Source organism: Glycomyces lechevalierae (assembly GCF_027622945.1).
Classification (GTDB): domain Bacteria; phylum Actinomycetota; class Actinomycetes; order Mycobacteriales; family Micromonosporaceae; genus Glycomyces; species Glycomyces rutgersensis.
The window spans coordinates 281,091-337,396 of sequence record NZ_JAPZVQ010000004.1 but is presented as its reverse complement, the minus strand read 5'-3'; the positions used below and the strand labels follow the sequence as shown (position 1 = coordinate 337,396).

At 69.5% G+C, this 56,306-nt stretch carries 56 protein-coding genes and 1 pseudogene; 6 read left to right on the top strand and 51 right to left on the bottom strand.

The window, feature by feature from the left end:
• Positions 1–158 precede the first annotated feature (158 nt).
• From tpiA to O2L01_RS10215, 33 genes are all read right to left on the bottom strand, one after another.
• Positions 159–944, bottom strand: coding sequence for a triose-phosphate isomerase (tpiA, locus tag O2L01_RS10375; RefSeq protein WP_270121851.1), 786 nt, complete (start codon positions 942–944; stop codon positions 159–161).
• Positions 945–2,141, bottom strand: a complete 1,197-nt coding sequence (locus tag O2L01_RS10370) for a phosphoglycerate kinase (RefSeq protein WP_270121850.1) — start codon at positions 2,139–2,141, stop codon at positions 945–947. It abuts the gene before it with no gap.
• Positions 2,142–2,148: 7 nt separating this feature from the next.
• Positions 2,149–3,144 carry a type I glyceraldehyde-3-phosphate dehydrogenase gene (gene gap / locus O2L01_RS10365; RefSeq protein ID WP_270121849.1) on the bottom strand — a complete coding sequence of 332 codons (996 nt, stop codon included), beginning with the start codon at positions 3,142–3,144 and terminating at the stop codon, positions 2,149–2,151.
• 283 nt (positions 3,145–3,427) lie between these two features.
• On the bottom strand, positions 3,428–4,414 hold the full coding sequence (whiA, locus tag O2L01_RS10360; protein ID WP_270121848.1) for a DNA-binding protein WhiA: 987 nt from the start codon (positions 4,412–4,414) through the stop codon (positions 3,428–3,430).
• Positions 4,415–4,417: 3 nt separating this feature from the next.
• Positions 4,418–5,350: a gluconeogenesis factor YvcK family protein gene (locus O2L01_RS10355; RefSeq protein ID WP_270121847.1), complete on the bottom strand. Its 933-nt coding sequence runs from the start codon at positions 5,348–5,350 to the stop codon at positions 4,418–4,420.
• 97 nt (positions 5,351–5,447) lie between these two features.
• Complete coding sequence (rapZ, locus tag O2L01_RS10350) at positions 5,448–6,341, bottom strand: RNase adapter RapZ (RefSeq protein WP_270121846.1); 894 nt, start codon at positions 6,339–6,341, stop codon at positions 5,448–5,450.
• 99 nt (positions 6,342–6,440) lie between these two features.
• Positions 6,441–8,324 carry an excinuclease ABC subunit UvrC gene (gene uvrC, locus O2L01_RS10345; protein ID WP_270121845.1) on the bottom strand — a complete coding sequence of 628 codons (1,884 nt, stop codon included), beginning with the start codon at positions 8,322–8,324 and terminating at the stop codon, positions 6,441–6,443.
• Between the two features lie 37 nt (positions 8,325–8,361).
• The gene (locus tag O2L01_RS10340; protein ID WP_270121844.1) at positions 8,362–9,294 is read right to left on the bottom strand and encodes a serine protein kinase RIO; all 933 of its coding nucleotides are present in this window, start codon (positions 9,292–9,294) and stop codon (positions 8,362–8,364) included.
• A gap of 220 nt (positions 9,295–9,514) precedes the next feature.
• Positions 9,515–10,306, bottom strand: a complete 792-nt coding sequence (locus O2L01_RS10335; protein ID WP_270121843.1) for an ABC transporter permease — start codon at positions 10,304–10,306, stop codon at positions 9,515–9,517.
• Positions 10,307–11,104 (bottom strand): ABC transporter permease, encoded by a 798-nt coding sequence (locus O2L01_RS10330; RefSeq protein ID WP_270121842.1) that lies wholly within the window; start codon positions 11,102–11,104, stop codon positions 10,307–10,309. It lies immediately after the preceding gene.
• Positions 11,094–11,915: an ABC transporter permease gene (locus O2L01_RS10325; RefSeq protein WP_270121841.1), complete on the bottom strand. Its 822-nt coding sequence runs from the start codon at positions 11,913–11,915 to the stop codon at positions 11,094–11,096. Before O2L01_RS10325 ends, O2L01_RS10330 begins: the two co-directional genes overlap by 11 nt.
• A 94-nt stretch (positions 11,916–12,009) precedes the next feature.
• Positions 12,010–12,420 (bottom strand): type II toxin-antitoxin system VapC family toxin, encoded by a 411-nt coding sequence (locus O2L01_RS10320; protein WP_270121840.1) that lies wholly within the window; start codon positions 12,418–12,420, stop codon positions 12,010–12,012.
• Entirely contained in the window at positions 12,417–12,677 is a 261-nt protein-coding gene (locus O2L01_RS10315; RefSeq protein WP_270121839.1) for a hypothetical protein, read from the bottom strand. Before O2L01_RS10315 ends, O2L01_RS10320 begins: the two co-directional genes overlap by 4 nt.
• Before the next feature lie 36 nt (positions 12,678–12,713).
• Positions 12,714–13,520: an ABC transporter permease gene (locus O2L01_RS10310; protein ID WP_270121838.1), complete on the bottom strand. Its 807-nt coding sequence runs from the start codon at positions 13,518–13,520 to the stop codon at positions 12,714–12,716.
• Positions 13,510–14,298 carry an ABC transporter permease gene (locus tag O2L01_RS10305; RefSeq protein ID WP_270121837.1) on the bottom strand — a complete coding sequence of 263 codons (789 nt, stop codon included), beginning with the start codon at positions 14,296–14,298 and terminating at the stop codon, positions 13,510–13,512. The genes O2L01_RS10310 and O2L01_RS10305 overlap by 11 nt, the downstream gene beginning before the upstream one ends.
• Before the next feature lies 1 nt (position 14,299).
• Positions 14,300–15,121, bottom strand: coding sequence for an ABC transporter permease (locus O2L01_RS10300; protein ID WP_270121836.1), 822 nt, complete (start codon positions 15,119–15,121; stop codon positions 14,300–14,302).
• The gene (locus O2L01_RS10295; RefSeq protein ID WP_270121835.1) at positions 15,114–15,911 is read right to left on the bottom strand and encodes an ABC transporter permease; all 798 of its coding nucleotides are present in this window, start codon (positions 15,909–15,911) and stop codon (positions 15,114–15,116) included. The genes O2L01_RS10300 and O2L01_RS10295 overlap by 8 nt, the downstream gene beginning before the upstream one ends.
• A 69-nt stretch (positions 15,912–15,980) precedes the next feature.
• Positions 15,981–16,979 (bottom strand): ABC transporter ATP-binding protein, encoded by a 999-nt coding sequence (locus O2L01_RS10290; RefSeq protein WP_270121834.1) that lies wholly within the window; start codon positions 16,977–16,979, stop codon positions 15,981–15,983.
• 51 nt (positions 16,980–17,030) lie between these two features.
• Entirely contained in the window at positions 17,031–17,984 is a 954-nt protein-coding gene (locus O2L01_RS10285) for a hypothetical protein (RefSeq protein ID WP_270121833.1), read from the bottom strand.
• Positions 17,981–18,442, bottom strand: a complete 462-nt coding sequence (locus tag O2L01_RS10280) for a hypothetical protein (protein WP_270121832.1) — start codon at positions 18,440–18,442, stop codon at positions 17,981–17,983. The genes O2L01_RS10285 and O2L01_RS10280 overlap by 4 nt, the downstream gene beginning before the upstream one ends.
• A gap of 43 nt (positions 18,443–18,485) precedes the next feature.
• The gene (locus tag O2L01_RS10275; protein WP_270121831.1) at positions 18,486–19,403 is read right to left on the bottom strand and encodes a hypothetical protein; all 918 of its coding nucleotides are present in this window, start codon (positions 19,401–19,403) and stop codon (positions 18,486–18,488) included.
• Positions 19,400–19,867 (bottom strand): hypothetical protein, encoded by a 468-nt coding sequence (locus O2L01_RS10270; protein WP_270121830.1) that lies wholly within the window; start codon positions 19,865–19,867, stop codon positions 19,400–19,402. Before O2L01_RS10270 ends, O2L01_RS10275 begins: the two co-directional genes overlap by 4 nt.
• A gap of 45 nt (positions 19,868–19,912) precedes the next feature.
• Positions 19,913–20,302 carry a thiol-disulfide oxidoreductase DCC family protein gene (locus O2L01_RS10265; protein WP_270121829.1) on the bottom strand — a complete coding sequence of 130 codons (390 nt, stop codon included), beginning with the start codon at positions 20,300–20,302 and terminating at the stop codon, positions 19,913–19,915.
• 35 nt (positions 20,303–20,337) lie between these two features.
• On the bottom strand, positions 20,338–21,156 hold the full coding sequence (locus tag O2L01_RS10260; RefSeq protein ID WP_270121827.1) for a shikimate dehydrogenase: 819 nt from the start codon (positions 21,154–21,156) through the stop codon (positions 20,338–20,340).
• A complete protein-coding gene (locus O2L01_RS10255) occupies positions 21,156–22,337 on the bottom strand; it encodes an endolytic transglycosylase MltG (RefSeq protein WP_270121826.1) in 1,182 nt (393 codons plus the stop codon). Before O2L01_RS10255 ends, O2L01_RS10260 begins: the two co-directional genes overlap by 1 nt.
• A 95-nt stretch (positions 22,338–22,432) precedes the next feature.
• Positions 22,433–22,912 (bottom strand): Holliday junction resolvase RuvX, encoded by a 480-nt coding sequence (gene ruvX / locus O2L01_RS10250; RefSeq protein WP_270121825.1) that lies wholly within the window; start codon positions 22,910–22,912, stop codon positions 22,433–22,435.
• A gap of 14 nt (positions 22,913–22,926) precedes the next feature.
• On the bottom strand, positions 22,927–25,608 hold the full coding sequence (gene alaS, locus O2L01_RS10245) for an alanine--tRNA ligase (RefSeq protein WP_270121824.1): 2,682 nt from the start codon (positions 25,606–25,608) through the stop codon (positions 22,927–22,929).
• A 22-nt stretch (positions 25,609–25,630) separates the two neighbouring features.
• Positions 25,631–25,924 (bottom strand): hypothetical protein, encoded by a 294-nt coding sequence (locus O2L01_RS10240; protein WP_270121823.1) that lies wholly within the window; start codon positions 25,922–25,924, stop codon positions 25,631–25,633.
• Positions 25,925–25,958: 34 nt separating this feature from the next.
• Complete coding sequence (locus tag O2L01_RS10235; protein WP_270121822.1) at positions 25,959–26,465, bottom strand: DUF948 domain-containing protein; 507 nt, start codon at positions 26,463–26,465, stop codon at positions 25,959–25,961.
• 275 nt (positions 26,466–26,740) lie between these two features.
• Complete coding sequence (locus O2L01_RS10230; protein WP_270121821.1) at positions 26,741–27,310, bottom strand: hypothetical protein; 570 nt, start codon at positions 27,308–27,310, stop codon at positions 26,741–26,743.
• Complete coding sequence (locus O2L01_RS10225; protein WP_270121820.1) at positions 27,300–28,724, bottom strand: replication-associated recombination protein A; 1,425 nt, start codon at positions 28,722–28,724, stop codon at positions 27,300–27,302. Before O2L01_RS10225 ends, O2L01_RS10230 begins: the two co-directional genes overlap by 11 nt.
• 134 nt (positions 28,725–28,858) lie before the next feature.
• Positions 28,859–29,761 carry a hypothetical protein gene (locus O2L01_RS10220; RefSeq protein WP_270121819.1) on the bottom strand — a complete coding sequence of 301 codons (903 nt, stop codon included), beginning with the start codon at positions 29,759–29,761 and terminating at the stop codon, positions 28,859–28,861.
• A gap of 142 nt (positions 29,762–29,903) precedes the next feature.
• Positions 29,904–32,126, bottom strand: a complete 2,223-nt coding sequence (locus tag O2L01_RS10215) for an immunoglobulin-like domain-containing protein (RefSeq protein WP_270121818.1) — start codon at positions 32,124–32,126, stop codon at positions 29,904–29,906.
• 253 nt (positions 32,127–32,379) lie between these two features.
• Here O2L01_RS10215 and O2L01_RS10210 point away from each other — a divergent pair, with 253 nt between their 5' ends.
• Positions 32,380–33,444, top strand: coding sequence for a PQQ-dependent sugar dehydrogenase (locus O2L01_RS10210; protein ID WP_270121817.1), 1,065 nt, complete (start codon positions 32,380–32,382; stop codon positions 33,442–33,444).
• A 45-nt stretch (positions 33,445–33,489) separates the two neighbouring features.
• On the opposite strand, the gene O2L01_RS10205 is transcribed toward O2L01_RS10210, so the two are convergent.
• From O2L01_RS10205 to metF, 6 genes are all read right to left on the bottom strand, one after another.
• Positions 33,490–34,866: a serine/threonine-protein kinase gene (locus O2L01_RS10205; RefSeq protein WP_270121816.1), complete on the bottom strand. Its 1,377-nt coding sequence runs from the start codon at positions 34,864–34,866 to the stop codon at positions 33,490–33,492.
• A 182-nt stretch (positions 34,867–35,048) separates the two neighbouring features.
• The gene (aspS, locus tag O2L01_RS10200) at positions 35,049–36,836 is read right to left on the bottom strand and encodes an aspartate--tRNA ligase (protein ID WP_270121815.1); all 1,788 of its coding nucleotides are present in this window, start codon (positions 36,834–36,836) and stop codon (positions 35,049–35,051) included.
• Between the two features lie 215 nt (positions 36,837–37,051).
• On the bottom strand, positions 37,052–37,564 hold the full coding sequence (locus tag O2L01_RS10195) for an SAV_6107 family HEPN domain-containing protein (protein ID WP_270121814.1): 513 nt from the start codon (positions 37,562–37,564) through the stop codon (positions 37,052–37,054).
• A 257-nt stretch (positions 37,565–37,821) separates the two neighbouring features.
• Positions 37,822–38,211, bottom strand: coding sequence for a tetratricopeptide repeat protein (locus tag O2L01_RS10190; protein WP_270121813.1), 390 nt, complete (start codon positions 38,209–38,211; stop codon positions 37,822–37,824).
• Positions 38,212–38,403: 192 nt separating this feature from the next.
• Positions 38,404–39,027, bottom strand: a complete 624-nt coding sequence (locus O2L01_RS10185) for a hypothetical protein (RefSeq protein ID WP_270121812.1) — start codon at positions 39,025–39,027, stop codon at positions 38,404–38,406.
• Positions 39,028–39,148: 121 nt separating this feature from the next.
• On the bottom strand, positions 39,149–40,054 hold the full coding sequence (gene metF / locus O2L01_RS10180) for a methylenetetrahydrofolate reductase [NAD(P)H] (RefSeq protein ID WP_270121811.1): 906 nt from the start codon (positions 40,052–40,054) through the stop codon (positions 39,149–39,151).
• Between the two features lie 66 nt (positions 40,055–40,120).
• Here metF and O2L01_RS10175 point away from each other — a divergent pair, with 66 nt between their 5' ends.
• On the top strand, positions 40,121–41,203 hold the full coding sequence (locus O2L01_RS10175; protein WP_344469038.1) for a polyprenyl synthetase family protein: 1,083 nt from the start codon (positions 40,121–40,123) through the stop codon (positions 41,201–41,203).
• 147 nt (positions 41,204–41,350) lie between these two features.
• Positions 41,351–42,016 (top strand): hypothetical protein, encoded by a 666-nt coding sequence (locus O2L01_RS10170; RefSeq protein ID WP_270121809.1) that lies wholly within the window; start codon positions 41,351–41,353, stop codon positions 42,014–42,016.
• 15 nt (positions 42,017–42,031) lie between these two features.
• On the opposite strand, the gene O2L01_RS10165 is transcribed toward O2L01_RS10170, so the two are convergent.
• From O2L01_RS10165 to O2L01_RS10130, 9 genes and pseudogenes are all read right to left on the bottom strand, one after another.
• The gene (locus tag O2L01_RS10165) at positions 42,032–43,204 is read right to left on the bottom strand and encodes a PrsW family intramembrane metalloprotease (protein ID WP_270121808.1); all 1,173 of its coding nucleotides are present in this window, start codon (positions 43,202–43,204) and stop codon (positions 42,032–42,034) included.
• A complete protein-coding gene (locus O2L01_RS10160) occupies positions 43,201–43,794 on the bottom strand; it encodes a hypothetical protein (protein ID WP_270121807.1) in 594 nt (197 codons plus the stop codon). The genes O2L01_RS10165 and O2L01_RS10160 overlap by 4 nt, the downstream gene beginning before the upstream one ends.
• 142 nt (positions 43,795–43,936) lie before the next feature.
• Positions 43,937–45,034, bottom strand: coding sequence for a branched-chain amino acid aminotransferase (locus O2L01_RS10155; RefSeq protein ID WP_270121806.1), 1,098 nt, complete (start codon positions 45,032–45,034; stop codon positions 43,937–43,939).
• Between the two features lie 177 nt (positions 45,035–45,211).
• Positions 45,212–46,249, bottom strand: coding sequence for a 3-isopropylmalate dehydrogenase (locus O2L01_RS10150; RefSeq protein ID WP_270121805.1), 1,038 nt, complete (start codon positions 46,247–46,249; stop codon positions 45,212–45,214).
• A 204-nt stretch (positions 46,250–46,453) separates the two neighbouring features.
• Positions 46,454–48,052 (bottom strand): phosphoglycerate dehydrogenase, encoded by a 1,599-nt coding sequence (gene serA, locus O2L01_RS10145; RefSeq protein WP_270121804.1) that lies wholly within the window; start codon positions 48,050–48,052, stop codon positions 46,454–46,456.
• A 191-nt stretch (positions 48,053–48,243) separates the two neighbouring features.
• Positions 48,244–48,669, bottom strand: a complete 426-nt coding sequence (locus O2L01_RS10140; protein WP_270121803.1) for a regulatory protein RecX — start codon at positions 48,667–48,669, stop codon at positions 48,244–48,246.
• 3 nt (positions 48,670–48,672) lie between these two features.
• Positions 48,673–48,780: pseudogene (locus O2L01_RS25645) on the bottom strand (recombination regulator RecX); the annotation flags it as partial.
• The gene (recA, locus tag O2L01_RS10135) at positions 48,755–49,807 is read right to left on the bottom strand and encodes a recombinase RecA (RefSeq protein ID WP_205325792.1); all 1,053 of its coding nucleotides are present in this window, start codon (positions 49,805–49,807) and stop codon (positions 48,755–48,757) included. The gene recA and the pseudogene O2L01_RS25645, both read right to left, overlap by 26 nt.
• Positions 49,808–50,097: 290 nt before the next feature.
• On the bottom strand, positions 50,098–50,301 hold the full coding sequence (locus O2L01_RS10130; RefSeq protein ID WP_270121802.1) for a DUF3046 domain-containing protein: 204 nt from the start codon (positions 50,299–50,301) through the stop codon (positions 50,098–50,100).
• Between the two features lie 112 nt (positions 50,302–50,413).
• On the opposite strand from O2L01_RS10130, the gene O2L01_RS10125 reads away from it, so the two are divergent.
• A complete protein-coding gene (locus tag O2L01_RS10125; RefSeq protein ID WP_270121801.1) occupies positions 50,414–50,986 on the top strand; it encodes a TetR/AcrR family transcriptional regulator in 573 nt (190 codons plus the stop codon).
• Positions 50,987–51,268: 282 nt separating this feature from the next.
• Positions 51,269–51,724 (top strand): DoxX family protein, encoded by a 456-nt coding sequence (locus O2L01_RS10120; RefSeq protein ID WP_270121800.1) that lies wholly within the window; start codon positions 51,269–51,271, stop codon positions 51,722–51,724.
• A 58-nt stretch (positions 51,725–51,782) separates the two neighbouring features.
• Here the strand turns inward: O2L01_RS10120 and O2L01_RS10115 are convergent, their stop codons facing one another.
• Both O2L01_RS10115 and O2L01_RS10110 read right to left on the bottom strand, forming a co-directional pair.
• Positions 51,783–52,673: a transketolase family protein gene (locus O2L01_RS10115; protein ID WP_344469104.1), complete on the bottom strand. Its 891-nt coding sequence runs from the start codon at positions 52,671–52,673 to the stop codon at positions 51,783–51,785.
• A 60-nt stretch (positions 52,674–52,733) separates the two neighbouring features.
• A complete protein-coding gene (locus tag O2L01_RS10110; protein ID WP_270121798.1) occupies positions 52,734–53,405 on the bottom strand; it encodes a transketolase in 672 nt (223 codons plus the stop codon).
• Positions 53,406–53,464: 59 nt separating this feature from the next.
• Here O2L01_RS10110 and soxR point away from each other — a divergent pair, with 59 nt between their 5' ends.
• Positions 53,465–53,920, top strand: coding sequence for a redox-sensitive transcriptional activator SoxR (gene soxR, locus O2L01_RS10105; RefSeq protein ID WP_270121797.1), 456 nt, complete (start codon positions 53,465–53,467; stop codon positions 53,918–53,920).
• Here soxR and O2L01_RS10100 read toward each other — a convergent pair.
• Positions 53,907–56,000 carry an Hsp70 family protein gene (locus O2L01_RS10100; protein WP_270121796.1) on the bottom strand — a complete coding sequence of 698 codons (2,094 nt, stop codon included), beginning with the start codon at positions 55,998–56,000 and terminating at the stop codon, positions 53,907–53,909. The two genes, soxR and O2L01_RS10100, sit on opposite strands and share 14 nt — an antisense overlap.
• Positions 56,001–56,306: the final 306 nt, after the last annotated feature.

The following is a 56,306-nucleotide window of genomic DNA, read 5'->3' as shown; positions in this document are numbered from 1 at the left end:
TGACACTTGATGGACCACCAGAACCGCTGGGTGTCATCTTCACATGACACTCGTTGCGCCAGAAACGCAAGGAGCCGCCGCACAACGCTGTGCGGCGGCCCTGTCTGCGACCCGCAGCGCTCAGCTCGAGGCGCTGCAGGCAGTCTTGCTATGAAGCTTTACGCTCCGGCGTGCTCCGGGAAGCGGACGATCTTGGCGAACTCTTCAGCGTCGAGGCTCGCGCCGCCCACCAGGGCGCCGTCGATGTCGGGCTTGGCCATGATCTGGGCGACGTTCGAGGACTTGACCGAACCGCCGTAGAGGATCCGGACCCGCTCCGCGACCGCACCGAACTTCTCGCCCAGTGCCTGGCGCAGGGCCCCGATGACCTCCTGAGCGTCCTCGGCGCTGGCCGTGCGGCCTGTGCCGATGGCCCAGACGGGCTCGTAGGCCACGACGACCTTGGCGAGCTCTTCCTCGGTGAGGCCGTCGACCGCCGCGATGAGCTGGCTGACGGAGTGCGCGATGTGGTCGCCCGCCTCGCGCACGTCCAGGGCCTCGCCGACGCAGAGGATCGGGCTGATTCCGTTGTTGAGGGCCTGGCGGACCTTGGCGGCCACCAGTTCGTCGCCCTCTTCGTGGTACTGCCGGCGCTCGGAGTGGCCGACGGCCACGTACGAGCAGCCGAGCTTCGCGAGCATCGAGCCGGCGATCTCGCCGGTGTACGCACCGGACGGGTGCGCCGACAGGTCCTGGGCGCCGAAGCCGATGACGAGCTTGTCGCCGTCGACCAGCGTCTGCACGCTGCGGATGTCGACGAACGGCGGCAGGACGACGGTCTCGACCGCTTCGAGCTGCTCGCGGGTGAGGCTGAAGGCCAGCTTCTGCACCAGCGCGATCGCTTCGAGGTGGTTGAGGTTCATCTTCCAGTTGCCGGCGATGAGCGGCTTGCGGGTCTCAGTCATCTAATTCTCCAGTGCGTCCAGGCCGGGCAGGGTCTTGCCCTCGAGGTACTCGAGGCTCGCCCCTCCGCCGGTCGAGATGTGGCCGAAACCGTCCTCGGGCAGGCCGAGGGTGCGGACCGCAGCGGCGGAGTCGCCGCCGCCGACCACCGAGAACGCCTCGGAGTCCACGAGCGCCTGCGCGACGGTCTTGGTGCCGGCGGCGTAGTCGGGGAACTCGAACACGCCCATGGGGCCGTTCCAGAACACGGTCTTGGCGCCGGCGATCCGGTCCGCGAAGGTCTTCGCGGACTCGGGGCCGATGTCGAGGCCCATGCGGTCGGCCGGGATCGCGTCCACGCCCACGGTGAGCGGTTCGGCGTCGGCGGCGAACTCGGCGGCGGTGGTCGTGTCGACCGGCAGCAGCAGTTCGACGCCGAGCTTCGCGGCGCGCTCGAGGTAGGTCTTGCAGGTCTCGATCTGGTCCTTCTCGAGCAGCGACGAGCCGACCTCGTAGCCCTGGGCGGCGAGGAAGGTGAACATCATGCCCCCGCCGACGATGAGCGTGTCGACCTTGTCGAGCAGGTTGTCGATGACCGCGAGCTTGTCCGAGACCTTCGCGCCGCCGAGGATGACGACGTACGGCTGCTCGGGCTTGCCGGTGAGCTTCGAGAGGACCTCGACCTCTTTGGCGATGAGCCAGCCCGCGTAGTGCGGGAGCAGCTGGGCGACGTCGAAGACGGAGGCGTGCTTGCGGTGCACGGCGCCGAAGGCGTCGTCCACGTACACGTCGCCGAAGGCGGCCAGCTGGCCGGCGAACTCGGCTCGCTGGGTGTCGTCCTTGCTGGTCTCGCCCTTGTTGAAGCGCAGGTTCTCCAGCAGGAGGACGTCGCCGTCGCCCTGGGCGACGGCCTTGGACTCGGCGTCCGTCCCGACGGTGTCGGTCGCGAAGGCGACCTCGCGGCCGAGGACCTCGCCGAGGCGCTGTGCCACGGGGGCCAGCGAGAAGGCGGGGTCGGGCTCGCCCTTGGGGCGGCCCAGGTGCGAGCACACCACGACGCGGGCGCCGGCGTCGGACAGCGCCTTGACGGTGGGCGCGACGGCGCGGATGCGGCCGTCGTCGGTGATGTTCTTCCCGTCGAGAGGGACGTTGAGGTCGGCGCGTACGAGTACGCGCCGACCGTTGACGCCCTCCTGCAGGAGTTCGTCGAGCGTCTTCATCAGGCTGCTAGCCGACCAGCTTGACGAGGTCGACGAGGCGGTTCGAGAAGCCCCACTCGTTGTCGTACCAGCCGAAGACCTTGACCTGGTTGTCGATGACCTTGGTCAGGAGGCCGTCGATGATGCACGAGTGCGGGTCGGTCTCGATGTCCTTGGAGACGATCGGGTCCTCGGTGTAGTACAGGATGCCCTTGAGCGGGCCCTCGGCGGCGGCCTTGAGCGCGGCGTTGACCTCTTCGGCCGTCACGTTGCGCGACGCCTCGAAGGTGAGGTCGGTGATCGAGCCGGTCGGGACCGGGACGCGCAGCGAGTAGCCGTCGAGCTTGCCGTTGAGCTCGGGCAGCACCACGCCGACGGCCTTGGCGGCGCCGGTGGTGGTGGGCACGACGTTCAGGGCGGCGGCGCGGGCGCGGCGCGGGTCCTTGTGCGGACCGTCCTGCAGCATCTGGTCCTGGGTGTAGGCGTGGATCGTGGTCATCAGACCCTTCTCGATGCCCACGGACTCGTTCAGGACCTTGGCCATCGGGGCCAGGCAGTTGGTGGTGCACGAGGCGTTCGAGATGATGTTGTGCTTCTCGGCGTCGTACTTGTCGTGGTTGACGCCCATCACGATCGTGATGTCCTCGTTCTTCGCCGGAGCGGAGATGATGACCTTCTTGGCGCCACCCTCGAGGTGGGCCGCGGCCTTCGTGCCGTCGGTGAAGAAACCGGTGGACTCGATGACGACGTCCGCGCCGACCTCGCCCCAGGGGAGGTTCTTCGGGTCGCGCTCGGAGAACGCCTTGATGGTCTTGCCGTTGACGGTCAGCTCGCCGTCGCCGATCTTGACCTCGTACGGCAGGCGGCCGAGGATCGAGTCGTACTTGAGCAGGTTGGCGATCGTGTTGAGGTCGCCGAGGTCGTTGAAGGCGACGATTTCGACGTCGGCGCCAGAGGCGAGAACCGCCCGGAAGAAGTTGCGCCCAATACGGCCGAAGCCGTTGACGCCCACACGGATGGTCACGTGGCCATCTCCTCGCTTGAACAGGATCGAATATTTGAATGAGACCGGGAGCGGTCTCGTACGCGATCCGTTCAGCCGAATAGCGACGGTGGAACAGATCGCTGTTCGGCCTCGTCGCCGAGCACTCTTTGACCCTACCGCTGTGGTTCCTGAACCTGTCGCGGCCGGTTCCCCCCGATCATGTCACACCCGGAACAGGGGTGTGACATCGCGGTTAAGCGTAGCCGTTGATCGGCCGCCGGTGCGGTGTACCGCGCCCAAGGGCAGGCAGGTCGCGGACCGATCATGCCACGAGCATTTCCTCTTCGGCCACAACGTCGTCGGGGCCGGGGACGCCGTGCTCCTGGGCGCGCTTGGTGGCCATGTTGATGAGCCGGCGGATGCGCCCGGCGATGGCGTCCTTCGTCAGCGGCGGGTCCGCGAGGGCCCCGAGCTCTTCGAGGGAGGCCTGCCGGTGGTCGAGGCGGAGCCGCCCGGCGGAGGCGAGGTGTTCGGGGACGTCGTCGCCGAGGACCTCGAGGGCGCGGGTGACCTTCGCGGCGGCCGCGACGGCGGCGCGCGCCGAGCGGCGCAGGTTGGCGTCGTCGAAGTTCGCGAGGCGGTTGGCCGTGGCGCGCACTTCGCGGCGGACCCGGCGCTCCTCCCAGGTCAGGACCGAGGAGTGGGCGCCGAGGCGGGTCAGGAGCTCGCCGATGGCGTCGCCGTCGCGGATGACGACGCGGTCCACGCCGCGCACGTCCCGGGACTTCGCGGCGATGCCGAGGCGGCGGGCGGCGCCGACGAGGGCGAGCGCCGACTCCGGGCCGGGGCAGGTGACCTCGAGCGAGGACGAGCGGCCGGGCTCGGTGAGCGAGCCGCGGGCGAGGAAGGCCCCTCGCCAAGCGGCCTCGGCGCAGCACGGGTAGGCGCCCACGACATGGTTGGGCAGGCCCCGGACGGGGTAGCCGCGCTGGTCGGTGAGGCCGATCTGCTTGGAGAAGGCCTGGCCGTCGGCCATCACCCGCAGCAGGTAGTGGTTGTTGCGGCGGAGCCCGGCGGCCACGAGGACGTGGATCTCGGACTCGTAGTGGTAGAGCTGGTCGATCATGCGCTTGGCGCGGCGGGCGACGTTGCCGGCGTCGACCTCGGCCTCGACGACCACGTTGCCCTGGCCGACGAGGTGGAGGCCCCCCGCGAAGCGGAACAGCGCGCCCAGTTCGGCGCGCTGGCAGCAGGACTTCGTCACCTCGATGCGACTGAGTTCGTCCTTGACCTCCGAGGTCATCGCCATTCGTTAACCACCATCTTCAACCAGCAGGTTTCCCAACACGGCAGCCAGCGCGGCGACATCATGCGTCACGCCGTCGGAGGCGAGGTCCGCGGCGACGAGCTGGGCCTCCAACGATTGTGCCGCACTGTTCAACGATCCGGGATCGGCGAGGGTTCGGGTGTCGCCTGAGACGACGTAGTGAAACCGGACACCTTCGGCGTAACGGCGCAGCGTGTCGACGTGTCCGGCGAGGGTGAGCCCGTCGGTCTCCTTCTCCTCGGAGAGGTTGAGCACGACCACGCGCTTGGCCTTGGCGGCGCCGATGGCCTCGCGGAGGTCCGGGAGGAGCAGGTGCGGGATGACGGAGGTGTACCAGGAGCCGGGGCCGAAGACGTGCCAGTCGGCCTCGGCGACGGCGTCCAGGGTCTCGGGGCAGGCGGTGGCGGCGGCCGGGAGGAGGCGCACGTCCTTGACGCTGCCGTCCGCGACGGCGATGTCGTGCTGGCCGACGATCGTGCGGGTGCCCGTGCCTTCGGCGGGGTCGTAGGTGGCGAGGTCGGCCTCGATGTCGAGCGGGGTGCAGGACATGGGGAGGACGCGGGCGTGCGAGCCGAGGAGGCGGCCGGCGAAGTCGAGGGCGTCGACGGGGTTGGCGTGGAGTTCGAGGAGGCCGGTGAGGACGACGTTGCCGACCGGGTGGCCGGTGAGGAAGTCCTGGCCGCCGAAGCGGTGCGAGAAGAGGCGCGCGGCCTCGGACTTGGCCGGGTCGGCGGTGGCGACGAGGGCCTTGCGGAGGTCGCCGGGGGGCAGGACGGGCCGGGTGGCGCGGATGTCCCCGGTGGAGCCGCCGTCGTCGGCCACGGTGACCACGGCCGTGAGGTCGAGGTCGAGCCTGGTGAGGGCGCGGAGCGAGGCGGACAGGCCCCGTCCGCCGCCGAACGCGACGACTCTGGTCATGCGGTCACCTCGGAGGTGCGGCGTTCGGGGCGGGGAGGAGGGGCGTCCGGGGGACCCGCGTGGGCGGCGGCCTGGGCGGGTCCTGCGGGCGCGTCGGTCACTCGTTGCCCCGGTCGCGGTGGTGGGTGTTGGCGGGGAACCCGGCGGCGTTGAGGCGCTTCGCGAGTGACTCGGCGATGGCGACGGAGCGGTGCTTGCCGCCCGTGCAGCCGATGGCGATCGTCATGTAGCGCTTGCCTTCCCGTTCGAACCCTTGGGTGGTGCCGAGCAGCAGGGAGGCGTAGGCGGCGACGAATTCCTCGGCGCCGTCCTGGCCGAGGACGTAGTCGGCGACGTCCTGGTCGGTCCCGGTGTGCTCGCGCAGGGTGGGAACCCAGTACGGGTTGGGAAGGAATCTTACGTCGGCCACGTAGTCCGCATCGCGCGGGATGCCGTACTTGAACCCGAATGACATGCAGGTGAACTGGAGTCCCGGAGTGGAGGGGGCGAGGAAGGCCTCCTCGACGCGGGAGCGGAGCTGGTTCTCGTTGAGGTGCGTGGTGTCGAAGAGGGTGTCGGCCGAGCCGCGGGCCGGTTCGAGGATGCGGCGCTCGGCGGCGATGCCGTCGGCGAGCATGCCGTCGCCCTGGAGCGGGTGGGCGCGGCGGACCTTCTCGAAGCGGCGGATGATGATGTCGTCGTCGGCGTCGACGAAGACGAGGTGGGGTTTGAAGCCGCCCTTGCGGAGGTCTTCGATGACGCCCACGAGGTCGGTCATGAACGCGCGCGAGCGCACGTCGAGGACCATCGCGGTGCGCCGCACCTCTTCTCCCCCGGCCGCGGCCAGCTCGGCGGCCTGGCCGACGAGCGATTCGGGGAGGTTGTCGATGACGTAGTAGCCGACGTTCTCCAGTGCGCGCGCCACCGTCGAGCGGCCGCCGCCGGAGATGCCGGTGACGATCACGAGGTCCAATTCACTGCGGTCGGTTCCGCCCGCTTGCACTGCTGCCACACCCATAAGTCAAGTATCCCCGAGTTCGTTCCTGCCGCCGTGGTGACACGGCTTCGACGTGCTTGCCGAACTGACAAGCGTATTACTACCTACCGTGTCTCAAGCCCCGTTGTCGTCGGGATTACGCAGATGTGTCTGCAAGGCCTCGGCCAGTTTCGGGCCGATCCCGGGCACGGCCTCGAGATCGGCGAGCTCGGCCTCGCGGATGCGCTTGACGGAGCCGAACTGCTTGAGGAGGGCCTTGCGTTTGGACTCGCCGAGGCCGGGCACGCCGTCGAGCGCGGAGGTGATGAGGCCCTTGCGTCTTCTGGTGCGGTGCAGGGAGATCGCGAAGCGGTGCGCCTCGTCGCGCACACGCTGCATGAGATAGAGGGCCTCGGAGGTGCGCGAGAGGATGACGGGGTAGGACTCGCCGGGGAGCCAGATCTCCTCGAGGCGCTTGGCGAGGCCGGCGAGGTTGATGGTGTCGATGCCGAGTTCGGCGAAGACGGCTTCGGCGGCGGCGACCTGCGGCTGGCCGCCGTCGACGACGAGCAGCTGCGGCGGGTAGTGGAAGCCGCGCTTGGGTTCCTCGTCCTCCTCGGTGGGCGAGCCGGTGGGCTGGTCCGCGAGCTTGGAGAGGCGGCGGCGCAGGGTCTCCTGGAGGCTCGCGAGGTCGTCCTTGCGCTCGCCTTTGATGACGAAGCGGCGGTACTCGCTCTTGCGCGGCAGGCCGTCCTCGAAGACGACCATCGACGCGACGACGTCCTCCCCTTGGGACTGCGAGACGTCGTAGCATTCGATACGTAGCGGGGCCTCGGGCAGGTCGAGGGCGTCCGCCAGCTCTTCGAGGGCCTTCGAGCGGGCGGTGAGGTCGCCGGCGCGCTTCAGCTTGTGGCGCTGGAGGTTCTCGATCGCGTTCTTCTCGACGGTCTCGGCGAGGGCGCGCTTGTCGCCGCGGCGAGGGACACGCAAGTCCACTTTGGATCCGCGGCGTTCCGAGAGGAGTTCGGCCAGGGCGGCGGCGTCGTCGGGGAGGGCCGGGACGAGCACCTCGCGGGGCACGACCTCGTTCTGCTCGCCGTAGAACTGCAGGCAGAAGCTCTCGACGATGCCGGGGAGGTCGATCGGCTCGGGCTTGTCGATGACCCAGCCGCGCTGGCCGCGGATGCGGCCGTTGCGCACGTGGAAGACCTGGACGGCGGCCTGAAGCTCGTCGTCCGCGACGGCCATGACGTCGCAGTCGACGTCCTCGGCGAGGACCACGACCTGCTGCTCGAGGACCTTGTCGAGGGCGGCGAGGTCGTCGCGCAGGCGCGCGGCCTTCTCGAACTCGAGCGCCTCCGATGCCTCCTGCATCTCCTTGATGAGGCGGCGGCGCACGGGGGCGTGGTCGCCGGACATGAAGGCGCAGAAGCCGTTCACGAGTTCGCGGTAGTCCTCGACGGAGATGCGGCCGACGCACGGCGCGGAGCACTTGCCGATGTCCGCGAGGAGGTTCGGTCGGCCGATCCGGTTGCAGCGCTTGAACTCCGTGTCCGAGCACGTGCGGATCGGGAAGACCCGGGTGAGGAGGTCGAGGGTCTGGCGGATGGCCCACGCGGAGCCGAACGGCCCGAAGTAGCGCACGCCCTTGCGGCGGGCGCCGCGCATGACCTGGGCGCGCGGGAACTCCTCTCCCACGGTGACGGCGAGCCACGGGTAGGACTTGTCGTCCTTGAACATGACGTTGAAGCGCGGGTCGTACTCCTTGATCCAGGTCCACTCCAGCTGGAGGGCCTCGACCTCGGTGGCGACCACGGTCCACTCGACGCTGCGGGCGGTGTTGACCATCCGGCGGGTGCGCTCGTGGAGCCGCGTCTCGTCCGCGAAGTACGAGTTCAGGCGATTGCGGAGGTTCTTGGCCTTGCCGACGTAGATGACGCGCCGGTCGCGGTCCCGGAAACGGTAGACGCCCGGCGCGGTCGGGATGGTGCCGGGGGCGGGACGGTAATCAACAGCCACACCACAAGGATATGACCCGCCCCCGACACTCCCGCGACTACGGCATGGCCGCCAAGGCCTTCAGCTCCGTCTGGAGCTCCTCGACCTCGTCGCGCGGGATGCCGCGCGCGGTGAACCACGAGCCCAGGTTCTCGACGTCCCTGGTGAGGAAGTCGAAGCCGAGCGGGTTCGCGTACAGGTCCACGACCTGCGGGAGGTCGAGCACGACGAGCCGCCCGTCGTGGACGACCGTGTTGTACGGCGAGAGGTCGCCGTGCGCGAAACCGAGCTCGGTCATGCGGCGCAGCGCCTCGCAGGCCTGGTCCCAGAGGCTCTCGAGCTCGACCTCGTCGGGCTTGGTCTCGGCCAGCCGGGGCGCGGCCGTGCGGCCGTCCCCGATGAACTCCATGAGGACCTCGCGGCCGAGGATCTGCACCGGGTACGGCACCGGCACGCCGGCGTTGTACATGGTCTTGAGCGCGTCGAACTCGGCGGCGGCCCACCGGCCGGCGGCCTGCTCGAGGCCGAAGGTGGTGCGCTTGGCCATGGCGCGGGCGTCACGCGAGCGCTTGGCGCCGCGCCCGGCCATGTAGTCCCCGGCCCGGTTGAACTGGGTGTGCTCGGCGCTGCGGTAGCGCTTCGACGCCATGATCACGGCCCGGTCGCTGCCGGGGAGGGCGCGTTCGATGAGGAAGACGTCGGCTTCCTTGCCGGTCTTGAGGACGCCGAGTTCGTAGTCGACGGCCCCGTGGTCGGTGATGACCCACGCCGGCCGGGGTTCCGGGCCGCGCTGCAGCGGCTCGGAGTCCCACCAGATCGACCACCGGTCACCGGCGGGCGGGCCGTCGTCCTGCGGCATCTCGTCGAAGACCGTGCGCATCTCCTCGAACCGGGCCTGGTCCTCGGCGGTGAACACCTCGTCGTCGTCGAACTTGCGGCGACCGCGCTTGGTGGATTGGAAAGAATCGGAAAAGTCTGACTTGCGTGCCAAGGTGGCGAGCTCCTGGATGAAGATCCGTCGCTCGCTGCGGAATCAGCGCGAGCCGACGGGAGGTGAACTGAGTTTCAAGGCATGAGCGCAGACAACGACAGCCATCAGTAACACCTCCAATCCTCAAGAGCCCCAAGGCGACACGCCTCGGGCAACAGATGCGAGTCTAACGGAGGCCCCGGAAACCGCGCAACAGGTTTTTTCGATGGCCTCCGCCACATCAATGACCTGCGGACTCGTAGCGGGCCAGGCCCGCCCGGGCGATCAGGGTGGTCACCGCGATGAGCGCGGCGGCCATGAGAGGCGGGAAGGCCAGCCACCACAGCGGCAGCTCGCCCGTCAGGACGCTGACAGGTACGAAGTTGACGAACGCGAACGGCACGACCCAGGTCAGGGCCGCACGAACCGCCTTCGGGTAGATCTGGAGCGGGAAGCGCGTGGCCTCCTCCTGCACCGTCGAACCGAGGAACGCGATCGGGACGCCGGGGCCCTTCATCCAGAACGCGACGCAGCACAGGCTCGTGAACACGGCGACCTGCACCACGACCGCGCAGGCGAACAGCAGCAGCGCCGCCGGGACCATCGCGGCGGCGACACCCGCACCGGACCAGCCGATGGCGAGCATCGTCGCGCTCACGATCAGTTTCGTGGCGGCCTGCATGCCGATCGCGCTCGCGCCGATCTGCATCATGACGGGCATGGGCCGGGTGATCCGGTAGTCGATGTCGCCGCTGACGATCCGGTTCCCGAGCGACCAGATCCCTTCCCAGCCGACCTCGGTCACGGCGTCGGCGAGGACCATGAAACCGGTGAGCATGAGCATCGCGTGGAACCCCCAGCCGCCGAGGCTCCGGATGCTCGCGAACAGCACGCCGATGAAGCCGACCTGCACCGCCAGATTCAGGACCCCGGTGACGGCCATCGTCCAGAAGTCAGCCGGGTACTCGGTGACGGCCCGGATCTGCGCCCCGATCTGGCGCAGGTAGCTGGAGGCGGTGTGGCGCAAGCCCACTCAGTGACCTGCGGACTCGTAGCGGGCGAGGCCCGTCCGGGCGACCAGGGTGGTCACCCCGATGAGCGCGGCGGCCATGAGGGGCGGGAAGACGAGCCACCACAGCGGCAGCTCGCCCGTCAGGATGCTCACCGGGATGAAGTTCACGAAGGCGAACGGCACGGCCCATGTCAGGATCCCGCGGACCGCGCGCGGATAGATCTGCAGCGGGAAGCGCGTGGCGTTCTCCTGGACCTGCGCGCCGAGGAACGCGAACGAGACCGCCGGTCCCTTCATCCAGAACGCGACGCAGCACAGGCTCGTGATCACCGTCAGCTGCACGACCACCGCGCAGGCGAACAGCAGCAGCGCCGCCGGGATCATCGCCGCGGCGACGCCCGCGCCGGACCAGCCGACGGCGATCATGATCGAGCCCGTGGTGACGTTCGCGGCGGCCTGCATGCCGATCGCGCTGGCGCCGACCTGGAGCATCACGGGCGCGGGCCGGGTGATCCGGTAGTCGATGTCGCCGGTGATGACCCGTTGCCCGATCGTCCAGATCCCGTCCCAGCCGACCTCGGTGACCGCGTCCGCCAGGACCATGAACCCCATGAGCATGAGCATCGCGTGGAAGCCCCAGCCGCCGAGGCTGGTCACGTTCGAGAACACCACGCCGATGAACCCGACCTGCACGGCCTGGAGGATCAGGCCGGTGACGGCCATGGTCCAGAAGTCCGCCGGGTACTCGGTGATCGCCCGGAACTGGGCCCAGATCAGACGGACGTATGTGGAAGCCGTGTGCCGCAGCCTAACCGCCATGCACGGTCACCACCTTCACCGCGCGGTTCCAGAGCACGCGCCCCAGCAGCCACAGCGCGACGCACCACGCCGCCTCCAGCGCCACGAGCCCGAGCGCCCCGGTCGTGTCGACGCGGCCGAGGTAGATGTTCGAGGGCGTCGTCGCGATGTGGACGAACGGCAGCCATCCGACGACCGTCTGCAGCGCCGCCGGCATGAGCGCCAACGGGACCATGAGTCCGGAGAAGAACGCCGTGATGGTCCGGCGCGACCACATGACGCCGTGGTAGCTGCGCGTCCAGAAGCAGAGCATGACCGAGAGGAACATCAGCCCGAACGCCAGCGGGACGATAAGCAGGACGCTCACGAGGGCCAGCGCGCCGGCGGTGGCGGACACCGGCGGCAGCGGGTCGAGGAACAGGATCGAGACCGCGAGCCCGACGCCGAGCGTCGGGAGGTTCCCGAGGATGCTGCCGGTGTACTCGGCCGCGCGGGCCCGCTGGAAGTCCACGGGCTTGAGCAGGTCGATCGCGACCATCCCGTCGAGGATCCGCTGCGCGGCAAGGCCTTCGGTGCCGCCGAAGGCGATCGCCGCGGTCACGAACGCCAGCACGTAGTAGGTGCGCATCGCGTCCCAGTCGTACCCGCCGACCTCCCCGCGCTCGGCGAGCACGGCGGCCCACAGCGCGAGCGAGGTCAGCAGCTCGGTCCCGCCGATGAGCGAGCCGACGAACCACTGGGTCTTATAGGCGGCGCGGCGTTTGAACGCGATCACAGTGAGTGCGACGTCCAAGTCGAACGCGCGCCGGATCGCCGTCGGGGTGAAGGTCAAGTCGACTCCGTGGGGTAGGCGGACGTCCGATCCTAAGTTCCCGCCCACCCCGCCACAACCGATTTCGACCGCGACGAGGCTTCGCCGGCCGTCTTCAGGCGGAGCAGTCGACGTGCGCGCAGGCGATCTGAGCGCGGGTCGCTGAGTCCGCCAGGCCCTTGTCGCCGGTCAGCAGCAGCGCATCGAATTCTTTCGCAAGCGCCGCATAGCAAGCGTCGTATGCTGAGAGGTTGTGAAACCACCGCACGGTCTCCAGCAGCAGTCTTGGACTCTCCATCGTGATCCGACGGATCGGTGCGGCGGCGAGCCTGGCGACTGCGGTCCGCAAGTCCCCCATGGTCAGGTGTCTACCGAGCATCCGACCCCGGAGCGCGGACAGCACCTCCGCGTCCAGGTGCGCCGGAGCGATCACATCAGTGTCGCGGTTCAGTTGCTCGGCGATCGCATCCGTCGACGAATGGCCGGTCAGCAGTGCGACCACAACGCTCGCGTCGACGACGATCACCCGGCATCCCCAAGATTCCGTCGCATCTGCTCGTCACGTTCGTCACGCGCTTCGCGAATCGCCTCGGCCACGTCGAACGACTGCCCGATCGGTTCCGCCGTCACTTCATCGAGCCAGGAGGCCATGCTGGGCCGTTTGACATCGCGGCGGATCAGGGTCTTGACGTAGGTCGACAGATCGACCCCGAGCTCGGCGGCGCGCTTCTTGGCGGCTTCGCGGAGCTCCTCCTCAACGTTTCTGACCTGGATGAACACCATGACTCCAGGTTAGCATGCGATGCGCATGCTCAAGGGTCAGTGGCCGGCGGAGTCGTAGGCCTTCAGGCCCGCGCGGTAGGCGAGGACGGCGAGGAAGGCGGTGGCGGCCGCGGCGACGGGCGGGGCGGCGAGCCACCAGGGGTCGAGTTTGCCGGTGATGATCTGGACGGGGATGAAGCTGGCGAAGGCGAGCGGGAGGCCGAAGGTGAAGACGAGGCGGACGGCCGCCGGGAAGATCGTGAGCGGGAAGCGCATCGCCTCGTTCTGGAGTTCGGCGAGCATGAAGGCGACGACCGGAGTGCGGCCCTTCATCCAGAAGTTCATGGCGTTCGCGACGGTGAGCAGGGAGGCCTGGATGACCGCCGCGCACAGGAGGAGGAAGAGCGCCAAGGGGATCGCGGCGGCGCTGATGCCCGCGCCGATCCAGCCGACGGTCATCATGAGCACGCCGATCGTGACGTCGCCGAAGACCTGCATGCCCACGTGTTTGGAGCCCACCTGGATCAGAACCGGTGCGGGCCTGGTGATCCGGTAGTCCATGTCGCCTTCGACGATGAGCTTGCCGGTGTCCCAGATGCCGTCCCAGAACAGCGCCGTGGACCCCCACGAGGTGGCGAGGAAGCCCGCGAGGATCAGCATCTCGTGGTAGCCCCAGCCGGCGACGGCGTTGACGTTGTCGAACAGGATGCTCAGGAACGCGAACAGCACGATCTGCCAGAACGTTCCCGAGATCGCCATGACCCAGAAGTCGGCCGGGTACTCCGCGATCGAGCGGAGGTAGGCGCCGATCGAGCGGCGGTAGACGCCCGCGGCGTGGCGGGCGGAGGCCGGGTCAACCGCCATGGATGGTCACCTTCTTGACGAGCTGCCGCCAGATGAGGCGGCCGATGATCCACAGCCCCGCGGCCCAGGCGGCCTCGGCCGCGATGAGGCCGAGGGCGCCCGCGGTGTCGACGCGGCCGAGGTAGATCGAGGCGGGCGTGGTGGTGAAGTGCACGAACGGCATCGCCCAGGCGATGCCCTGGAGCCAGACCGGCATGAGCGCGATCGGGACCATCAGCCCCGAGAAGAACGCGACCATGCTGTCCTTGGCCCACTGGATGCCGAGGAACCGCTGGGTCACGAAGCAGCACAGGGTCGCGAGGTAGCTGATGCCGAACGCGAGCGGGAAGATGAACAGCAGGCTGAAGGCGGTCAGCGCGGCCGCGAGCGGCGAGGCCGGCCCGGCGGGCCGGAACACCAGCACCGCGATGAGGGTGCCGAGGATCGCCGCCGGGACGGAGGCCGTCATGCCGCCGATGTACTCGGCGGCCCGCGCCCGCTGGAAGTCGACGGGCTTGGTCAGGTCGATCGAGACCAGGCCGTCGAGGATCCGGTTGGCCATGTCCCAGTCCGAGCCGGCCCAGGCGAGCGTCGAGGTGAGGAACCCGATGATCAGGTAGGCCTTCATCGAGTCCCAGTCGTAGCCGCCGATCTCGCCGTCGCCGATGAGGTGGTTCCACACGGCGAGGCCCGCCAGCATCGACCATCCTCCGAAGAGGACGGAGAAGAGCCAGGTGGTCTTGTAGGCGATCTTGCGCTTGAACGCGATCGTGGCGAGCGCCAGGTCGACGCTCGCCACGTCAGTGGCCCGCCGAGTCGTAGGCGCGCAGGCCGAGGCGGTAGACGCCCACGGCCAGCAGGACCGAGCCGATCACGGCCGCGGGGATGCCGGCGAGCCACCACGCGGACATGTGCCCGGTGATGACCGAGACCGGCACGAAGTTGACGAACGCCACCGGCACGAGGAACATCGCCACGATCCGCACGCCGCTCGGGAAGATCCCCAGCGGCATCTTCATCGCGTTGCCCTGCAACTCGATCAGCAGGAACGCGAAGATCGAGGCCTGGCCCTTGATCCAGAAGTTCACCGCGCACAGCGCCGTCACGAGCGCGCACTGGATGAGCGCGGCGCAGACGATCGCCAGGACGCCGATCGGCACGGCGGCGAAGCCGATCCCTGCGCCGATCCAGCCGTAGACGAACATCGCGGCCCCGAAGACCACCTCGCCGATGGACTGCATCCCGATGTGGGAGCTGCCGACCTGGATGATGACGGGCGCCGGCCGGGTGATCCGGTAGTCGATGTCGCCCTTGATGACCATCGTGCCGGTGCTCCACGCGCCGTCCCAGAACAGCGCGTTGCAGCCGCCCGCGACGCTGAGGAGCCCCGAGAGCATCAGCATCTCGTGGTAGTCCCATCCGGCCACGTTCGGCACGTTCGCGAACAGGACGGCCAGGAACGCGAACTGGAGGATGTTCCAGACCGCCCCGGCGGAGGCCATGACCCACAGGTCGGCCGGGTACTCGACGATCGCGCGGATCTGCGCGAACCAGGTGCGCCAGTAGATGGCGAACACGTGCCGCGCGGGCACCGCGCGTTTGAGCGTCATCGTGTCAGCCACCGTGGACCGTCACTCTCTTCACCGCGCTGCGGAAGACCAGCCAGCCGAGCACCCAGAGGCCGACGGCCCAGGCGGCTTCGGCGGCGAGGAGCCCCAGGGCGCCGGCGGTGTCGACGCGCCCCAGGTAGATCGCGGACGGCGTGGTCGTGAAATGGGGGAACGGCAGGGCCCAGGCGACGGCCTGGAGCCAGCCGGGCATGAACGCCAGCGGGATCATGAGCCCCGAGAAGAAGCTGAGCAGGGCCTCGCGCAGCCACATGATGCCGAGGTAGCGCTTCGTCCAGAAGCACACCAGGGTCGAGAGGTACGTCAGGCCGAACGCCAGCGGGAACATGAACGCGAAGCTCACGACCGTCAGCAGTCCGGCGAGCGGCGACACCGGCCCGGGCGGGTCGAACAGGAGCCAGGCGGCGACGACGCCCATCACCGCGGTCGGGAACGTCGAGAGCATCGACCCGATGTACTCGGCCGCGCGGGCGCGCTGGAAGTCGACGGGCTTGGTGAGGTCGACCGCGACGTGGCCGTCCAGGATCCGGTCGGCCATGGTCCAGTCGGCGGCGCCGAAGACCATGGTGGCGGCCACGAACCCGATGATCGTGTAGGCCCGCATCGAGTCCCAGTCGTAGCCCGAGAGCGTGCCCGAGCCGATGAGGTTCTGCCACATGACCATCGCGATGAGCATGGAGCCGCCGCCGATGGCGAGGCCGAAGAACCAGTGGGACTTGTACGCGAGTCTTCGTTTGAACGCGATGACCACGAGCGCGCGGTCGACCGCGATTGAATGGCTCATTGAGCGATTACTCCGGTCTGAGGAAGACGGGCCCCGCGAGCGGCGGGCGCAGCGACGGGTGCGGGCGGCTCACTTGGTGAGCTCTCCGGCGTACAGGCGGCGGATGACGTCCTCGATGGACGGTTCGGAGAGCGAGAGGTCGCGCGGGGAGAGCTGCGCGGTGAGCGAGCCCAGGACCTCGGCGGTCGTGAAGCGGCCCGACTCGTAGGTCACGGTGACCTCGGAGGGCGCCTCGCCGGCGGCCCACTCGTAGTCGGGGAACTTCTCGGCCAGCTCCGGCACGTCCGCGGCGCCCTCGAGGTAGAGGTTCACGGCCTTCGTGGTGATGTAGTGGGCCTTGAGCCGGTCGATCGAGCCGTCATAGGCGATGGCGCCCTTGTCGATCACGACGATCCGCTCGCAGACCTCCTCGATGTCCGCCAGGTCGTGGCTGGTGAGCAGCAGGGTGGTGCCGTCGTTGACGAGCTCGCGCAGGAACGCGCGCAGGCGGTCCTTCACCGAGATGTCCAGACCGATGGTCGGCTCGTCCAGGTAGACCATCTTCGGGTCGTGGATGAGCGCGCACGCGAGGTCGGCGCGCATGCGCTGGCCGAGGGAGAGCGTGCGGGCCAGCGCGGGCATGAACTCGCCGAGGTCGAGCAGCTCGTCGAATTTCTCGATGCGGCGCTTGTAGTCGGCGTCGGAGACGCCGTACATGTGCTTGAGGAGCTTCAGGGACTCCTCGACGGGCAGGTCCCACCAGAGCTGGGTGCGCTGGCCGAAGAGGACGCCGATGTCGTGGGCGTTGGCGATGCGCTCGGTGTGCGGGTCGCGGCCCATCACCCGAACGGTGCCTTCGGAGGGGCGCAGGATGCCGGTGAGGAGCTTGACGGTGGTGGACTTGCCCGCGCCGTTGGGCCCGACGTAGGCCACCGATTCGCCCGGTTCGATCGAGAGGTCGATGCCGTCCACTGCGGTGTAGTTCTTGTATTTGCGCTGCATCAGGTGTTTGACGGCGCCCTTGAACCCCGAGGCCTTGTCAGGCCTGCGGAAGGTCTTGGTGAGGGACTGGGCTTCGAGAATCGGCATGCTCCCACCGTATGAAGTTTCGGTGGGAGCGGGCCACTCGTTTTCCGCGCGTCAGGACGTGGGCTCGGCCGCTTTCGCGGTGTCCTCGCGCCGCCGCGGGCCTGGTATACCATTCCGGGCCTGCAGTTTCCTGCGGATCCGGCCTGGCAGCTCGGGCGCTCTGCGAATTAGGTCACGTGGGTCGATGCGTTCCAGGGGAAGGAAGCACGCCATCGCGACCATGTGCGGCAGGAAGCTGATCTCGACGGCGAGGAACACCGTGAGGTGGAAGAGGTAGAAGAACGCGACGATGCCGTACTTGAGGCGTTTGGCGGCCACGAACATCACGACGGGGCTGAGCAGTTCGAAGCCGACCATGCCCCATTGGGAGAGGCGCAGCAGCCAGGGGTAGTCGAGGAGCCAGGTCGAGTATTCGGTGCCGCGGCGGATGATCGCCCAGGTCATGGTCGCGGAGTTGACCCATTCCCAGCCGCCGTAGCGGATCTTGGCCCAGGCCGCGAAGAAGTACGTGCAGATCACGCCGATCTGGACGAGGTTGAAGCCCCAGCCGACGTGCTCGGAGAGGTTGCGGCGGTCGCCCCAGCGGGCCTTCGGCATGGTGGGCAGGAGGAACAGCAGGATGAGGAAGCCGAACTTGCCGTGGTCGACCTTCCCGTAGGACATCGCGATGATCATCCACTCGAAGTAGGCGGCCGCCACGATCCATCCGAACAGGCGCGGGGCCTTGTTGAACATCATGGGGATCGAGGCCGCGAGGAGGACGACGAGGGTGCCGACGACGATCGAGTGGTTCGGGACGGGGAAGACCGGGAGGATCCGGGCGATGAACAGCGGCTGGTAGAGCTCGCCGGGGACATGGCGGTGGCCGAGGATCCACGGCATGTACCACCACCAGTCGACCCAGATGAACGCTCCGGCGAGGAAGCGCATCGCGGCGACGCGGCCGAGCGCGACGGGCTGGAAGAACCAGCCGGTGGCCTTCTGCGCCAACGGAAGCGACGTCACGCGTCGGCTCCTTCGCGGGTGTAGGTCGCCTCGACGATCTCGGTGACCTCGCCGGTCTGGTGGCCGTCCTCGAGCCGGTAGCGGCGCTCGATGATCTCGACGGTGACGATCTCGGGCTTGTCGGGGTTGGTGTTCTCGTAGGCCTGGGCGATGTACTCCAGCAGCGTGGGGTCCTCGACGAAGCGGCTCTTCTGGCCTTCGAGCTCGGCGCGGCGGAAGCCGGTGGCGGCCTCGGTGAGGCTGAACCGCTCGCCCTCCTCGTTGACGGCCTCGACGCGGGTCGAGCCGGCCCAGCCGTCGAGCTCTTTGGAGAACGAGTACATCTTGAAGGGCGCGAAGGGGAAGAAGTCGTCCCCGCCCCAGAAGGTGGTGGCGGTGACGAGGGCGAGCACGACCATGCTGATCGTGATGCGCACGGCCCGCCCGGCGGGCCGCACCTTCGCGTACTGGGTATCCACGGCAAGAGTATGGCACGGGTGTGCCATAGGGGACTCCCCCGCGTCAGCCGGCGGCGGTGAGCTCGGGATCGGCCTCGTCGCGGTCGCGCGCTGGGGGTATGTCCTTGGGGCCCTTGAGTTTCGCGCGGGCGCGGCGGGCGAGGTCCTTGGGGTCGATCCGTTCGAGCGGCAGGAAGCAGGCCATGGCGAACAGGTGCGGGAGGAAGCTGATCGTGAGCGCTGCGAAGATCGCGACGTGGAAGGCGTAGAAGAACGCGATGATCGAGTACTGCAGGCGCTTCCACGGGTAGACGAAGAGCACGAGCGGGGTGAGCAGCTCGAACGCGACCATGCCCCACTGGGCGGCGTGGAGGAGCTCCGGGAAGTCGAGCAGCCAGTCGGAGAAGACGGTGCCGCGGCGGATGATCGCCCAGGTGAAGACCCCGGAGTTGGCCCAGTCGAAACCGCCGTAGCGGAACTTGGACCAGGTCGAGAGGAAGTACGTGCACACCACGGCGATCTGCACGAGGTTGAAGCCCCACCCGACCCGCTCGGAGAGGTGCTCGCGGTCGCCCCAGCGGGCCTCGGGCATCATGCAGAGCACGAGCAGGAGCGCCATGAAGCCGAAGCTCGCGTGGTCGACCTTGCCGTACGAGTTGTAGATGAGCATCCACTCGAAGTACGCGATGAAGAGGATCCACCCGAACAGTCGCGGGCGGTACCCGAACATGACCGGCAGCGCCGCCGCGAGCATGACGACGAGCGTGCCGGTGACGATCCAGTAGTTCGGGGCGGGGATCGGCAGCAGCCGGCCCACGAGGAGCGGCTGGTAGAGGTCTTCGGGGAGGAAGCGGTGCTGGATGATGAACGGCTTGTACGCCCACCATTCGATCCACACGAAGAGCCCGGCGAGGAAGCGCATGGCGGCGACCCGGCCGAGGGCCACGGGCGTGAAGAAGAAGCCGTTCACGTAGCGGGTCACGGCGCCTCGCTCCCTTCGGTCCAGGTCGCGGCGATCTCGAGCCGTTCGGCGCCGGTCCGCTCGCCGTCCTTGAGCTCGTAGTGCACGATGCGCACTTCGGCGCCTACGATCTCGGGGCTGTCGGGGTGGGCGTCCTCGTAGGCCTCGGCGACGAGCGCGAGCAGCCCGGGGTCCTCGCGGAAGCGGCTCAACTGGCCTTCGAGTTCGGCGCGGCGGAAGCCGGTGTCGTTGTCGCCCACGGAGAAGCTGCGGCCGGTCGCGTCGGTGAGGATCAGGCTGGTGCTGTTCGCCCACCCGTCCGGATCGTGCGCGTGCGAGTACATCTTGAAGGGCGAGAACGGGAAGAGGTCATCGGTGCCCCACAGCGAGGTCGCCCCGAGCGCGAGGACCATCGCGAGGGTCGCCCCGACCCGCGCGAGTTTCCCTCGGCGCGTCAGCGGTGGCTCGGCAGCGTCTTTCGGCACCGGGCGAGTATGCCACAGCCGGCTCGTTCGCCCTGCGACGGAACGTCAGCCGCCCGCGAGGCGGTCGCGTTCGGCCTGCGGCAGCGAGCACGCGGCGGTGCCGCCGGGGAGCTTGTGGCGGTTGTGGGAGACGAGTCGGTACACCGGCCAGGCGAGTTTCGAGACGAAGCCGAACGAGAGCGTCCAGCCGATGGGCCGCCAGTACCACTGGGCGCGGCGCAGGAGCACCGCGATCGCGTCCGGCCCGGCCTCCTGGAAGTTCGACTCGATCCACAGGACGGCCTCTTCGGCCTCGGCCTGGGTGACGCCGAGCGCGTCCAGGTCGGCCCACTGCCAGGGCACGACCTTCGCGGTGGTGCGGACGTGCTTCTCGAGGAACTGCGCGGACTTGGTGCAGAAGGCGCAGTCCCCGTCGTAGAGGAAGGTGTGGTCCATGCCGGTCTCGATTCAGCGTTCGCGCAAGGGGTGGGTCATGACGTTCTCCTCGACGGTACCGCCGCGTACAGCGCCTCGCGCATGGCCGTGACGGGGGCCTCGTCCACGCCGGTGAACTGGGTCCACTGCCGCACCGCCTGCGCGAGCAGGAGCGCGAGGCCGTCGAGGACCTGCGCGCCCTGCGCCTCGGCCTCGGCCGCGAGCGGGGTGGGCCAGGGGTCGTAGAGGATGTCGAACAGGACGGCGCCGGGCTTCCACTTCGGGTGCAGCCCGTCCGTGACGCCCTTGGGGACGGTGGCGATCACGAGGTCGGCGTCGCCCACGCGCACCGCCTCCTCCCAGCTCCGGGCCTCGAGCCGCAGCCCGAGCGCGGAGGCGACCGGTTCGAGTTCGGCGATGGCCTCGCGGCGGCGGGCGTAGACCTGGACCGTGCTCGCACCGAGGGCCTGGGCCGCGGCGAGCGCGCCGCGGGCCGAACCGCCCGCGCCGAGCACGGCCACCTCCTCGGCCGAGGTCAGGCCGACCTCGGCGAGCGCGTCCACGATCCCGGGCGCGTCCGTGTTGTCCGCGAGGCGGCGGCCGCCGCGCAGCACGAGCGTGTTGGCGGCGCCGATCGCCTCGGCCACGGGCGTCGCCTCGTCCGCGACGGTGAGGGCGATCTCCTTGAGCGGCATGGTGAGCGAGAGCCCGGCCCAGGTCTCGTCGAGCGAGTCGACGAAGCGGGCGAGCGCGGGCTCGTCGCACTCGTGGCGCGTGTACGTCCAGTCGCGCAGGCCGGCCGCGACGTACCCGGCGTTGTGGATGACCGGCGAGAGGGAGTGCTCGATGGGCTTCCCGAGGACCGCGGCCCGCATCACTGGATGCCGTTCTCTTCGGCGGTCTTCGTGTTCTCCTGGTGCTCTTCGTAGGTCTCGGCGAACAGGGCGCTGCCGTCGTCGAAGGCGGTCACGAAGAACAGGTAGTCGTTCGGCTCAGGGCTCGCGGCGGACTCGAGCGCGGCGGCGCCGGGGTTGGAGATGGCGCTCGGCAGGTAGCCGGCGTGCTCGGGCGCGCTGGGCGACCAAGGGTTGTCCGGGTCGCGCATGACCGCGCCCCAGTCGATGTCCTCGCCGGAGGTGACGGCGTCGTCGCCGTTGATCAGGCGGCCGTAGTTCCAGATCGCCTCGGACTCGAAGCAGTTGCAGTTGGTCTGCTCGTGCGAGTACGGGTTGAGGTACATCTTGTTGTACATGACCTGGGCGATCTTCGGGTCGTCGGTGGCGATGCCCGACTCGGACTGGACGATCGAGGCGATCTGGAGGGCCATCCACGGGTAGATCTTGAACTCGCCGTTCGTGGGCGGGTAGAAGGTCTGGTTCTCCATGGCGCTCGGGTCGTAGTCGGGGTCGGGGTCGGGGATGTCGGCGAGCTTGTCGAGGAAGCCGATCTCCTCGATGGTCTCGTTGAAGCGCTTGACCATCTCGGTGAGCATCTGCTCGGCCGTCATGGTCTCGTCGAACTCGTATGCGGACGGGAAGAGGAAGCCCTCGACGGACTTGACCTGGCGGTCGCTGAAGCCCTCGAACCAGATCGGGTCGACGCCGAGCGCCTCGGGGTCCTGGGCGGCGGCCTCGAAGTCGGCGACCGGGACGCCCGTGTACTCGGAGAGGATCTCGTAGATCTCGAAGCTGCGCTTGCCTTCCGGGACGACGACGTGGTCGAGCGTGAGGTTGCCCGGGTCGATCATGAACGCCAGCGCGGAGGCCGCGGACATCTCCTCTTCCATGGCATAGGAGCCGGGCTGGATGGTGGTGCCGGAGTCGCCGTCGTCCTCGGAGGCGTTGAGGAACGCCTTGGCGGAGGCCACGACGCCCTCCTCCTCGAGGTGGTCCGCGATGTCGGAGACGAGCCAGCCGCTCTCGACGGTGACGACGACCTGGTTGCCGTTGCCGTCGCCGGTGAAGTCCTCGGCGATGAAGTAGTCCTTGACGATGTTGTTGTACGCCCACCAGCCGCCGATGCCGATCACGGCGAACAGGGCCACGACGACGGTCATGGCGATCAGGGACTTGCCGGAGTCCTTGCGGCGGTGGCTCCGGGGAGCGTCCGCTCGCTCATCCTCGGTCCGAAAATCCCCGAGCATTCTGTTCTCTACCTCCGCCGCTGGTCCAACCATTGCTGGAGGATCTCCACCGCAGCCGCCTGATCGACGATGGAGCGCTTCCGGCTGCCGCGCACGCCGCCCTCGTTGAGTCTGCGGGTGGCGACGGCGGTGGTCATGCGCTCGTCGGTCAGGGTCACCGGAACGGGTGAGACGTGGTCGGTGAGCCGTTCCACCCAGGCTCGGGTGTGGGCGGCCGCCGGCCCCTCCTCACCCGAAAGAGTAACGGGTAGGCCGACGACGATTTCGACAACCTCGTACTCCGCGGCCGTTTCGGCGATTTCACGGATATCGCTAGGTATGTCCTCACCAGCGGTTTTGAGGTCGCGACGAACCGTCGCGACTGGAGTGGCGAGGATGCCGTCGGGGTCGCACACGGCGACGCCGACGCGCGCCTTGCCGAGGTCGATGCCGAGACGGCGGCCCCGCGTCCATTGCTGGGACGCGGGGCCGGACGTCGTGTCTTCCACTGCGCTCAGGAGACCTAGGCCGTGATCGCGCCGGTGACGGCCGCGAGCAGCTGCGCGGCCTGGTCGGCGGGGACGCCGCCGCCCTGGGCGACCTCGTCGTTGCCGCCGCCCTTGCCGGACAGCGCGGCCTTCACGAGCGCCTGCGCCGAGACGTGCTGCGCCTGGGCGGCCTTGTTGGCCGCGACGACGATGCTGGCCTTGCCGCCGGCGGTCGCGACGACCGCGGCGACGCCGGGCTGGTCCTCGGGCAGGTGCCCGCGGATCTGCATCGCGAGGTTGCGCACGTCGCCGCCCTTGGTGCCCTCGGGCGCCTGCACGGCCGCGACCTTGACGGCCCCGACCTGCTTCGCGTTCGCGGCGAACTCGGCGGCGCGGCCGGAGACGGCCTTCGCCTGGAGGTTCGCGAGCTCCCGCTCGGCGTCCTTGGTGCGTTGCAGGATCGCGCGGACGCGCTCGAGCACGTCGCCGCGCTGGGCGCCGATCTCCTCGGCGATCTGCGTGACGAGGTCGCGCTCGCGGGCGAGGTACTTGTACGCCTCCATGCCCGTGGCGGCCTCGACGCGGCGCTGGCCGGAGCCGACCGAGGACTCGCCGGTGAGGACGAGCGGGCCGATCTGGGCCGAGTGCGACACGTGCGTGCCGCCGCAGAGCTCGCGCGACCAGGGGCCGCCGATCTCGACGACGCGCACGGTCTCGTCGTAGGTCTCGCCGAACAGGGCGACCGCGCCGAAGTCCTTGGCCTCCGGGAGGGTCATGTACTGGACGGCGACCGGCAGGTCGTCGCGGATCGCGCGGTTGGAGACCTCTTCGATCTCGCTGCGCGTCTCGTCCGAGAGCTTCGCGCGCCACGAGAAGTCGAGGCGCAGGTAGCCGGGGCGGTTGAACGAGCCGGACTGGAGCGCGGTCGGGCCGAGCACCTCGCGCAGGGCCGCGTGGACCACGTGCGTGCCCGAGTGCGCCTGGCGGGCGCCGAGGCGCCACTCCGGGTCGACCGTGGCCTCGACCTTGTCGTCGAGCACGAGCTCGCCTTCGAGGACGCGGACCTTGTGCACCACGAGCTTCTTGACCGGGCGCTGCACGTCGAGGACCTCGGCGAACAGGCTCGGTCCGACGATCTTGCCGGCGTCGGCGTGCTGGCCGCCGGACTCGGCGTAGAACGGGGTCCGATCGAGCACGACCTCGACGATGTCGCCGGCCTTCGCGAGCGGCACGGACCGGCCGTCCTTGAGGACGCCGATCACGCGGGACTCGGTCTCGAGGGTCTCGTAGGCCTTCCAGTCCGTGGGGCCCTGCTCCTGGAGGAGCTGCCAGTACGCGGAGAGGTCGGCGTGGCCGGTCTTGCGGGCCGCCGCGTCCGCCTTCGCGCGCTGCCGCTGCTCGGTCATGAGCGTGCGGAAGCCCTCCTGGTCGACCGAGAGGCCCTGCTCCTCGGCCATCTCCAGGGTCAGGTCGATCGGGAAGCCGTACGTGTCGTGCAGCTCGAACGCCTTGGTGCCGGAGAGGGTCTTGCCGCCCTCGGCCTTGGTCTCGGTGACGGCGGTGTCGAGGATCGTCGTGCCGTGCTTGAGGGTCTTGAGGAAGGCCTCTTCCTCGCCGTACGCGTACGAGGAGATCCGCTCGAAGTCGGTGCGGAGCTCGGGGTACGCGGTGGACATGCGCTCCATGGCGACCGGCAGCAGCTCGGGCATGGCGGGCTTGTCGTAGCCGAGGAGGCGCACGGCGCGGATCGCGCGGCGCATGAGGCGGCGCAGCACGTAGCCGCGGCCCTCGTTGGAGGGCACGACGCCGTCGCCGATGAGCATCAGCGAGGAGCGCACGTGGTCGCCGATGACGCGGAAGCGGATGTCGTCCGGGTGGGACTCGGAGGCGGTGTGCGAGGTCGAGACGCCGTAGCGCTTGCCCGTCAGCTCCGAGGCCTTGTCGATGATCGGCCGGACCTGGTCGGTCTCGTACATGTTGTCGACGCCCTGGAGGAGCGCCGCCATGCGCTCCATGCCCATGCCGGTGTCGATGTTCTTCTTCGGCAGGTCGCCGGTGACCTTGTAGCCCTCCTTGGCGGGGCCGTCGCCGCGGATGTTCTGCATGAACACGAGGTTCCAGAACTCGAGGTAGCGGTCCTCGTCGACCTCGGGGCCGCCCTCGGGCCCGTAGTCGGGGCCGCGGTCGTAGTACAGCTCCGAGCAGGGGCCGCACGGTCCGGGGATGCCCATGGACCACATGTTGTCGGCCTGGCCGCGGCGCACGATGCGGTCGAGCGGCAGCCCGACCTGCTTGTGCCAGATGTCGATCGCCTCGTCGTCGTCGAGGTAGACCGTGGCCCAGATGCGGTCGCCGTCGAGACCGAGGCCGCCGGACTCGACCGAGCCGGTGGTGAGGTCCCAGGCGAAGCGGATCGCCTGCTCCTTGAAGTAGTCCCCGAAGGAGAAGTTGCCGTTCATCTGGAAGAACGTGCCGTGGCGGGAGGTCTTGCCGACCTCGTCGATGTCGGGCGTGCGGATGCACTTCTGCACCGACGTGGCGCGGTTCCACTCCGGGGTCGCCTGGCCCAGGAAGTAAGGCACGAACGGGACCATGCCCGCAGGCACGAACAGCAGGTTCGGGTCCTCGAAGGCGGGCAGCGGTGCGCTGGGGACCACCGTATGGCCGTTGGACTCGAAGAACTTCAGAAACCGGCGTTGGATTTCAGCGGTCTCCATGGGGGGCACCTCCTTCAAGGGTCTAGTACAGGCGGCCGGGCGCGGCCGGGTCGTGCTCGTCGTCGTCCTCGTTCAGCAGCGGCTGGATGTCCTCGCCGCGCTCGATGGCGTCGAAGAGCTCTGCCTCTTTGGCCTGCTTGGCCTCGGAAACGTCCGCCCAGAACGCTTTGAACGATTCCTTCATTTCAGCACCGGCGCCGCTCACACGCTCGGCGACCCCGCCGGGAGTGACCGACTCCGCCGCCTTCGTGATCTTGCGGACCGCGATCACGCCGACCGCGATGCCGATGCCTACCCAGATCATCCGTTTCAACACGGGAACTCCTCAACTGATTAATCGCGAGGGCGGGTCATTCGCCGGACTTGCGGCGGGCCTTCGCCGACCGCTTCGCCTGGCGCTTGGACTGCCGCGAGGCCTCGACCATGCGGCGCACCTGCTGCTCGTCGACGTCCTGGTTGCGCTTCTTCACGGCGGTGCGCAGGCCGAAGCCGAACGCGGCGGCCTTCACCAGCGGCGAGCCGACGGCCGAGACGACCAGGCTCGTGATGTTCGCGACGTTCGACGAGATGTGCGCGGCGTTCCCGGTGATGGTCCCGACCTTCTCCAGCTCGCCCTCGACCTGCGTGAGGGAGCCGTTGACGTTGTCGAGGGCGGTGTTGACGTTCCGCAGGATCGGGCCGATCTCGTGGTCGACCTTGTCCAGCGTCTTGTTGACGCGGTTGAGGGTCGCGGTGGCCTTGTTGATGAGGCGGAAGGCGAGCATCACGCACAGGAGGAAGAAGCCGAGCCCCGCGAGCAGGACCCCCAGCTCCCAGACGCTCCCGGTCCATCCTGCCGCCACGGTGTCCTCAGGCACGGTCTCCCCCTGTCGCGATACCGCCGGTGTCCGTCACCGGCGATGAAGTGTGTGTCTCGGCCGCCCTCGGCGGCGCTTGCGAGCTGTACGTCCGCCCTGCGGGACCCGATCGCGCGGCCAGCGGCCCACCAATGCGGAAGGCGACGCGGCGCAGACGAATCGGGGCTCTCGCGCAAGAGCAACGCGGTGTCGACCTTACCCTGAGCGATCGGACATCCGGCGCAACGGGGCGCGTCGGTCCACAGTCCAGTCGCGCGGGTCGTGAAGGCGAGTCCTCAGCGCGAATCCGCTGTGGCCCTTTCCTCCGCGAGCCGCGGCAGGGCCGCCTGCGCGGCGACCACGGCCGTCACCTCGGAGCCGACGCAGAGTTCATAGCGGTCCCCGCAGTCGACCGGGACGACCCACAGTTCGAGGTACAGCTCGTCGCGCACATAGCAGCCCTCCTCGCCGAGGCCGCCCACGCACTGCTCGGCGTCCGCCGGAATCCAGCCCGCGTTGAGGACCGCCTGCCAGTACTCGTTCGCCGTGTCGTCCACTGTGCCTTCGGAAGTCCACGTGCGCATCCGCACCCGGCACTCCCCCACGCACCAGCGGCTGCCGTACGTCTCGTCGTGCACGCTCGCTGCGGCCCAGCCCGGCACGGTCAACTCGTCGACGGCCCGGCGCGTCGGATCCACCGAGATCGCGCGGCCCAGCCAGAGGACGGCGGCGACCAGGAGCACCGCGAGGACGGCGATCACCGCGACGGTCATGCGCAGCCGCTCGATGCGCGCGCCGGAGCGCTCCAGGTCCGCGGCGATGCGGTTCGCCAGGCGCTCGCTGCGGCGCGGCGTCTCAGTCGCCATCGGCGGCCCTGCGCACGATCCGCCGCAGCTTCTCCAGCCGCTCGCCGATCTCGGCCTCGCGGCCGTGCCGGGTCGGCCGGTAGTAGTCGCGCCCGGCCACCACGTCGGGCGCGTACCGCTGCGGGACCACGCCGCGCGGGTCCGCATGCGGGTAGACGTACGCCTTGCCGTGGCCGAGCTGGGCAGAGCCCCGATAGTGCGCGTCGCGCAGGTCCGGCGGGACGGGGCCGATCTTCCCTTGGCGCACATCGCGGATCGCCTCGTCGATCGCGGTGATGACCGCGTTCGACTTCGGCGCGGTGGCGAGGTGCGCGACGGCCTGTGCGAGGTTGATGCGGGCCTCGGGCAGGCCGATCCGCTCCACGGCAGTGGACGCGGCGGTCGCGGCCAGGAGCGCGGTCGGGTCGGCCATGCCGACGTCTTCGGAGGCGAAGATGACGAGGCGTCGCGCGATGAACCGCGGGTCCTCCCCCGCCACGATCATTCGCGCCAGGTAGTGCATCGCGGCGTCCACATCGGATCCGCGGAGGCTCTTGATGAACGCGCTGGCGACGTCGTAGTGGCCGTCCCCGTCGCGGTCGTAGCGGACCGCGGCGGTGTCGATGGCGGCTTCCACGACGGCGACGGTGATCTCGGGTCCGCCTTCCCCCTCGGCGACGCTTGCGGAGCCGTGGATCGGCAGCGTCAAAGCGGCGGCCTCCAAGGCGGTCAAGGCCTTCCGCGCGTCCCCGGCGGCGGTGCGGACGAGGTGGTCGCGGGCCTCCTTCTCCAGCGTCACCGCGTTGTTCAGGCCGCGCTCGTCCTCGACGGCGCGGTCGACGAGCTCGCCGATGTCGGTGGCGTCGAGCTCCCGGAGGGTCAGGAGCACGCAGCGGCTCACGAGCGGCGCGACCACGGAGAAGTACGGGTTCTCGGTGGTGGCGGCCAGGAGCGTGATGGTGCGGTCCTCGACCGCGCCGAGCAGGGAGTCCTGCTGGGTCTTGGTGAAGCGGTGCACCTCGTCGATGAAGAGGATCGTCTGCGGGCCGCCGGTGCGGCGGATGCGGCGGGCCTCGTCGATCGCGGCGCGCACGTCCTTCACACCCGAGTTGAGCGCGGACATCGCGCGGAAGCGCCGGTCGCCGGACTGCGCCACGAGGTGCGCGATGGTGGTCTTGCCGGAGCCGGGCGGGCCCCACAGGATCACCGACAGCGGCTGGCGGCCCTCGACGACCTGGCGCAGCGGCGAACCGGGCCCGAGGAGGTGGTCCTGGCCCACGAGCTCGTCGAGCACACGCGGGCGCATCCGCACCGCCAGCGGCTCGTCGCCCGTGGCCGAGCCGGTGCCCAGAATGCCGCTGTGGTTGGCGGTGGAGCCCTGCGGCTCGGGCGGGCCGCTGGGACCGGCGCTGCCGAACAAATCTGGAACGTCCATATCCCCGTCAGCCTAAGTCATGAGCGTGAGCGTTCCGCAGATCAGCGCCCGAACCGGGAGGTTCGGCACCAACCGCGCACAAGCGGAAGGCCGCCGCACCGGTTTCGGTGCGGCGGCCTTTCCCGTTGCGGGAGTTACATGCCGGCGCCCATGCCGGACAGGAACTCGTCGAAGTCGTGCAGGTTGGTCGACTCGGGGGCCTTGATGTCGTAGGAGCCGCCGATCTCGACGATCTCGCTGGTCATCTCCATGGCCATGCCTTCGACCTCGGGCATCGTCATGGTCATCGACTTGAGCAGGCCGTCGCCGTCGAGGGTCACGGTGACCTCGGTGCCCTCGATCATGCCGGTCGCCTCGGAGCCAGCGTCGGAGCCCATGCCGAGGCCGGAGCCGGCCAGCGCGGAGAGCGCCTCGGAGTCGGCGTTGAGCGTGCCGGTGTAGACGCCGTCGCCGGTCTCCTCGACGTCGGTGAGCTCGGTCAGGACGAGTTCGGTCTGCTCGGCGAGGTCCATGCCGCCGTACTCGGAGAAGGCCTGAGCCATCGCGTCGTCGGAGGCGAGGTCCATGGTGAACCAGGCGTCCTCGCCGTAGGCCTCGGCCATGCTGTCGTACATGCCGCCGGAGAGCTGCATGTACATGACCTTGTCGACGACGATGGTCTCGGTGTGCATGTCGCCGAACATGTCGCCCATGAGCTCCTGGTCCTCGGCGGTGAGCTCCTCGCCGGAGGCCTCGAGCATGGCGCTCATGAAGATGTCCGCGCCGGCCTGGGAGTTGTCGCCGTCGTACATGCCGGTCATGGCCATGAACTCGGTGCCGTCGACGGTCATCGACGACTCCATCTTGTACGACTCGGCGTTCAGGTTCTCGACGGAGGCGAGGATGGCGTCCTGGGGGCTGAGCGCGGCGGCGGCGCCCTCTTCGTCGCCGCCCGTGCTCGCGGCGGGCTTCTCGTCGGAGCCGCAGGCGGACAGGCCGAGTGCGATGGCGGGAACGGCGAACGCGCCGATCAGGCGGGTGGCGGTACGGGAAGACATTCGGGTGCTCCTGGGTGTCGGGGGGATCTGAATTCCGTTTCCGAGCATAAGGGACGGCCTCCACACCGAAGGTGCAGAGGCCGTCTCATGAGCGGGGGCACCAAAGCCGTTGCCGCTCAAGGGCGGCACCCTGGCGGGTGCGTTACCAGGCCTTTTGGATTCGTTCGTACTCGTCGGCAGTGATCGGAAGCACGGTGCCGTGGCGCGGGCTCGACGGCAGGTCGTAGTCGGCCACCGGGGTCCACTCTCCGGAGGCGAGGTCGGTGGTCTCGAACGGGACGTAGCCGCGGCCGCCGAACTCGTCGATGAAGAGGTACCACTTGTCTTCGGTGTTGGACTTGAAGACGAGCGGGCCCTCGCCGGCGCTGATGGCGCCGGAGCCGATGCAGTCGGCGAGGAACTGCCATTCGGCATCGGCCGCAAGGGATGTGGCGGTCTCGGCGAGGATGAACTTGCCGCACGGGGTGGAGGCGGAGTTCGAGCGCTCGTCCTTGGTGAAGCGGTAGTAGACGCCGTCGGACTCGATCATGGTGGAGTCGATCGTGGAGTAGCCCTGGTCGACCCATACCTGCGCTTCGGAGAAGTGCACGAAGTCGCGGGTCGTCGCGTACATCATGCGGTGGTAGAAGCCCTCGGAGTGGTCGTCGGTGGTGAACAGCGGCGAGGCCCAGTAGACGACGTAGGCGTTCTGCTCGGGGTCCCAGTAGGCCTCGGGGGCCCAGGTGGCGCCGGCGTTCTCGGGCGAGACCTCGACGAGGCGGCCCTCGGACCAGTTCACGAGGTCGTCGCTCTGCCACACCATGATCGAGAGGCTGCCGTGGCGCTGGGCCCGGTTCCAGTCGCCGTTGCCGTTGATCTTGAGGTCGGTGGCGATGAGGTAGAACCGGTCGCCTTCGGGCGAGCGGATGAGGAACGGGTCGCGCACGCCCTGCTCGCCCTGGTCGGAGGTGAGGATCGGCTTGGCGTCGTTCACTTCGGTGAAGGAGAGCGGGTCGTCGCCGTTGCTGAGCGCGCCGTAGACCTGCTCGCCGGTGGGGGTGCCCTCGCCGGTGAAGTAGGTGAAGAAGTAGCCGGTGTAGTCGGCCGGGGCGGGGAGCGGCGGCACGGTCGCGATGAAGGTGAGCTTCTGCTTCTCGCCGCCGCGCTGGACGGTGGCCTTGAGCTTGACGGTGTAGGTCTCGCCGCCGGGCGCGTCGCGGTGCACGATGCCGTCGTTGGCGATGACCTCGCGGTTGTCGGACTTCCAGGTGATCGTGGAGCCGTTGGCGCCCTGGGTGGGCAGGTTGATCGCCGAGCGCACGTCGTCCAGGTCGGGGATCGAGACTGCGGCGGCGTCGAGGGCGACCGCTTCCTTGTCGTCGTACTCGGCGAGGACGGTGGCGGTGAAGTCGCGTTGTTCTTGCACGGAACCGAGGATAACGGTTGCCGTGAGGGTGACCGTCGCGTCGGCGGCGTCCATGGCCGGGCGGGTGACCGTGCCGTCAGTGCCGATGACCTCGGGATCGCTTGAGGCCCAGGTGATCTGGGAGCCGTTCGCTCCCCGGGACGGGAGGTCGAGATCGGCGGTGACGGCGCTCGTGTCGCCGAGGTCGAGCGCGGCGGCGTCCTCGGCGGCCTTCTCGGCGCTGATGTGCGCGGCCTGCTCGCCGATCTCGGCGCCGCTGAGCGCGCCGTCGTAGATGCGGAAGTCGGCGAAGCGGCCGTTGAAGTAGCGGTCGCCGCTGTAGAGGGAGCGGCCGAGGTAGTTGGCGGTGGTCGTGCCGGCGCCGATGTCGCCGGGCGTGATGGTCACGGCCTCGTTGCGGGCCACTTCCTGGCCGTTCAGGTAGAGGACGGCCGTGCCGCCTTCGAGGGTGTAGGCGAGGTGGTTCCAGGTGCCGCGCGCGAGGTTCTGGCCGGACGAGGCGTTCTGCTCGCAGGTCCAGTGGCAGGTGGAGATCGAGGTCCGGTAGCCGTTGCCGGTGGTGAAGAGGTAGCCGTTGCCCCAGTCGCCACTGGAGTTGCCGAGGCCGTAGATGAAGTACGGGCCGGCCTGCTCGGGCTCGATGTAGACCTCGGCGGTCACGGTGATCGCGTCGAGTCCGGCCAGCAGGTCGTCGGGCAGGTCGACGTAGTCGTCGACGCCGTCGAGTTCGAGTCCGTCGCCCGCACTCGGCGACGCTTGCGAGCCGTCATTGAGCCAGGTGCCGCCGATGAGGGTGCCGTCGTGGCCGTGGCCGGAGGCGTCGGCCACGACGGTGCCGCTCGTCTCGTCGAACTGGTACCAGAGGAGCGGGCCGTCGGCCGGGGCGGCGACCGCCGCGGAGGCCGGAATCGTCACCGCCGCAATGGCAGTGAGCGCGCCGATGAATCGTCGAGACGTCATTGTCCAACCAATCTTCGAACGATCGACCAGGTGGGGACCTGAGTGATCGGTAACCAACAGGGCTGCGGCCAGCTTATTCCAACCATCGACATAAGTGAACATGCGAAAGTCACGATTCTCGATCGATTTCGTCGAATGCGGCCGCCTGGACATCCCGCCCCAAGCGCGCTTACGATGGCAATTAGATCGATATACCTCTATATCAGCTTTTCTTCGCTTTCTTACCCGGCACCAAGAGAGACAAGGAGCAGCCATGCGACGCAGACTGCCCGCCATCGGCGCGGCGCTCGCGGTCCTGGCCCTGGTCGTCGGCACGGCGACCGCCGCGGCCGAAGCGGCCCCCGAGCCCCGGCAGGACCCGACGTTCGACTTCAACACCGGCGACACGGTCGCCACCGGGCTCACGATCCCGTGGGGCCTCGGGTTCCTCCCCGACGGCTCCGGGATCGTGGCCGAACGCAACTCCGGCGATGTACTGCGGATCGGCACGGACGCCGACCCCGTCGTCCTCGGCACCCTCGACGTCGTCGGCGGCACGAGCCAGCTCGACGAGCGCGGGCTGCTCGGCCTGGCGATCTCGCCGACGTTCACGACCGACGGCTGGGTCTACGCGTACGTCTCGACCGCGGAGGACAACCGGGTCGTGCGGTTCACGCTCGACCGCTTCGAACCCGAGCCGATCGTCACCGGGATCCCCTCGGCGCTCAACCACAACGGCGGGCGGCTCTCCTTCGGGCCGGACGGCAAGCTCTACATCACGACCGGGGACGCGAACGACACCGCGAACGCCCAGGATCTCGACAGCCTCGGCGGGAAGATCCTGCGCGCCAACGCGGACGGGTCGGTGCCCGAGGACAACCCGATCCCGGAGTCCCTTGTGTACACGTGGGGCAACCGCAACGTGCAGGGCCTCTCGTGGGACGCCGACGGCGGCCTCTACTTCTCCGAGCTCGGCCAGAACACCTGGGACGAGCTGAACTACGCCGCGCCCGGCGCGAACTACGGCTGGCCGCAGGTCGAGGGATCCGGCGGCGAACCCGAGTTCGTCGACCCGCTCGTCACCTGGTCGACCGCCGAGGCCTCCCCTTCGGGCTCGGAGGTCGTGGGCGACACGATCTACGTCGCGGCCCTGCGCGGCCAGCGCCTCTGGACCGTCCCGGTCGCGGGAGGCGAAGCGGGCGAGCCGGTCGCGGTCCTGGAGGGCGTGCTCGGCCGCATCCGCACGGTCGAACTGGGCCCGGACGGCTGGCTGTGGGTGGCCACGTCGAACGGCGGCGGGCAGGACAAGGTCGTGCGGTACCGGCCGATCGGCGGCTAGGAACGTGAAAGCGGCCCGCGGCTGATGCCGCGGGCCGTTCCAGCTTTACCCTTGTCCCTCGCCGCCTCCGCCGCCTTCTTCCAGCGTGGGAGTCTCACTAGGTGTTTCCGACGGAATCTCGCTGGGAGTCTCCGACTCGGAAGTGGAAACGTCCTCGCTGGGGGTCTCAGAAGCGGTCTCCGAAGGCGTCTCGCTGGGCGTCTCGGAGGTCTCCTCCTCCGTGGACGGCTCCCAGTTGCTGTTGTCGTCGTCGTCATCTTCGGTGGTGGACTCCACCGCCGTGGACGGCGCCTCTTTGCTGGTCGAGACCGAAGGCGTCGGCGAGACGGGATCCTGGATCTCGGCGTCCGCCTTGTTAATGTAGTTCCACCACATGATCGCGCCGATGATGACCACGATGGCGACGACGGCCGCGGTGATGAGCCAAGGCGTCGCGGAGCCGGCCTTCTCCTCGGTCTGCGCCATCTGGCCGGTGGGCTGTTCGGCGGTGTTGCCGCCGCCGACGCCGGCGCCGATGAGCGCGGTCTGGTCGGAGCCGAAGTACTGGGTCTGCTGGCCGTCGGGCGGGGTCGTGGGCGCGACGGGGATGCCGCCGGTGACGACGCGGCCTTCGCGGGCCGAGCGGGCCATCTCGGCGGCCGAGGTGTAGCGGGCGCGCGGGTCCTTCTGGAGGGCCTGGAGCACGACCTGGGCGACCCCGGCGGGGATGTCGCGGGAGAGCGGCGGCGGGGCCTGGGTCATGTGGCCGTTCATGACCGCGACGGGCGTGTCGGAGACGAACGGCGGGCGGCCCATGAGCATCTCGTAGGCGACGATGCCGAGCGAGTAGAGGTCGCTGGCACCGGTCAGCTCGGCGCCGTTGAGCTGCTCGGGCGAGGCGTACGCGAGCGTTCCCATGACGGTGCCGGTCTCGGTGAGGCCGGAGGCGCCGCGTGCGGCGGAGATGCCGAAGTCGACGATCTTGGCCGCGCCGGTCTCCTCGTCGACGAGGAGGTTGGCGGGCTTGATGTCGCGGTGGATGATGTCGTGCCGGTGGGCGGTCTCGAGGGCGTCGGCGGCGGCCGCGACGATCTGCATCACCTCGGCGGGCGGGAGCGGGCCGCGGTCGCGCAGGATCTCGGCGAGCGAGCGGCCGCGCACGAGTTCCATGATGAGGTAGGAGACTTCGCCGTCGTCGTTCGTCTCTTCGCCGTAGTCGTAGAGCGCGACGATGCCCGGGGACTGGAGGGCCGCGACGGCGCGGGCCTCGAGCTGGAATCGGGTGCGGAACTTGTCGTTACTGGACAGTCCAGCGTGGAGGATCTTGATGGCCACGGCGCGTCCGAGTCGGGTGTCGGTGCCTTTCCAGACCTCGCCCATGCCTCCTGCGGCGATCCGCTCGTCCAATCGATAGCGACCCGCCACCAAGGTCCCGCTCTGCACGTCGAACCCGCTCCTCTTACTCCTGCATCGGCCGGATGTTACATATATCAGCCGTCAGCGGACCGCGGCCGCCGCCTTCACGGACTCCTGCCCGCGGTGTTGGGGTGCGGGCCCCCCGCCCACCCACCCACCGCCGGGCGCCCGGGCCCCCCGGCCCGGGCCGCCACTACGACATCGTAGGGCTAACCGGCAAGCGCCTCGGTACCCGCTTCCTCTTCCGGCGTGAAGTCGATGCCGGCCTCGGCGCGCTGCTCGGCCGTGATGCGGGTGGGAGCCGAGGTCAGCGGGTCCATGCCGCCGCCGGACTTCGGGAACGCGATGACGTCGCGGATCGAGTCGGACTTGGCGAGGATGCCGCAGACGCGGTCCCAGCCGAGGGCGATGCCGCCGTGCGGCGGGGCGCCGTACTTCAGGCCCTCGAGGAGGAACCCGAACTGCTCCTTGGCCTCCTCGTGGGAGAGGCCGAGCACGTCGAAGACGCGGCTCTGGACCTTCGCGTCGTGGATACGGATCGAACCGCCGCCGAGCTCGTTGCCGTTGCAGACGATGTCGTACGCGTAGGTGAGCGCGTTGCCTGGGTCGGTCTCGAACTTGTCGATCCACTCGGGGTTCGGCGAGGTGAAGGGGTGGTGGATCGCGGTCCAGCCGCCGTTCTCGGTGGGCTCGAACATGGGCGCGTCGACGACCCAGCAGAACGCCCAGGCGTCGGGGTCGATGAGGCCCACGCGCTTGCCGACCTCGAGGCGAGCGGCACCGAGCAGCTCCTGGGCCTCGCGGCGGTCGGTGGAAGCGGCGAAGAACACGGCGTCGCCGGCCTTGGCGCCGACGGCGTCCGCGAGCCCGGCCAGGTGCTCCTCGGAGAGGTTCTTGGCGACGGGGCCCTTCGGCTCGCCGGTCTCGGCGTTGAAGGTGATGTACGCGAGGCCCTTGGCGCCGCGCGCCTTGGCCCAGTCCTGCCAGCCGTCGAGCTCCTTGCGGGTCTGCGAGGCGCCGCCGGGCATGACGACCGCGCCGACGTACCCGCCGGCGTCGATCGCGCCGGCGAAGACGCGGAACTCGGTGCCGCGCAGGTAGTCGGTGAGCTCGACGAGCTCCTGGCCGAAGCGCAGGTCGGGCTTGTCCGAGCCGTAGCGGTCCATGGCGTCGTGCCAGGTCATGCGCGGGATCGGCAGCTGGATCTGGTGGTCGGCGAGCTCGGACCAGAGGGCCTGGACGACGCGCTCGCCCAGGTCGATGATGTCGTCCTGGTCGACGAAGGAGGCCTCGATGTCGAGCTGCGTGAACTCGGGCTGGCGGTCGGCGCGGAAGTCCTCGTCGCGGTAGCAGCGGGCGATCTGGAAGTACTTCTCGAAGCCGCCGACCATGAGGAGCTGCTTGAACAGCTGCGGGGACTGCGGGAGGGCGTACCAGGTGCCGGGCTGGAGGCGCACGGGCACGAGGAAGTCGCGGGCGCCCTCGGGGGTCGAGCGGGTCAGCGTCGGGGTCTCGATCTCGACGTAGCCGTCCTCGACGAGGAGGTTGCGGGCGATGTGGTTGGCCTTGGAGCGCAGGCGGATCGCGTTGTTCGGGCCGGTGCGGCGCAGGTCGAGGTAGCGGTGGCGCAGGCGGATGTCCTCGGAGACGTCCACGTGGTCGTCGATCTGGAACGGCAGCGGCGCGGCCTCGGAGAGCACCTCGAGGCTGGTCGCGTTGATCTCGATCTGGCCGGTGGGCAGCTCGGGGTTCTCGTTGCCTTCGGGGCGGCGCGCGACGGTGCCGGTGACGGAGACGCAGTACTCGTTGCGGAGCTTCTGGGCGGCCTCGGCGGCCTCCGAGTCGCGGAAGACGACCTGGACGACGCCCGATGCGTCGCGAAGATCCACGAACTCCACCCCGCCGTGATCGCGGCGACGCGCCACCCATCCGGCGAGGGTGACTTGCTGGTCGACGTCAGCGGCACTCAACGTGCCGGCGAGGTGTGTCCGATACACGGGTTCAAAACTCCTCGAAGGAAACGGTTGGTCGATTGACCGGCGGAGCCGGTTCGCGGGCCGCGGGACTCGCCCGGAACGCCGCGCCGCGACCCGCTTCTCGCGGGCCGGGGCCGAGGACATTCTCTCGAGAACCCGGTGCCAGCAGCAATCGTATAACCGCCCATGCCGCAGCGAGCCGCCCGTGCCGCCCGCCACGGCGGGCGTCACCCGGCTCACGCCGCGGGCATGCCGAGCAACCTCACCACCACGTCGAGGAAGCGGCGGGCGTCGGCGACGATCGCGTCGGCCTCTTCGGGCGTGACGATGTCGGGGATGCCGGCCTGCGCGAGGACCCGTTTGCGGGCGGTACGGGCGAAGTGCGACGCCCACTCCTCCAGTTCCGGGGCCACGCCGCGCAGGAGTTCCCAGGTGCTCGAGGGGCGGCCGGGCCGCCGCCTGCCCGTGGCGTCGCCCGCCCGCACGGCGAGCACGGCCACGGCCACACGGAGGGCGGCCAGATGGGCCTCGGCGTAGCGCTCGCCCGGACGGGTCCGTTCCGCAGCGTCGTCGAGGTCGACCCGGGCGGTGGCGAGGAGCTGGAGCGGGGAGCGGTTGGGGAGCTGATCGGCGGGGATGCGCAGGCGGGAGTTCTGCACGGTGCCCGCTTGCACCAATCGGGGGCCGCTCGCGCCGCGGGTTCCCACGGGCGAGGCGGATCGGGTGACGGCGGGTCGAGAAGCTGCCATGACGTGGGCCTCCTAAACCTGGTTCGAACTTGCGTTCGAGAAATATGGAACCACAGGGGTCCGACATTTCCAACCCCCATCGTCGCCCGAAATCAGCGAATCGCTACGGAGTGTCGCCCATCCGACAGCACTGTCATTGCCCGGCAACAGAAAAGGGCCGTGAACCTATCGGTTCACGGCCCCTCGTCCTCACCTGAGGCACACCGGGTGTTCGAAAGAACGCGGGCGCCTGCGCTGGGTCGCCCGCGTCCGGCGGGCTACTCGGTGATCTCGTCGATCATGCGGAGGTGGCCGCGCGCCTCGTCGGCGCGGCCGAGCCGCTGCAGGGTGCGGCCGAGGAGCCGGCGGGCGTAGAAGTCCGCCGGGTTGGCCTCGACCATCTTCTCGGACAGCGCGAGGGCCTTGTTGAGCTGCGCCGACTTAAAGTAGGCGCGCGCAGCCGTGAGCATGACGTCCGGGTGGTCCGGGTGGTCGCGCAGCAGCGGCGCGAGGAACTGCAGGGCCCCGAGCGGGTCCTTGAGGGCGAGCATCTCCTCAGCGTCGCGCAGTCGCCGAGTCTCCTCGGGGACCTGGCGCGGCCTCGATTCGGAGTCGATGAAGGCGGCGATCTGGTCGTCGGTGATGTCGTCGTAGCGCATGGAGTCCATAACGCGACTGCTCCACGGAACATTCCCGGCGCGCCATTCGCCACATTCCCGGCTCTGCCCTTCAAAACGGACGCCGCAGGCCCCCCGATGACAAGGGTGACACCGGGGTGCGACAACCGGGTCCGTCGTCGCGGGGCTCACTCGTTTCGCGGGGCCCGGCCCGGTCGCTCCGAAGCTCAGTCGTTCAGCGGATCAGTCGTTCCGAAGCGCCGTCGAGACCACGATCACCAGCTGCAGCAGCCCCAAGGCCGCCAAGAGCATCCAAGCCGTGACCGCGATCGTGATCGCGCCGCCGATCCACTGCTCGACTGCGCCTTCTCCAAGAGCCCCGCCGCCCGCGACGGCGATCACGCCCGCCGCGCCGAAGCCGAGGGCGACCACGAGTTCGCGGACCGACCGCTCCCCCATCGTGATCATGCCCAGCTCGCGCAGGCCCACCTGCCGGGCCCGGTTGCGGGTGAGCACGTACATCCAGCACAGCGCGCCGGTGACCGTCACGCTCCAGCCGGGCGCGCCGAGGAACCACAGCGCAATGAGCCAGGCCCCCTCGGAGAGGCGCGCGGCCAGCGGCTCGAACACCAGGACCCGCCGGGACAGGCTCGTCGAGCGCGCCGCCAGCAGCGCGTACGACGCGTCGGCCAGCGCGGTGACCGCTATGAGCGGCAGGGAGACCAGGATGATCGGCCCGCCGAGGAGGACGCAGACTGGGATGAGGAGGCTGGCGACGAGGCCGACGCCGACTACGGCGCCGGGCTGAAACCGGGTGGAGAGGATGACCCGGCCTACAAGGGAGTCGGCGGGCACTCGGGTGCGCATGGATGTTGTTGTAGCAGACGGCATCAACCGCGCATTCGCAGCATCGAACATAGAAGAGGACTCTACGTGTCCGAGCGGTGACCGCAATCCCTCAATCGGGTAGCCGACAGTCCGTTCGCCGTTACGGGCGGAGGTTCTGCCAGACGCGGCGGGTGGAGCGGGAGTGGTTCAAGGTGGTGAAGTGCAGCCCGGGGGCGCCTTCGGCGAGGAGCCGGGAGCCCATGTCGGTCGCGACCTCGACGCCGATGTCGCGGATGGCGTCGCGGTCGTCCTCGACGGCCCGGAGGCGTTCGGCGAGCGCTTCGGGGAACGTCATGCCGGTGAGCACGGCGAACCGCTCGATCTGCTTGATGTTGGTGACGGGCATGATGCCCGGCACGATCGGGATGTCGCAGCCGGAGGCGGCGACGGCGTCGCGCAGGCGCAGGTAGTCCTCGACGTCGTAGAAGATCTGGGTGATCGCGAAGTCGGCGCCGGAGCGGCACTTCTCGACGAAGAAGCGCACGCCGGCGTCCCAGTCGGCGTCGCGCGGGTGGCCTTCGGGGAAGGCGGCGACGCCGACGCTGAAATCGCCGGACTCTTTGATGAGTTCGACGAGTTCACGGGCGTGGAGGACGCCTTCGGGGTGCTGGACCCAGTCGGCGCGCGGGTCGCCCGGCGGGTCGCCGCGCACGGCGAGGATGTTGCGGACGCCGACGTTGGCGAAGTGGCCGATGAGGTTGCGCAGCTCGGCGATGGAGTGGTTCACGGCCGTGCAGTGGGCCATGGTCAGCAGGGTCGTCTCGGCGTTGATCCGCTCGGTGGTCTCCACGGTCTTCTGCCTGGTGGAGCCGCCCGCGCCGTAGGTGACGGAGACGTAGTCGGCGCCCAGGCCCTCGAGGGCGCGGATGGTGCGCCAGAGGACGCCGTCGGCCTGCTCGTCGCGGGGCGGGAACATCTCGAAGGAGAACTTGGGCATGCCCGAGCGCAGCAGATCACCGATCTTGGCGGTCTTCTGCGGCATCACGCTGGGCACTCCGAGAGTCATGCCTGCAAATGTAACGGCCCGGGTACACGTGTTCTGACCTGCACTGGCGACCACCCAATAGTTGGGATGGAACGGCAGGAGCCTAGGGTTCGACCCGTGGAGCTCAACGACCGCATCGACGCCGCCCTGACCGTGTTCCTTGACCGGCAGGCCGCCGTGATCTGCGGGATCGACCCCAGCCTGGCGGCGTACGCGGACGCGGTGCGCGATTTCGTGCTGCGGGGCGGCAAGCGCCTGCGCCCGGCGTTCGCGTACTGGGGCGCGCGCGGCGCGGGGCTGGCGGACTCTCCAGAGCTCGTCGCATGTGTGGCCTCGCTGGAGCTGCTGCAGGCCTCGGCGCTCATGCACGACGACCTCATCGACGGTTCGGATACGCGCCGCGGGATGCCCTCGATCCACAAGCGGTTCGCGGCGCTGCACGCCGAGGAGGGCTGGTCGGGCCGGCCCGGCGGGTTCGGGGCGGCGGCGGCGATCCTCCTCGGGGATCTGTGCCTGGCGTGGTCGGACGAGCTGTTCTGCTCGGCGGGGATGCCGTTCGCGGCGGTCGCGGCCGCGCGGCGGGATTTCGACCTGATGCGGACCGAGGTGAGCGCCGGGCAGTACCTGGACGTGCTCTCGGAAGTGCGCCGTGACGTCTCGGAGGCGACGGCGGCCAAAGTGGCGCGGTACAAGTCCGCGAAGTACACGATCGAGCGGCCGATGCTCATCGGCGCGTCGCTCGCGGGCGCCCCGGACCGGATCCGGGAGCACTACTCGGCGATCGGGCTGCCGCTGGGCGAGGCGTTCCAGTTGCGCGACGACGTGCTCGGGGTGTTCGGGGACCCGGCGCAGACGGGCAAGCCGGCCGGGGACGACCTGCGGGAGGGCAAGCACACGTTCCTCATCGCGCGGGCCTCGGCGGCGGCGGACGCGGCGCAGCGGGCGGCCCTGGACGCGGGACTGGGCGACCCGGACCTGGACGAGACCGGGGTGCAGCGGCTGCGGGCGGTCCTGATGGACACGGGCGCGCTGGCGGACACGGAGGAGCGGATCGGGGTGCTGGCGGCGGAGGCCGAAGCGGCGCTTGAGGATTCGCGCGCGGACGTGGACCCGGCGGCGCTGCAGGTGTTCGCGGGGCTGCTGGTCAAGGCCGTGAAGCGCGACTTCTGAGCATCATCCACATTGAACCTATGCACACGGGCGCCTTTCGTTCACCCGAAAGGACTGAATGACACCCGCACGGGTGACCCAACGGTTACCACTCGTGTCCTCACTCGTTGATTCGAGTGAAGAACACGAAATGGACGGTGGGACACAATGGGACTCTTCGGCGCCATCGGGCGCGAGACCAAGGGCGCGTTCCGTTCTCTCGGTTACGATCTGCGCCAGTCGCGGCGCTTCCGGCGGGCCGGCGCGATCGCGGTGGTGGCGGTCGCGGGAGGCATGATCGCGACCGGGGCGCTCCTGCGCGAGCCCGTGCCGGGCCTCCCCGGTCTGGGCGAGGACGGCGCGGACATCACCGAGGGCTGGTTCGGCCTGGGCGCGGACACGACCGGGCAGGACGCGGAGTCCTCCGAAGAGGAGGCCTCGCAGTCGCCTTCGGCCGCAGGCGAAGCCGCCGAGCCGGAGGCCGCGACCGCTTCCGCGACCCCCGAGGCGCGCGGCAAGAGCATCGGCGACCCGCCCGGGCTCGTGCCGGTCGGCGAGCACACCTCGGACCCGGTCGAGGAGGACGGCGAGCAGTCGCCGACCCCCACGCAGGAGCCCACCGAGGAGCCGACCGAAGAGCCGACCACGGACGCGCCGACCGAGACCCCCACCGAGGAGCCGACCACCGATGCCCCGACGTCGCAGGAGCCGACGCCGAGCGCTTCGGTGACCACGAGCGACGGCCCGACCGACGAGCTGACGACGGGGTCCTCCGCGGAGCAGGCCCCGCGCGGCTCCACCGCGCCGATTCCTCGCAAGGCCCGCATCGGCTGAGCCGTGCTTGCGGTACTAAGTCGATTTCGCCTCGGCCAGTTCGGCTCTGATGGCGGCGATGTTGCGCTTGACGGCGGCCACGTCGGGCCCGTCCTCCTCCGGTTCGCCGCGCCGCTGGTCGCGGGCGACGAGGGTCGCCAGGTTCACCAGCTCCCGGTGCAGCTGCCCGAGCAGGTGCGCGGCCTCCTTGCCCCACTGCTTGTGCGCGTGCTGCCGGGCCTTGCGCCTGCTACGCAGCGAGCGCATGTCCGTGAGGTCGTCGGTGGTGATGATCCCTTCGTCCTGATCGGACATGGTGGTCACGAACCAGTGCCATTCGGCGCGGGCCGCGAAGTGGTAGAGGATGAAGAACAGCGCGAGGATGATCAGGCCTTTCCCGTAGCTGAGCGGGATCCCCAGCGCGGGCGGCAGACTCGAGGGCACCGGCAGGTTCCACAGCCCGTGCATCCCCAGGGCCAGCGCGTACAGCCCGATCGCGACCCCGAGGCGGGTGCTGAGGCGCCGCCGGGTCTGGGTCACGAAGAACGCGATGCCGAGGCCGGCCGCGCCGGTGTAGAGCGGGTGCGACCAGGGCCCGGCGACGAGCACGCGCGTGAACGTGACCGTGAGCGCCCCGGTGAGGTCGGAGTTGGGGTTCATGACCGCGTACTTGATGGCGTACGTGAGGTTCTCGACCACTTGGAAGCCGAGGCCGACCAGCGCTCCGTAGATGAGGCCGTCGATGGAGCGGTCGAAGTGCTCGCGGACGATGAGGACGAGCATGACCACCCCCATCGCCTTGAGCCATTCCTCGTTGAGCGGACCGGCGATCGGCGGTCCCCAGATGCGGGCCCATTGGGCGTCGCCGAACTCGGCGAGGACGACGAGCGCGGCGTCGTTGGCGAACATGGCGAAGGGGACGGCGGCGAGCCCGCCCCAGCACATGGCGGCGGCCCGCACGGTCGGCGGTTCGCGTTCGAAGAGGTCGAGGCGGGCGAGGATGTCGAGGAAGAAGAACGCGACGACGGCGTTCACGCCGATGGAGGCCCACAGGGCGGTCGCGATGTCGCCGTAGTCCGGCGAGAGGACGCGGCCGAGTTCGAGCAGGCCGTAGACGAGGCAGGCGACGAAGAGCCAGTAGGCGGGGCGCCGGATGCGGACGAACGCACCCTGGCTCTCGACGACGACGCGCTCGGTCTTGACGTTCACTTGCCCTCCAGCTTGAACGTGTCGATGAACGGGTCGGGGTCCACGGTCTTGCTGCCCGGGTCGTCGCCGGGGGCGATGAGGATGAGGATCGCGGCGGCGCCGCCGTCCTCGCCGACCACGGTGATCGATCCGGCGGTGTCGAGGCCGACGATGTCGGCGCGGTAGCCGGAGAGCTTCGCGGTCTCGTTGCGGTAGGGCACGACGTTGTTGAAGACCGAGTTGTTGTCGGCGGTCGCGGCCTGGGCGCGACGGCGAAGCAGGTTGTCGAGGCTCTCGACGCGGGTGTCGACCTCGACGGCGGCGGTGAGGCCGCCGTGGCGGAAGTTCTGGCGCTGGTCGGCCATGTGGATGCCCGGGGAGGTCCAGCCCTCGCCGGGGAGCTTGAACTCGAGGGCGGCGCCGCTCATCGGGTAGGACTGGAGGTAGAGGGTCTCGCCGGGGTCCTGTGCTTCGACGGAGTCGCCGAGGGCGCGTTCGATGCCGATCCAGAACACGAGCGGCAGTGCGATGGCGAGGGCGGCGACGACGGCCTGCCAGAGGCGGCCGCGTTCGATGCCGAAACGGTTCAAGTGGATGGTGGCGTCGCCCAAAGGTCCCCTCCCCGAGCCTTGACACGCGTGGATATCAAGGTACGGGAAGGGGACCGGGATTGGTCCCGAATTCCGGTGACCGGGGCGCGAACACCCCTGTCGCGGAAGGGGGCTCAGGCGGCCGGCCTCTCAGGAGACGGGGCTAGGCGACCCTGGTGGTCCAGCCGTGGGTGTCCTCGGCGCGGCCGTGCTGGAGGTCGAGGATGGCCTGGCGGAGCTGCATGGTGAACTTGCCGGCCTCGCCGCCGTTGATCTTGAACTCGCCGTTGCGGCTCTTGACGGTGCCGACCGGGGTGATCACGGCGGCGGTGCCGCACGCGAAGGCCTCGGAGAGGACCCCGGAGTCGGCCTCGTCGCGCCAGCGGTCGATCGAGTATCTCGTCTCGCGCACCTCCCAGCCGGCCTCGGCGGCGAGGGTGAGGATCGCGTCGCGGGTGATGCCGGGCAGGATCGTGCCGAGCTTCGGGGTGTGCACGACCCGGTCGTTCTCGTTGACGAAGAACAGGTTCATGCCGCCGAGCTCGTCGACGTACTTGTACTCCACGGCGTCGAGGAAGACCACCTGGTCGCAGCCGTGCTCGATGGCCTCGGACTGCGGGAGGAGGCTCGCGGCGTAGTTGCCGCCGCATTTGGCCGCGCCGGTGCCGCCGGGCCCGGCCCGGTTGTACTCCTCGGAGACCCACAGGTTGAGCGGCTTGGGGCCGTTCTTGAAGTAGGCGGCCGCCGGGGAGGCGATGACCAGGTACGTGAACTCCTTGGCGGGGCGCACGCCGAGGAACGCCTCGGAGGCGAACATGTACGGGCGCAGGTAGAGGCTGGACTCCTCCTGGCTCGGGACCCAGTCGCCGTCCACAGCGAGGAGCTCGCGGATCGACGCGAGGAACCACTCCTCGGGCAGGTGCGGCATGGCCATGCGGTCGGCGGAGAGGTTGAGCCGGCGGGCGTTGGCCTCGGCGCGGAACAGGCCGATGCCGCCGTCGGGGTACCGGTAGGCCTTGAGGCCCTCGAAGATCTCCTGGGCGTAGTGGAGGACCGCGGCGGCCGGGGAGAGCTGCAGGGGCCCGTAGGGCTTGACGGTGGCGCTGTGCCAGCCGCGCCCCTCGGTCCAGGTCATCTGGAACATGTGGTCGGTGAAGACCGTGCCGAACACCGGGTTGGCGATGAGGCGGTCGCGCTCCGCGGCCGGGGTCGGGTTCGGGTGCGGCTCATGCCGCAGGTCGGGAAGACCTTCGCTGGTCATGGATCTGTCCTTCAATACAAAGTGGGTGTGCGGCTGTACTTGGTCCTGATGCCTAACTTACCGCTCGTTCAGGTGGTCGGGCGGCGCGTGGCCCGGTCGGGTTCCGACACGGAAAAACGCCCGGCGAGGCGCTCCTGTCGGAGCGCGGGCCCGCCGGGCGTCGTAGCTGCTTGGGTGTTAGCTGAGCTGTCCGGCGACGTCGGCGGCTACTCGGTCGCCTACCTCGCCGGTGCGGATCTTGGTGCCGGCGTCGCGTCCGGCGAGTTCGCGCTCGACCGCCACGTTCACCGCGGCGGCGGCGTCGTTGCGGCCCAGGTGCTCGAGCAGGAGCGCGGTGGAGGAGATCGCGGCGACGGGGTCGGCGATGCCCTGGCCGGCGATGTCGGGCGCCGAGCCGTGCACGGGCTCGAACGTCGACGGGTGCGTGTGGTCCGGGTTGATCGAGCCGGTCGCGGCCAGGCCGATGCCGCCGGTCACCGCGGCGGCGATGTCGGTGAGGATGTCGCCGAACAGGTTGTCCGTGACGATCACGTCGAAGGTGTGCGGACGGTTCACGAGGAACATCGCCGCGGCGTCCACGTGCTGGTACTCGGTGGTGATGTCCGGGTACTCGGCGGCGACCTCGTCGAAGGTGCGCTTCCAGAGCCCGCCGGCGTGCACGAGCACGTTGGTCTTGTGGACCAGCGTGAGGTGGCCGCGGCGGCGCTTGGCGCGCTCGAAGGCGTCGCGGATGACCCGCTCGGTGCCGTAGCGCGTGTTCAGGGACTCCTCGGTCGCGATCTCCGCGGCCGATCCGGTGTGGAGGTTGCCGCCGGCGCCGGTGTACAGGCCCTCGGTGCCCTCGCGGACGACCACGAAGTCGATGTCGCCGGGCTTGACGTCGGCGAGCGGCGTGGGCGCGCCCGGGTAGAGGCGGCTGGGGCGCAGGTTCACGTACTGGTCGAACTCGAAGCGGAGCTTCAGGAGCAGGCCGCGCTCGAGGACGCCCGGCGGGACCGACGGGTCGCCGATGGCGCCCAGGAGGATCGCGTCGTGCTCGTCCAGTTCGGACAGCACGGTGTCGGGAAGGACCTCACCGGTGCGGTTGTACAAGCGGGCGCCCAGGTCGTACTCGGTCGACTCGTAGCCGGGAAGGGCCACGGCGAGCACCTTCTGCGCCTCGGCGATGACCTCTTGCCCGATCCCGTCGCCCGGGATGACCGCGATCCTGCTCATGCTGCCTCTCTGGTTTCGTCCTCAGTCGCTGACGCGAACTGGTGCGCCGCTTCCGGTCTGGGACCGGCCCGTTCCCTCTCGCGGGAACGCGGAATGCGGGCGAGTGCGTTCACCTTAACGCACCCGTCCCGCATTCCGACGAACGACTCTCAGCAGGTGGAACCAGGCCGGTGAACACCGCCGAAGCGGCACACCGGGCACGGCTCAGTCCTGCAGGGTCACCGACTTGACGCCGCTCGCGCCGACCGACTCCTTGATGCGGCCAAGCAGCTCCGAGGGCACCGGCGCGTCGAGCGCCATCGCCATCACGGCCTCGCCGCCGGCGGCCTTGCGGGCCACCTGCATCGCGGCGATGTTGATGCCGAGGTCGCCGAGCGCGCCGCCGATGAGGCCGACGACGCCGGGGCGGTCGGTGTAGCGCAGGAACAGCAGCGAGCCGTCCAGGTCGATGTCGAGCTCGAACCCGTCGATCTCGGTCAGGCGCAGGCCGCCGTGCGGGCCGGGGCTGATCGTGCCCGAGACCGTGAGGCTCCGGCCGTCGACCAGCGCACCGCGCAGCGTCAGCAGCGTCTGGTACTCCGGGGACTCCTTCGTGGCGAAGAGGCCGACCTCGACGCCGCGCTGGTCGGCCACGAGCGGCGCGTTCACGTAGGTGACCGAGTCGGCCACGTCCACGAACAGGCCCTTGGTGGCCGCGAGCTGGAGGACCGTCACGTCGTGGTCGACGACGTCGCCGCGGACCTCGACCGTGAGCGACTGGACGGGCGCGCCGGTCAGCGCGTTGAACGTGCGACCCAGGCGCTCGGCGAGCGGCAGCAGCGGGCGGACGTCCTCGTGGACGACACCCCCGGCCTGCACGTTCGCGGCGTCCGGTACGAACTCGCCGGAGAGGGCGAGGCGGACGCTCTTGGCGACGGCGAGGCCGGCGTTGTCCTGCGCCTCGCGGGTGGAGGCGCCCAGGTGCGGCGCGGCGACGACGTTGTCGAGCGCGAACAGCGGCGAGTCGGTGCACGGCTCCTTGACGAACACGTCGAGGCCGGCGGCGGCCACACGGCCGTCCTGCAGGGCGGCCGCGAGCGCTTCCTCGTCGATCAGGCCGCCGCGCGCGGCGTTGATGATCCGCACACCCGGCTTGACCTTGTTGAACGCGTCCTCGCCGAGGATCCCGACGGTCTCGGGGGTCTTCGGCAGGTGGATCGTGATGAAGTCCGCGGCCGCGAGCAGCGTGTCGAGGTCGACCAGCTTGACGCCGAGCTTCGCGGCGAGCGCGGGCTGGGCGTACGGGTCGTACGCGACGACCTCCATGTCGAAGGCCTGCATGCGGGTGGTGACGAGCTGCCCGATCTTGCCGAAGCCGATCACGCCGAGGGTCTTGCCCTGGATCTCGACACCCGTGAACTTCTTGCGGTCCCAGCGCCCGGCGCGCAGCGAGGCGTCGGCGCGGGCGATGTGGCGGGCGCTGGCGAGCAGCAGCGTGATGGCCTGCTCGGCGGCGGAGACGATGTTGGAGGTCGGCGCGTTGACGACCATGACGCCGCGCTCGGTGGCGGCGGGCAGGTCGACGTTGTCGAGCCCGACGCCGGCGCGGGCGATGACCTTGAGCTTCGGCGCGTGCTCGAGCGCGGCCGCGTTGATGGTGGTGGCGGAGCGGACGATCACGGCATCGGCCTCGACCAGCGCGGCGTGGAGGGACTCCACGTTCGTACCGTCGATCTCCCGGACGTCGAAGTCGCCGGAGAGCACTTCGACCGCGGCGGGCGCGAGCTGGTCGGCAATGACCACGACGGGTTTCGGTTCGGTCATGGATACCTCGCAAAGGTAAGGAGAGACGGAGGACCGGGCGCGGCGCTGCGTCGTCGCGGCCAATCGTATGTCGAACGCGTTAACGGTTCCTTACCGACCTGCCGCGTTCCGGATGATGGAACAAGTCGACCCCGCCCCCGGCGCCCGCCGCGTCCGTGGGAGCGAGGGCCCCTCGGCTTCCCGCCCAGGCGCTATTCGAAGTGGGCGTCCTCGTCGAGGAGCTCGGCCGTGTCGCTCTCCGCCTCGGCCAGGACCTGCTTCACCACCGGGATCGCGATGCCCGAGCCGTACCCCTTGCGGGCGAGCATGCCCACGAGCTTGCGGAGCACGGCGTCGTCGGTCTGGCCCGCGAGGGACCGGTAGCGGCGGCGCGCCAGTTCCAGCGCGGCCGCGCGCTCGTCGTCGTCGCTGACCTGCTCCACCGCGGCGTCAACGAAGTCGGGATCGACGCCCTTGCGGCGCAGCTCCCCCGCGAGGCTCCGCTTCGAGAGGCCGCGGCTGCGGTGGCGGGACTCGACCCAGGCGCGGGCGAACACCGCGTCGTCGATGAGGCCGACTTCGGCGTACCGCTGCAGGATCTCGGTGACGATCTCCTCCTCGAAGCCCTTGCGGCGCATCGAGTCTCCGAGTTCCGTGCGCGTGCGGGGCCGGCCCGACAGCAGTTGGAGACAGTACTGCCGGGCCGCCTCGGGATCGTTCGGCTTAGAAGTCGACCGGGGGTTCTTCAATCTCGTCCTCGATCGGGGCGTCGGCCGCGGCGGCGTCGACGCCGAGCTTCTCCTTGATCTTCTTCTCGATCTCCAGCGCCAGGTCCGGGTTCTCCTTGAGGTTGGTCCGGGCCTTCTCCTTGCCCTGGCCGAGCTGGTCGCCCTCGTACGTGTACCAGGCGCCCGACTTCTTCACGATGCCGTGCTCGACGCCCATGTCGATGAGCGAGCCCTCCTTGGACACGCCGTGCCCGTAGAGGATGTCGAACTCGGCCTGGCGGAACGGCGAGCCGACCTTGTTCTTGACGACCTTGACGCGGGTCCGGTTGCCGACGGCCTCGCCGCCGTCCTTCAGCGTCTCGATCCGGCGGATGTCCAGACGCACCGAGGCGTAGAACTTGAGCGCTTTACCACCGGCGGTGGTCTCGGGCGAGCCGAACATGACGCCGATCTTCTCGCGCAGCTGGTTGATGAAGATCATCGTGGTGCCCGTGGTGTTCAGGCCACCGGTGATCTTGCGCAGCGCCTGGCTCATGAGCCGGGCCTGGAGGCCCACGTGCGAGTCGCCCATCTCGCCCTCGATCTCGGCGCGCGGCACGAGCGCGGCCACCGAGTCGATGACGATGAGGTCGACCGCACCGGAGCGGACCAGCATGTCCGCGATCTCCAGGGCCTGCTCGCCGGTGTCCGGCTGGCTGACGAGGAGGTCGTCGACGTTGACGCCGAGCTTCTCGGCGTAGATCGGGTCGAGCGCGTGCTCGGCGTCGATCATCGCCGCGACACCGCCCTCGGCCTGCACGTTCGCCATGGCGTGCAAGGCGATCGTGGTCTTACCGCTGGACTCCGGACCGTAGATCTCGATGATGCGGCCCTGCGGCAGGCCGCCGACGCCGAGCGCCACGTCGAGCGCGATCGAGCCGGTCGAGATGGTCTTGACGTTCTGCTTCGGCTTCTCGCCCAGTCGCATGACCGAGCCCTTACCGAACTGCTTGTCAATCTGAGCCAAGGCGAGATCGAGCGCCTTCGACTTGTCCTGAGCGGAGTTCATCCCGCCTCCCCTGGTTCCTGTCTGCTTAGCCATAGCGAACACGGTAGCCGCCCCCACCGACAACCTAGGACAACGGCTTGTTCGAACGGGGCACATCTCGCAGAGATGAAGGAAGCACGCCCCGCGGAGATGACGGAAGTACGCCCCGCGGAGATGAAGGAAGTACGCCTCACAGAGATGAAGGAAGCACGCCCCGAAGGGACGAAAGAAGCGCCCTCGCAGCGATGAGCGAATCGCGGCTCTCAGAGATAAGCAGGGCTCGGGTCGCGACGGGAGCCGGGAGGCTTCCGTCAGCGCACCAAACGCGACGGGATCCGCTCCGGCCAGGCGCGGCAGACGGCCATCCACACGGCCTTCGCGTTCTCGCCCTCGGCGAGCGCCTGGTCGATGGTGCGGCCGCCGAGCTGGCCGAGCGTGAGGTCAGCGGCGACCGACCGCGCGTACGCGGCACCGAAGGTCTCGTTCATCCGGTCCCAGAAATCGCTCAGCTTCATGCGCCGCTTCCCCGCTTCCCGCACCTTCCGGTGCGCCGTTCCTGCCGTTCCACTCGGACAACGGTAGGCGACACTGTGGGCCGGGGCCAAGCCCAGGTGGCAAGATTGCCGGGTGCCTCGTGTCAGCCAAGAACACCTCGACTCCCGCCGTCAGCAGATCCTCGACGGCGCCCGCTCGTGCTTCGCCAAGTTCGGATACGAGGGCGCGACGGTGCGGCGGCTGGAGGAGGCGACGGGGCTCTCCCGCGGGGCGATCTTCCACCACTTCCGGGACAAGGACGCGCTGTTCCTCGCCGTCGCCTCCGTGGACGCGGCGGAGATGGCCGCGACGGTGGCCGATCGCGGCCTGGTCGGCGTCATGCAGGACCTGACGACCGGCTCGAACAAGCCCGAGACCGCGGGTTGGCTTGGGACGCAATTGGAAGTGGCCCGGCGGCTGCGCACGGACCCGGAGTTCGCCGAGGCCTGGGGCCGGCGGCGCGAGGCGATCGCGGAGGCGAGCCGGGAGCGGTTGGAGCACCAGCGCGAGATCGGGGTGCTGCGCACCGACGTGGACATCGAGGTCCTGGCCGGGTTCCTGCAGCTCATGTACGACGGCCTGGTGCGCTACCTCGCGACGGGCCGCGACGACCTCGACATCACGCGCATCTTGAAGCTCGTGGAAGAGGCCGTGCGCCGCCACTGAGCCGCCGCCGCGTGTACCGAATGGGACGCCGACGGCGAGGGCGGGCATTGTGCCCGTCTTTCCGGCGTTTGTCACTGCGTCATTGCGACGCAAATCGGCACAGTATTCCTGACCGTCAGACATATACATGCGCCACTGCGTATTGGTAAAATCACTGATTAGTTGAAAAATCAACCAAGTCGCCTCGGGCTCCCCCGCCCGCAGACGGCGGTCGACCCCGGCCGCACCCCGGCGCCCTCACAAGCCGGTCGCGACACCGCAATTCCCTATGGGAGGGCAAATATGATCACCCGACTCCAACCATTCGGGCTCCTCATCGGACGCGTCGTCCTCGGCATCGTCTTCATCGCGCACGGCTGGCAGAAGTTCAACGAGAACGGCATGGACGCCACCGCACAAGGCTTCGAGGGCTTGGGCATCCCGGCACCCACGCTGTCGGCGTACTTCACCGTCGGCGCCGAGCTCATCGGCGGCTCCCTGCTCATTCTGGGAGCGCTCCTACCGCTCGCCGGGCTCTGGCTGGCCGTCGTCATGCTCGGCGCGATGTTCTACGTGCACCTCGACGGCGGCTTCTACTCCATGAACGGCGGGTACGAGTACGTGCTCATGCTCGCCGCCGCCTCGATCGCCATCGGCTTCTCCGGCGGTGGCGCGCTGGCGGTGGACTCGCTGTGGCTCAACAAGGTCGGCGACAAGAAGAAGGACGACGAGCCCTTGCGGGCCGAGAGCCTGGCCTAGCCTGGATGCCGATCGAACACGGAGCCTCCGAGCGGTGCCGCTCGGAGGCTCCGTCCGTTCAGGCCAGGCCGAGGAACCGCCGCACGCGGGCGCGGATGCCCGCGGCGTCGAGTCCGTGCAGCCGCTCGTGCTCGGCCGCGGTGCCGTAGCGGCGCAGCTCCTCACGGCCCACTCCGATCGAGAGCAGCCGGTGCGGCCGGTCCTCGTACGCCTGCGAGACCAGCCACGCCGAGGTGCCTTCGAGATACGGCTCGACCATGACGATCGCGTCGCCGGTGTCGGCCGCCAGCTCGCGCAGGCCGACCGTGTCGAGCGGGCGCGGCGTGTTCGTGTACGCCACGGTCACATCGAGATCGGCCGTCGCTTCGAGGACGTTGTCGAGCAGCGGGCCGACCACGACGACCGTGGCGTCGTTGCCCTCCCGCAGCACCAGCAGCGAATCGTCCGGCACCGCATGCGGGTTCTCGTTGTGGCGCAAAGACAGTCGCATGTAGACGCCTTCGTCGGCGGCCACCGCGCGGTCCAGCAGCGGCGGCACCTCGGCGGCGTGGCCGGGCACGAACACGCGCCAGCCCGGAACGGTGTCGAACAGCGCCACGTCGCGCGGGCTGAAGTGCGTGAAGCTGCCCTCGGCCCAGTCGTACGACGCGCCCACGCTCACCAGCACGCCGCTCGTGCCCTGGTGCTCGAAGTCGAGCTTCACCTGCTCGAACGCCCGCTCCACCAGGAACGGCGCGTACGAGTGGGCGATCGGCCGCAGCCCGGCGAGCGCCAGTCCTCCGGCCGTGCCGACGAGCAGCTGCTCGCGGATGCCCACATTGATCACGCGGTCCGGGTGGTCCTTGCGGGCCTCCTCGAACAGGTCGTCCGAGATGTCGGCGAGGACGACGGCCACGCGCGGGTCGGTGTGCACGAGGTCGGTCAGGTGCGAGGCCCAGGCGTCGCGCATCGTCAAGGGCTGCAGGTCATCGGTCAGGGGATCCGCGCGGAACGCCATCGGTCTTCTCCTTTACGGGCGGTGGACGGCGACCGTCACGTGCGGCCGGTCGGGGTGGGCGGTGGCGTAGGAGCGGTACAGGGCTTCGTGGTCGTCGGCGTCGACGGTGGCGGCGCTCCATCCGTTGACCTCGAAGCGGGAGGCGATGCCGCCGCGCCAGCCGTGGGAGGCCGAGTCGTTGTCCGCGACGATCACGTTCAGGTTCGGGAGGCCGATCGCGCCGGCGTAGGCGATCGCCTCGTGGTTGGAGCCCTCGTCGAGTTCGGCGTCGCCGACGAGCACGAAGACACGCGAGTCGAAGCCCTTGGCGCGCAGGCCGTGTGCGAGCCCGACGCCGAGCGGGAGGCCGTGGCCGAGCGATCCGGCGGACATCTCGACGCCCGGGACGAGGGTCGCGTCGGGGTGGGAGCCGAGCGGCGATTCGAGCGAGGCGACGTCGTCGAGCCAGTCGGGCGGGAAGAACCCCTTGGCGGCGAGCACGGCGTAGAAGGCGCTGGGGCCGTGGCCTTTCGACAGGAGGAACCGGTCGCGGGCCGGGTCGTCGGGGCGGTGCGGGTCGACGCGGAGCACGCGGTCGTAGAGGACCCAGATCGCGTCGAGCGTGTAGGTCTTGACGATCGGGTAGCGCACGTCGGTCACGGTGCGCTGAGCGAGTTCTCGGACCTGTTCGAAGGTGACGTTCACGGAGGAGATCATGTAACTTCAAGTCGACTTGAAGTAAAGACCGAAGTGAGCAGGGCCACATGACCTCGCATGATCCGGCGGCGATGCTGACCATCGGCGACTTCGCCGCCCGCGCCGGCGTCGCCGCCTCAGCGCTGCGCTACTACGAGACGCTGGGGTTGATCAGCTCCGTGCGCACCGGCGGCAACCAGCGCCGCTACCGCCGCGCCGAACTGCGCCGCGTCGCGTTCATCCGGGCGGCGCGGTCGATCGGCCTGTCCCTCGACGAGATCAAGGCCTCGCTGGACCGGCTGCCGGACGGGCGCATCCCCGACCGCGCCGACTGGCAGCGGCTCTCGACCGAGTGGAGCGCGCGGATCGAGGAGCGTATCGCGCACCTGCGGAACCTCCAGGAGGAGCTGGACGGGTGCATCGGCTGCGGCTGCCTCTCGATCAGCCGGTGCGCGATCTACAACCTGTCGGACGAGCTCGGCGAGGAGGGCGCTGGGCCGCGACTCGGGTTCAGGACGCCGTGATGTGGTCCTGGCACTCGGTCAGGCCCCCAACGGAGTTCAGGTCGGCGGGGTCGACGATGAGCCAGACGAACGGGAGGTAGCCGGCGCCTTCGGGGACCTCGACCTGGATCATCAGGTCCGAGGCGGCCTTGCCCGGGTGGTAGTCGTGGAAGCCCTCGGCCTCCTCGCCACGAGGGGTGATCTCCTCTGCGATCTCATAGCAGCTGAGCTCGTAGACGCTCCCGACGGCGGCGGTGCCGATGGTGCTGCCGGGGTCGGTGTAGGTGCCACGGATGCCCGGTTCGCCGCCCTGGTCCTGGCAGTACTGGCGCGACTGCGGGCAATCCCAGTACACCTCGCCGCTGACCGGTGTGGTGTCGAACGTCGTGACCTTCCCGTCCTCGAAGGCCTGCTCCTTGTAGACCCAGAGTTCGTAGGTGTCGGAGGCCCAGAGGCCCACCAGGGTGAACTGGTCGCATGGGACTGCGATGCCGTACTCGGCGGTGTCGGTGCCCCGGATGTCGACCAGGCAGTCGCCGAGATCGGCTGCCGCGTCGGTGGCCACGGTGACCGAACCGGCCGCGGATTCGACGTCGACGATTTCGACTGCGGCCCAATCGGACACGAGATCGCCTTCGTAGAGGTCGCTGGGAGTCGGCGCGGGATCGGAGGCGGTTTCGCTCGTATCCGGGTCCTCGAGGCCGGTGCCGCCGCCTTCGTCGTCGTCGCCGCGGTTGATGAGTTCGGAGAGGAGCAGGCCGAGGACGAGGGCCACGATCAGTCCGAAGACGACAAGAGTGAACGGCCGGGGCGAGCGCTTGACCGGTTGGGGCGGCGGAGGCGGCAGGACGCCGGTGAGCGGCGCGGCCTGCGGGAACGGGACGGGCTCGGGAACAGCGGCCCCGGCCGCGGGCGTGTGCGGCGGGGTGGAAAGCGGTGGAGTGGAAAGCGATGCGGCGGCGGGGGTGAACGGCGGGACGGCCGGAGGCGTCTCGGGCGGGCTCGGCCGCGGAGCCGCCGGGGCGATCACCGCTCCTTCGCTGACGACCAGTTCGGGCTGCTCGATGAGCGTCGGAGCGACGCCGAGTTCTTGATGGATCATGGTGGCGGCCAACGGCATCCGGCTCGCACCGCCCACCATGAAGAGCCCCGCGAGCTCCTCGGGGGCGAGCCCGGCCTCGCGGATGACGGCCCTGGTGATCTCGACGGCCTGGGCCATGAGCGGGCGGGCGAGGAGTTCGAGTTCGGCGCGGGTGAGCAGTTCCTCGACGGCGAAACCGGGCACCGCGATCTCGGTGCTCGCGTGGCGTGACAGGCGCTCTTTCGCCTCGCGCACTTCGTCATAGAGGACGAAGCGCTGGCGCAGCGTCTCGGCCCCGGCATCGGGGTCGAGGAGCGCGGCCCACTGCGCCGCGCGTTCCTCGGAGCCGGCGAAGCGGCCGCCGAGGTAGTCCACGAGGGCCTGGTCGAGGTAGTGGCCGCCGATGCGGTCCGAGCCGTCCACGGCGAGCACTTCGTAGCCGGTGTCCGTGCGCGCCACGGCACTCGCGTCGAAGGTGCCTGCGCCGAGGTCGAAGACGACGAGGGTCTGGCCGGGCGCGAGGCCGTGGCCGAGCACCTCCGCGAAGTAGCGGGCGGCCGCGACCGGTTCGGGCAGGAGGACGGGGTCGGCGGCACCCGCGCTGGCGGCCGCGTCGCTGATGATGTGGCGGCGGGCCGGACCCCAGCCGGCCGGAACGGTCACGGTGACCGAGCGGGGCACACCTGCTGCGGTGCCGCAGTCGGCGATGACCCGGCGCAGCACGGCCGCGACCGCGTCGCGGGTGGGGACGTCCTTGTCGCCCAGGAGGATCGAGGAGGCGTCGAGGCGCAGCTTCGGGTTGCGCTCGTAGCGCTCGGGACGGCGCCGGCCCTCGCGGGCGGCGTCGCGTCCCACCAAGATTGATGCCTCGTAGTCGATATATATCCCAGAAGGCAGGAGAGGAGTGCCTTCGAAGAGGAGCTGGTGGCGGCGGCCGTCGTCGCGGAGGACGGTCGCGACGGTGTGATGGGTGCCGAAGTCGATGCCGAGCGCGGCTGCCGTGCGGGGGGCGGAGTCCATGCCGTGCTTTCTACGAGGGGCGGATCGGGACCGCATCAGCGTACTCGGACCCCGCGATGAGCGCATCGGACGCTTTCGGCGGCAAGGCCATCGGCGAGGCCGCACGCCGAAGCGGTCGCCATCGGGGCGCACTCGTGCCACGAGACCGGCGTCTCGGTCGACCTGTCCCTGCTCGGCGTCGTCCTTGGAAATGCGGCGTCTTGGAAATGCGCCGTCTTTGGAAATGCGAAGCGGGGGGGGGGGGCGGGGGGGGGGCGGGGCGGGGCGGGGGGGGGGGCGGGCGGGGGGGGGGGGTGGGATGGACGG

Bases quoted from the DNA above. Each gene is read 5' to 3' on its own strand.
- tpiA (WP_270121851.1), bottom strand. From the start codon at position 944: ATGACTGAGACCCGCAAGCCGCTCATCGCCGGCAACTGGAAGATGAAC.
- O2L01_RS10370 (WP_270121850.1), bottom strand. From the start codon at position 2,141: ATGAAGACGCTCGACGAACTCCTGCAGGAGGGCGTCAACGGTCGGCGC.
- whiA (WP_270121848.1), bottom strand. From the start codon at position 4,414: ATGGCGATGACCTCGGAGGTCAAGGACGAACTCAGTCGCATCGAGGTG.
- O2L01_RS10355 (WP_270121847.1), bottom strand. From the start codon at position 5,350: ATGACCAGAGTCGTCGCGTTCGGCGGCGGACGGGGCCTGTCCGCCTCG.
- O2L01_RS10330 (WP_270121842.1), bottom strand. From the start codon at position 11,104: ATGGCGGTTAGGCTGCGGCACACGGCTTCCACATACGTCCGTCTGATC.
- O2L01_RS10315 (WP_270121839.1), bottom strand. From the start codon at position 12,677: ATGGTGTTCATCCAGGTCAGAAACGTTGAGGAGGAGCTCCGCGAAGCC.
- O2L01_RS10310 (WP_270121838.1), bottom strand. From the start codon at position 13,520: ATGGCGGTTGACCCGGCCTCCGCCCGCCACGCCGCGGGCGTCTACCGC.
- O2L01_RS10295 (WP_270121835.1), bottom strand. From the start codon at position 15,911: ATGAGCCATTCAATCGCGGTCGACCGCGCGCTCGTGGTCATCGCGTTC.
- O2L01_RS10290 (WP_270121834.1), bottom strand. From the start codon at position 16,979: ATGCCGATTCTCGAAGCCCAGTCCCTCACCAAGACCTTCCGCAGGCCT.
- O2L01_RS10265 (WP_270121829.1), bottom strand. From the start codon at position 20,302: ATGGACCACACCTTCCTCTACGACGGGGACTGCGCCTTCTGCACCAAG.
- O2L01_RS10260 (WP_270121827.1), bottom strand. From the start codon at position 21,156: ATGCGGGCCGCGGTCCTCGGGAAGCCCATCGAGCACTCCCTCTCGCCG.
- O2L01_RS10255 (WP_270121826.1), bottom strand. From the start codon at position 22,337: ATGACCGTCGTCGTGGCCCTGTTCGCCGTGATCGGCATCGGCGGCTGG.
- alaS (WP_270121824.1), bottom strand. From the start codon at position 25,608: ATGGAGACCGCTGAAATCCAACGCCGGTTTCTGAAGTTCTTCGAGTCC.
- O2L01_RS10230 (WP_270121821.1), bottom strand. From the start codon at position 27,310: ATGGCGACTGAGACGCCGCGCCGCAGCGAGCGCCTGGCGAACCGCATC.
- O2L01_RS10225 (WP_270121820.1), bottom strand. From the start codon at position 28,724: ATGGACGTTCCAGATTTGTTCGGCAGCGCCGGTCCCAGCGGCCCGCCC.
- O2L01_RS10220 (WP_270121819.1), bottom strand. From the start codon at position 29,761: ATGTCTTCCCGTACCGCCACCCGCCTGATCGGCGCGTTCGCCGTTCCC.
- O2L01_RS10215 (WP_270121818.1), bottom strand. From the start codon at position 32,126: ATGACGTCTCGACGATTCATCGGCGCGCTCACTGCCATTGCGGCGGTG.
- O2L01_RS10210 (WP_270121817.1), top strand. From the start codon at position 32,380: ATGCGACGCAGACTGCCCGCCATCGGCGCGGCGCTCGCGGTCCTGGCC.
- O2L01_RS10195 (WP_270121814.1), bottom strand. From the start codon at position 37,564: ATGGCAGCTTCTCGACCCGCCGTCACCCGATCCGCCTCGCCCGTGGGA.
- O2L01_RS10190 (WP_270121813.1), bottom strand. From the start codon at position 38,211: ATGGACTCCATGCGCTACGACGACATCACCGACGACCAGATCGCCGCC.
- O2L01_RS10185 (WP_270121812.1), bottom strand. From the start codon at position 39,027: ATGCGCACCCGAGTGCCCGCCGACTCCCTTGTAGGCCGGGTCATCCTC.
- metF (WP_270121811.1), bottom strand. From the start codon at position 40,054: ATGACTCTCGGAGTGCCCAGCGTGATGCCGCAGAAGACCGCCAAGATC.
- O2L01_RS10175 (WP_344469038.1), top strand. From the start codon at position 40,121: ATGGAACGGCAGGAGCCTAGGGTTCGACCCGTGGAGCTCAACGACCGC.
- O2L01_RS10170 (WP_270121809.1), top strand. From the start codon at position 41,351: ATGGGACTCTTCGGCGCCATCGGGCGCGAGACCAAGGGCGCGTTCCGT.
- O2L01_RS10155 (WP_270121806.1), bottom strand. From the start codon at position 45,034: ATGACCAGCGAAGGTCTTCCCGACCTGCGGCATGAGCCGCACCCGAAC.
- O2L01_RS10150 (WP_270121805.1), bottom strand. From the start codon at position 46,249: ATGAGCAGGATCGCGGTCATCCCGGGCGACGGGATCGGGCAAGAGGTC.
- serA (WP_270121804.1), bottom strand. From the start codon at position 48,052: ATGACCGAACCGAAACCCGTCGTGGTCATTGCCGACCAGCTCGCGCCC.
- O2L01_RS10140 (WP_270121803.1), bottom strand. From the start codon at position 48,669: ATGCGCCGCAAGGGCTTCGAGGAGGAGATCGTCACCGAGATCCTGCAG.
- recA (WP_205325792.1), bottom strand. From the start codon at position 49,807: ATGAACTCCGCTCAGGACAAGTCGAAGGCGCTCGATCTCGCCTTGGCT.
- O2L01_RS10130 (WP_270121802.1), bottom strand. From the start codon at position 50,301: ATGAAGCTGAGCGATTTCTGGGACCGGATGAACGAGACCTTCGGTGCC.
- O2L01_RS10120 (WP_270121800.1), top strand. From the start codon at position 51,269: ATGATCACCCGACTCCAACCATTCGGGCTCCTCATCGGACGCGTCGTC.
- O2L01_RS10115 (WP_344469104.1), bottom strand. From the start codon at position 52,673: ATGCGCGACGCCTGGGCCTCGCACCTGACCGACCTCGTGCACACCGAC.
- soxR (WP_270121797.1), top strand. From the start codon at position 53,465: ATGACCTCGCATGATCCGGCGGCGATGCTGACCATCGGCGACTTCGCC.
- O2L01_RS10100 (WP_270121796.1), bottom strand. From the start codon at position 56,000: ATGGACTCCGCCCCCCGCACGGCAGCCGCGCTCGGCATCGACTTCGGC.